General features: G+C 35.9%; 36 protein-coding genes, 1 tRNA gene and 1 pseudogene. 27 read left to right on the top strand and 11 right to left on the bottom strand.

Annotated elements, in window-relative coordinates; translation table 11 throughout:
• Positions 1 to 658: 658 nt before the first annotated feature.
• Together COMX_RS09705 and COMX_RS09710 are read right to left on the bottom strand one after the other, a co-directional pair.
• On the bottom strand, positions 659 to 1,867 hold the full coding sequence (locus COMX_RS09705; RefSeq protein WP_034340747.1) for an aldose 1-epimerase family protein: 1,209 nt from the start codon (positions 1,865 to 1,867) through the stop codon (positions 659 to 661).
• Positions 1,868 to 1,898: 31 nt separating this feature from the next.
• Positions 1,899 to 3,533 carry a tetratricopeptide repeat protein gene (locus tag COMX_RS09710; protein WP_034340751.1) on the bottom strand — a complete coding sequence of 545 codons (1,635 nt, stop codon included), beginning with the start codon at positions 3,531 to 3,533 and terminating at the stop codon, positions 1,899 to 1,901.
• A 570-nt stretch (positions 3,534 to 4,103) separates the two neighbouring features.
• Here COMX_RS09710 and COMX_RS09715 point away from each other — a divergent pair.
• Both COMX_RS09715 and COMX_RS09720 read left to right on the top strand, forming a co-directional pair.
• Positions 4,104 to 5,309, top strand: a complete 1,206-nt coding sequence (locus COMX_RS09715) for a pyridoxal phosphate-dependent aminotransferase (RefSeq protein WP_034340754.1) — start codon at positions 4,104 to 4,106, stop codon at positions 5,307 to 5,309.
• 18 nt (positions 5,310 to 5,327) lie between these two features.
• Positions 5,328 to 6,554, top strand: coding sequence for a pyridoxal phosphate-dependent aminotransferase (locus COMX_RS09720; RefSeq protein WP_034340757.1), 1,227 nt, complete (start codon positions 5,328 to 5,330; stop codon positions 6,552 to 6,554).
• Positions 6,555 to 6,646: 92 nt separating this feature from the next.
• On the opposite strand, the gene COMX_RS09725 is transcribed toward COMX_RS09720, so the two are convergent.
• A complete protein-coding gene (locus tag COMX_RS09725) occupies positions 6,647 to 7,657 on the bottom strand; it encodes a Gfo/Idh/MocA family protein (RefSeq protein WP_034340828.1) in 1,011 nt (336 codons plus the stop codon).
• Between the two features lie 86 nt (positions 7,658 to 7,743).
• Positions 7,744 to 8,133, bottom strand: coding sequence for a tautomerase family protein (locus tag COMX_RS09730; RefSeq protein ID WP_034340759.1), 390 nt, complete (start codon positions 8,131 to 8,133; stop codon positions 7,744 to 7,746).
• Between the two features lie 386 nt (positions 8,134 to 8,519).
• Between COMX_RS09730 and iolG the strand changes: the two genes are divergently transcribed.
• The gene (iolG, locus tag COMX_RS09735) at positions 8,520 to 9,524 is read left to right on the top strand and encodes an inositol 2-dehydrogenase (RefSeq protein WP_034340763.1); all 1,005 of its coding nucleotides are present in this window, start codon (positions 8,520 to 8,522) and stop codon (positions 9,522 to 9,524) included.
• 54 nt (positions 9,525 to 9,578) lie between these two features.
• Here the strand turns inward: iolG and COMX_RS09740 are convergent, their stop codons facing one another.
• Positions 9,579 to 10,403 (bottom strand): sugar phosphate isomerase/epimerase family protein, encoded by an 825-nt coding sequence (locus COMX_RS09740; RefSeq protein ID WP_034340767.1) that lies wholly within the window; start codon positions 10,401 to 10,403, stop codon positions 9,579 to 9,581.
• Between the two features lie 115 nt (positions 10,404 to 10,518).
• On the bottom strand, positions 10,519 to 11,988 hold the full coding sequence (locus COMX_RS09745) for a sugar porter family MFS transporter (protein ID WP_051462104.1): 1,470 nt from the start codon (positions 11,986 to 11,988) through the stop codon (positions 10,519 to 10,521).
• A gap of 538 nt (positions 11,989 to 12,526) precedes the next feature.
• Here COMX_RS09745 and COMX_RS09750 point away from each other — a divergent pair.
• The 6 genes from COMX_RS09750 to COMX_RS09775 all read left to right on the top strand — a co-directional run bounded on the left by COMX_RS09750 (position 12,527) and on the right by COMX_RS09775 (position 20,451).
• Positions 12,527 to 14,431: a bifunctional 5-dehydro-2-deoxygluconokinase/5-dehydro-2-deoxyphosphogluconate aldolase gene (locus COMX_RS09750; RefSeq protein ID WP_034340768.1), complete on the top strand. Its 1,905-nt coding sequence runs from the start codon at positions 12,527 to 12,529 to the stop codon at positions 14,429 to 14,431.
• A gap of 30 nt (positions 14,432 to 14,461) precedes the next feature.
• Entirely contained in the window at positions 14,462 to 16,321 is a 1,860-nt protein-coding gene (iolD, locus tag COMX_RS09755; RefSeq protein ID WP_034340770.1) for a 3D-(3,5/4)-trihydroxycyclohexane-1,2-dione acylhydrolase (decyclizing), read from the top strand.
• A 23-nt stretch (positions 16,322 to 16,344) separates the two neighbouring features.
• Entirely contained in the window at positions 16,345 to 17,232 is an 888-nt protein-coding gene (iolE, locus tag COMX_RS09760) for a myo-inosose-2 dehydratase (RefSeq protein WP_034340773.1), read from the top strand.
• A gap of 10 nt (positions 17,233 to 17,242) precedes the next feature.
• Positions 17,243 to 18,043, top strand: coding sequence for a 5-deoxy-glucuronate isomerase (iolB, locus tag COMX_RS09765; protein ID WP_084051603.1), 801 nt, complete (start codon positions 17,243 to 17,245; stop codon positions 18,041 to 18,043).
• Positions 18,044 to 18,064: 21 nt separating this feature from the next.
• The gene (locus COMX_RS09770) at positions 18,065 to 19,201 is read left to right on the top strand and encodes a Gfo/Idh/MocA family protein (RefSeq protein ID WP_034340780.1); all 1,137 of its coding nucleotides are present in this window, start codon (positions 18,065 to 18,067) and stop codon (positions 19,199 to 19,201) included.
• 380 nt (positions 19,202 to 19,581) lie between these two features.
• On the top strand, positions 19,582 to 20,451 hold the full coding sequence (locus tag COMX_RS09775) for a MurR/RpiR family transcriptional regulator (RefSeq protein ID WP_034340782.1): 870 nt from the start codon (positions 19,582 to 19,584) through the stop codon (positions 20,449 to 20,451).
• A gap of 169 nt (positions 20,452 to 20,620) precedes the next feature.
• Here COMX_RS09775 and COMX_RS09780 read toward each other — a convergent pair whose 3' ends face one another.
• The 3 genes from COMX_RS09780 to COMX_RS09790 are packed head-to-tail and all read right to left on the bottom strand — an operon-like array spanning position 20,621 to position 24,211.
• On the bottom strand, positions 20,621 to 22,522 hold the full coding sequence (locus COMX_RS09780) for a cobaltochelatase CobT-related protein (RefSeq protein WP_034340785.1): 1,902 nt from the start codon (positions 22,520 to 22,522) through the stop codon (positions 20,621 to 20,623).
• A gap of 21 nt (positions 22,523 to 22,543) precedes the next feature.
• Positions 22,544 to 23,560, bottom strand: coding sequence for an AAA family ATPase (locus COMX_RS09785; RefSeq protein WP_051462105.1), 1,017 nt, complete (start codon positions 23,558 to 23,560; stop codon positions 22,544 to 22,546).
• Positions 23,561 to 23,620: 60 nt separating this feature from the next.
• Complete coding sequence (locus COMX_RS09790) at positions 23,621 to 24,211, bottom strand: J domain-containing protein (protein WP_034340788.1); 591 nt, start codon at positions 24,209 to 24,211, stop codon at positions 23,621 to 23,623.
• 392 nt (positions 24,212 to 24,603) lie between these two features.
• Here COMX_RS09790 and COMX_RS09795 point away from each other — a divergent pair, with 392 nt between their 5' ends.
• Positions 24,604 to 25,215 carry a LolA family protein gene (locus COMX_RS09795; RefSeq protein ID WP_051462106.1) on the top strand — a complete coding sequence of 204 codons (612 nt, stop codon included), beginning with the start codon at positions 24,604 to 24,606 and terminating at the stop codon, positions 25,213 to 25,215.
• A gap of 135 nt (positions 25,216 to 25,350) precedes the next feature.
• Here the strand turns inward: COMX_RS09795 and COMX_RS09800 are convergent, their stop codons facing one another.
• Together COMX_RS09800 and lipB are read right to left on the bottom strand one after the other, a co-directional pair.
• Entirely contained in the window at positions 25,351 to 26,214 is an 864-nt protein-coding gene (locus COMX_RS09800; protein WP_034340791.1) for a tetratricopeptide repeat protein, read from the bottom strand.
• 15 nt (positions 26,215 to 26,229) lie between these two features.
• A complete protein-coding gene (gene lipB / locus COMX_RS09805) occupies positions 26,230 to 26,910 on the bottom strand; it encodes a lipoyl(octanoyl) transferase LipB (protein ID WP_034340794.1) in 681 nt (226 codons plus the stop codon).
• Between the two features lie 73 nt (positions 26,911 to 26,983).
• Between lipB and COMX_RS09810 the strand changes: the two genes are divergently transcribed.
• From COMX_RS09810 to COMX_RS09885, 17 genes and pseudogenes are all read left to right on the top strand, one after another.
• Positions 26,984 to 27,069: transfer RNA gene (locus tag COMX_RS09810), tRNA-Leu, on the top strand.
• Positions 27,070 to 27,181: 112 nt separating this feature from the next.
• A complete protein-coding gene (locus COMX_RS09815; protein WP_034340797.1) occupies positions 27,182 to 29,452 on the top strand; it encodes an NADP-dependent malic enzyme in 2,271 nt (756 codons plus the stop codon).
• Positions 29,453 to 29,741: 289 nt separating this feature from the next.
• A complete protein-coding gene (gene galU / locus COMX_RS09820; RefSeq protein ID WP_034340799.1) occupies positions 29,742 to 30,626 on the top strand; it encodes a UTP--glucose-1-phosphate uridylyltransferase GalU in 885 nt (294 codons plus the stop codon).
• Entirely contained in the window at positions 30,626 to 32,014 is a 1,389-nt protein-coding gene (gene pgmG, locus COMX_RS09825; protein WP_034340801.1) for a phosphoglucomutase/phosphomannomutase PgmG, read from the top strand. Before galU ends, pgmG begins: the two co-directional genes overlap by 1 nt.
• A gap of 115 nt (positions 32,015 to 32,129) precedes the next feature.
• On the top strand, positions 32,130 to 32,975 hold the full coding sequence (locus COMX_RS09830) for a class I SAM-dependent methyltransferase (protein ID WP_034340804.1): 846 nt from the start codon (positions 32,130 to 32,132) through the stop codon (positions 32,973 to 32,975).
• Between the two features lie 99 nt (positions 32,976 to 33,074).
• A complete protein-coding gene (locus tag COMX_RS09835) occupies positions 33,075 to 34,019 on the top strand; it encodes a 2OG-Fe(II) oxygenase family protein (protein WP_034340806.1) in 945 nt (314 codons plus the stop codon).
• Positions 34,020 to 34,072: 53 nt separating this feature from the next.
• Complete coding sequence (locus COMX_RS09840) at positions 34,073 to 36,145, top strand: glycosyltransferase family 61 protein (RefSeq protein ID WP_034340808.1); 2,073 nt, start codon at positions 34,073 to 34,075, stop codon at positions 36,143 to 36,145.
• Positions 36,146 to 36,554: 409 nt separating this feature from the next.
• Positions 36,555 to 37,784, top strand: coding sequence for an argininosuccinate synthase (locus COMX_RS09845; protein WP_034340810.1), 1,230 nt, complete (start codon positions 36,555 to 36,557; stop codon positions 37,782 to 37,784).
• 24 nt (positions 37,785 to 37,808) lie between these two features.
• Complete coding sequence (locus COMX_RS09850) at positions 37,809 to 38,291, top strand: FKBP-type peptidyl-prolyl cis-trans isomerase (RefSeq protein WP_051462107.1); 483 nt, start codon at positions 37,809 to 37,811, stop codon at positions 38,289 to 38,291.
• 30 nt (positions 38,292 to 38,321) lie between these two features.
• Positions 38,322 to 39,332, top strand: coding sequence for a tryptophan--tRNA ligase (gene trpS / locus COMX_RS09855; protein WP_034340813.1), 1,011 nt, complete (start codon positions 38,322 to 38,324; stop codon positions 39,330 to 39,332).
• 5 nt (positions 39,333 to 39,337) lie between these two features.
• On the top strand, positions 39,338 to 39,754 hold the full coding sequence (locus COMX_RS09860) for a secondary thiamine-phosphate synthase enzyme YjbQ (RefSeq protein ID WP_034340843.1): 417 nt from the start codon (positions 39,338 to 39,340) through the stop codon (positions 39,752 to 39,754).
• Positions 39,755 to 39,826: 72 nt separating this feature from the next.
• A pseudogene (locus COMX_RS11460) lies at positions 39,827 to 39,994 on the top strand (double zinc ribbon domain-containing protein); the annotation flags it as partial.
• 3 nt (positions 39,995 to 39,997) lie between these two features.
• Entirely contained in the window at positions 39,998 to 40,525 is a 528-nt protein-coding gene (locus COMX_RS09865) for a ComF family protein (protein ID WP_051462108.1), read from the top strand.
• A gap of 99 nt (positions 40,526 to 40,624) precedes the next feature.
• On the top strand, positions 40,625 to 40,882 hold the full coding sequence (grxC, locus tag COMX_RS09870; RefSeq protein ID WP_034340820.1) for a glutaredoxin 3: 258 nt from the start codon (positions 40,625 to 40,627) through the stop codon (positions 40,880 to 40,882).
• A 110-nt stretch (positions 40,883 to 40,992) separates the two neighbouring features.
• Positions 40,993 to 41,445, top strand: a complete 453-nt coding sequence (locus tag COMX_RS09875; RefSeq protein WP_152534209.1) for a DUF2147 domain-containing protein — start codon at positions 40,993 to 40,995, stop codon at positions 41,443 to 41,445.
• Between the two features lie 107 nt (positions 41,446 to 41,552).
• Positions 41,553 to 41,906, top strand: coding sequence for a DUF6616 family protein (locus COMX_RS09880; RefSeq protein ID WP_034340823.1), 354 nt, complete (start codon positions 41,553 to 41,555; stop codon positions 41,904 to 41,906).
• Between the two features lie 121 nt (positions 41,907 to 42,027).
• Positions 42,028 to 44,395, top strand: a 2,368-nt coding sequence (locus COMX_RS09885; protein ID WP_034340826.1) for a beta strand repeat-containing protein, incomplete at its 3' end; no start/stop codon positions are given.

A 44,395-nucleotide genomic window follows, 5' to 3' on the forward strand; every position in this document is an offset into this window, starting at 1 on the left:
ACACATCTTAAAGTTGTAAATCAGATGCCTCTTAGCATCACTTAAAAGTGTATTACCTTTAAAACAATTATCATTATTAATTTGCATCTAAGAATATCATTCAGCCCACTCAATAAATACCAGTATTAGAAATAAAAATCTGATTTATTCTCATTTGTTTGTTTTTGTGGCTATGGATTGGCGAGAATCGATTTTCGGAGAGGATATTCGACTTTTAATGAAGTAATAGTGCTGTTATTTTTCGTACTGATAAGTTTTACTTTTAAGTTTGTTTAATTTTAATTTTAGAAAAATTTTATTTTTATTTATACCAATGTCATATGTGCCACAATCTAAAAGACTATAATTTATTAAATAAGAAATATTGTAGTTTTAGTTTTATTGATCATAAATTTATTTCTTTTTAATATTTTTTTTAAATAATTGCTGCAATTTTTTATCTGTTTAATAGAGCACGGTGAATACAAGCGAAAGAATCTGTTATTCGAGGTAGTCGATGATGTTTCTTGACATTGTAGCATTGTAATAATTTTAAAAAATTATATTTACGAAAATATCGCAGTTTGGGTTACACTTCAAAAAGGTTACATAACTAGATTCTTTAATATTGGATATGAATAAGAAATTTCTCATATCCAATACATGAAGTTAGCTGAAATTATTCTTTGGCAATGGGTTTTTGAATAATGGTTGTTTTCTGGTTACCTTGAATATCAGTGATCTCTTTTTTTACCTTATTAACTGCTTCTTTGTTCATGAGTGCGCTATATTTAATTTTAAAGTGCACAGTTTTTCCAGGCTTAACTTGTCGAATACGTCCTTGTTCACGCTCAATACTAGCAGCATAAGCGTAATTTGTACCAGGCTCTATGCCTGTAACATAGCCTTGTTTCTCAGTATCAGTATTTTTCCATAAAGTTAAGTATGGAAGCTCTTTAACGTTAAATTCTATGGCAGCACCTTTACTACCATCTTTGTTATGTAGCGCAGCTATGGTAGAGCCGTCTGTCTTAGAGAAAGGAACAATATTGAAGACCATTTCATCAAAATCTTTTGTCGGGCCCAGATAAGCCGACCAATCGCTAAGCCCTTTTTGCGCATAATCATTGAAAGGACTGATTTCTTTGATAGGGGCTACAAACTGTGCATCTTTTTCTAGTAACGGTTTGCTAAAGTTACTGTGATACATGATTTGATAGTCGCGAGGATAATCGGCGTGATTGGTTAAACTGTCATGAATGGTAAAGTGATGCGTACCAGGAGTATAACTTAGTTCTGCTAAGGTTTGTAATTCGGCTTTCTTAAAGGTGCTTTCTTTGATTAAACCTCGGATTTTAATTTCATAAGGTGCAGTTTCATTGATTTCAATTTCAACTTCAGAGGCAGGGGTGTTACCTATTTTACCATGAAGAGTACGCATCTCTCCATTTTCAAGGCCAGGATGCCCAGCCCATTCAAAGCCACAACGAACCATCATTTCATTAAAGCCTTCTAGCCATCCAGCGCCGCTGCGGCTTTCAAGGTTAATAAAGGCAGGATTAACTATTTCTTTAACAGGGGAATCCCAACCAAAACGCATATCTTGGCCTATGACGTTGATAATACTCATTCCTCTGGTAGGACTGAGGGTAATGGTTAAGCCATTAGGGCTGGTAAGCGTAATTATTTTTGAGCCTTCTTGCTTTCCACCATGTAGAATTTTTTGTTCAATTATAAAATAAGTATCAAGAATTCCTAGTTGTGTGCTGTCAATTTTCCAGTTGCCAACCTCAATATTATGTTCTGCACTGGTTAAAGTGAAAATTTTTGTGTTGGTTTTGCTAGAGTATAAAGCGGGGGAAACACTGGCAGCTAAAGATTTATTCATCATATACTCCTTAAATATAATGTTATAGCATTTAATGAATCAGTTTTTCTAAGTTCTCTTTGAAATTATCAATATCAATAATACCGTCACGACAATAAAACTCGTCTTTTTCACCGATAATATGTGACAAAAGAAAAGGAGGATTATAATCAATATCGGTAACTCTTAATGTATCCCAAAATGGTTTAATATAATAGTTAAAAGCTTGAACAAGAGCACATTGATCAATGCACCAATTTAAAGGATTTTTAGGGTCATAAGCATAATTTACATATTGTTTTAAAAGTTGCAGAATAGAACGTGTTTTTTCAAGGTCTCCTAGATATAATATGCCAGCCCCTAGGCACCAAGGTTCCCCAGCGACTTGATTGCCTTGTTGATCAAAAGCAAAAATTCGCAAAGCAAAATCATATTGTTCTCTGAGGTTTTTAACTTTTTGATAAAAATCTTCATAGGCAAAAGCATCGATATCAACGATAAAGGTTTGTGTTGGATAGAGGTTAAATAGTTCGGGGGCAAATAAATAACGAACACTGGCGAAATATGCGCCATCTTGATAAGGGCTTAATCCATAACCAAAGGTTAAATAAAAATGTGGAATATGTTGATGAATATAGTTGGCAGTTTCACGTAAAAAGCGTATTTGTTCTGGTGATGGATTATCTAGACATATACTTATCACTGTTTTTTCTTGATGTTTATTGTGAATATGAGCTTTGAGCAATGAAAGTAAAAATTTAGGAAAATATCTAAAATATTTAAAATCGCATCCTAGAATAATAGAAATCTCAGGTTTTTCATCTTTTAAATCTGCATATGACCATTGCCACATTTTTAATTGAAAAGGGTCATGATTTTTTTGAAGGCCGGGAAGGTTCTGTATTTCTTCATCTGATAACCAGGTATAAACCCCACAATCTCCAGTTGTAAAAATAAGATTTTGTTCAATTGAAAGCTCTTTAGCTTTTTTGAAATGGAAATCAGTTTTTGGTCTATTATTTAATATCCAACTTAACTTTCCCATACATAAATGATACCATGGGCTGGAACCATTTAATTGATATTCTGCATCTAATAATGTTGTTAATTGTCCTTGGTCTTTCCATTCTAGGGTATTACAAAGCATTACAAAAAAAATGCTGTAATAATATTGTATGATTTTATTTTTATTTTTAATATCATAGGGAAGAATAAGAATATTAAAATCTCGAGAGGAAAGAGGTAAGTTAAATTCTTTTAAAAGACTATCAATAAAAAATATACAATCACTTATTTTATTATTGTCATTTAAACGATTTAAAATATGTGTGATTTGTGTTTCCGAAGCTTTTACGCTGTGCAGCATATTTTTAAGAGCTAGCAAAGTTTGTGGTATATCATTTTGTTTGAAATATAAAATAGCTTTAAAATAATAATTTTGGTGTTGGTTAGGATATAATGTTAGTGCATAATCTAACAGTTGATGTGCTAGGTTATAGTCTTCATAAAAAGCGCAGTATTTTGCAAGATTTTCAATTGTTTTTAGTGCCTTTGATTCTTGTTTAAAATCTTCAATAATAGGTATAATATCTTGTAGTGATGGATCAATTAAAGATGGAAGAACTTGATCTTTTTTGATTGAAACAAGTGTTATAATATTCGTGGTTAAGTTGGTAATATCAATCACAGATGAACACTCTTTATAATAAATATGTAATATCATTCACAGTTTAGGATAATATATCATAATTTTTGTAAAAAATATTTATTAGTATAGTTGAGATGCAGTTAACCCGTTTTAAATCTATGGGAAATAATTGTGAATTTGCTTTTATTTAAGGCAAAAGAGATTGAGATAGATAGCTTATTTCGTTAGACTTTGATTCTTTATATTTACATGAAAATTGGCAACCTGCTTATCGGCATATGTTTAAAGATAAACATTATAATATAGTTTTATTTTTATAAAGAAATGTTTAGTGAGTAGATAAATGGTCAATGTCAATGCAAGTGTTGTTATGAGTAAAAAAACTACAAAATTCTTCTTAAAGAAAAAATAGTATTTCTCAGCAATATGATCAGTTTCATTATTCTGGGATGAAATTACTGAAAAAAGACTTCACCTAGTTGATGAAAACCAAGAATTTATATAAATTCAAACTTTACCGTTTTATATTGTGAAACTGTAAAGTTTAAAATTACTATCCTGGTATTTATCTTAAATACAGGATTTATTGTTACATTTGGAATAATTATAATGGATATTATATCGGATCGTCTAAAACAAATACAGCCAAGTCAAACATTGGTTATTTCTGCAAAAGCGCGTGAGATGAAGGCAAAAGGTCGCGATATTATAAGCCTTTCTGCGGGTGAACCTGATTTTGGTACACCTGATAATATTGGCCAAGCAGGGATCAGAGCTATTCAAACTGGCCAAACAAAATATACAGATGTTGGTGGAACAGCACAAGTTCGCCAAGCAATTGCTAATCGTTTAAATACTGATTATGGCTTGGATTATACTGCAGATGAAATAGCAGTTTCCTCTGGCGGCAAGCAGGTTATTTTTAATGCTATGATGGCCAGTATTAATCCCGGAGATGAAGTGATCATTCCAACGCCTTGTTGGGTATCTTATCCAGATATTGTGACATTGGCTGGTGGTAACCCAGTAATGGTGGCTTGCAATGAAAAAACAACAGGATTTAAATTACAGCCTCAACAGTTACGCGAAGCAATTACTGAAAAAACAAAATGGTTAATCATTAACTCCCCCTGCAATCCAACTGGCGTGACATATTCTAATGAAGAGTTGCGGGCGTTATGTGATATTTTATTAGAATTCCCAAATGTGTGGATTCTGACAGATGATATTTATTGCAAGCTGACTTATGATGGTTTTGTGGCGTCTACGATTGTGCAGGTTGAGCCTAAACTCAAAGACCGTACAGTGACAATGAATGGTGTTTCAAAAGCTTATTCTATGACAGGATGGCGTATTGGTTATGCAGCTGCACCAGTAGAATTTATTAAAGCGATGATGAAGCTTCAGGGGCAATCTACAACGAATGCGTGTTCAATCAGTCAAGCTGCAACAATTGAAGCTATGTCTGGATCACAAGAATCTGTGCAAGATATGGTTAGTACTTATCAAAAACGCCGTGATATCGTTTTAGAATTATTAAATAGTACCCCAGGGCTCAGTTGTATTAAACCAGAAGGTGCTTTTTACTTATTTCCATCTATTCATGACTGTATTGGTAAAACATCGAAAAGTGGTGTCAAAATTGTTGACAGTGAATCTTTCGTAACAGCTCTGTTGGAAGAAGAGGGTGTCGCAGCAGTGCATGGTGCAGCTTTTATGATGGAAGGATATTTTCGGATTTCCTATGCGACAAGTACGGAATTGTTAAAAGAAGCTTGTACGCGTATCAAACAATTCTGTATGAATCTTCAATAGGAAAAAACAGGTCTATCAATGACTATGAACCCCTTAAAAACCGAGCCTAGCCTTTCTTTAAAAATGGAGGGCTTTGAGACCCCAGCAACGATTGCGATGTCTATGCGTGCCAGAGAGCTGGCCGCACAGGGCAATGATGTTATTTCTCTTGCATTAGGGCAGCCTGATTTTTTTACCCCCAGAATGGCTTGTGATGCAGCTTATGAAGCTGCATTAGATGGTAAGACAAAATACCCGCCTATTGATGGGGTTTTATCGTTGAAGCAAGCTGTACAAAAAAAATTCAAACAAGAGAATGGTTTGGAATATGCGCTTGACGAAATCATGGTGGCTAATGGTGCTAAGCAGATTTTGTTTAATGCGTTCATGGCGACTTTGAATGAGGGGGATGAAGTCGTGGTTCCCGCGCCTTATTGGACTAGCTATCCAATTATGGCCCGTTTTTTGGGGGGTAAACCTGTTGATGTGATTTGCGCAGAAGAAAATAATTTTTCTTTGAAAGCTGTTGATTTACGTAAGGTGTTAACCAATAAAACAAAGTGGTTAATTATTAATTCGCCTAGCAATCCAACGGGTGCTGTATGGTCAAGGCAAGATTTATTGGAAATTGCTGAAGTTTTACGTGATTTTCCTCAAGTTTGGATTTTTGCTGATGAGATATATGAACATTTAGTTTTTGATGGTCAAGAGCATTACTCATTGGCTGTGTTGGCACCAGATTTAAAAGATCGAATTTTAACGGTGAACGGGGCGTCCAAAACCTATGCGATGCCAGGTTGGCGCGTGGGGTATGTGGGTGGTCCTAAACGCCTGATCAAAGCGATGTTGAAAATTCAAAGTAACTCTACATCTGGCGCGTCCAGTATCAGCCAAGCCGCAGCTACAGCAGCTTTGCACCATTGTGATAATGATGTGGCAGAGATGAAAGAAGCTTATGATCGTCGTCGTAAAATGATGAAAGAAGCGTTTTCAAAGATGTCAGGGGTGACGTGTGCTGTTCCACAAGGTGCTTTTTATGTTTATCCTGGGATTGAAGGATGTATAGGCAAAACCAGTGCAGGTGGGCGTAAAATTGAAAATGACCAAGATTTTGCCGAGGCTTTGTTAGAAGAACAGCATGTCGCTGTTGTTCCTGGTCATGCTTTTGGATTAAGTCCTTATTTACGGATCTCTTATGCTGCCGATGATAAAGTATTAGAAAAGGCATGCAAGCGTATTGCACAATTTGTTGAGCGATTACAATAAATAATTTGTTAGAAGGTTAATATATTAGCTTGATTGACCTTCTAATATTGATGATTATATTATTTTAAATGATTTAAATACTGACTGATAGACTACTTATACATTGCTGGGGAATCTGGAATAGAAATTGGTTCTATGGCAAGAGTATCTTGTGCTTTTACACAAGCAACAGCAGCAATAGCAGCGACATATCCGTTCCAAGTGCTCGGGCCGTTGAGTTGTCCAGCTAGACATCCATTGATAAATTCTTGGATTTCTATATCGTAAGCTTCAATAAAACGATCTTTCCAGTCGGTTAAAATGGAAGTCGTTAATTTTTCACCCAAACGTAAAGAAACTGCAGCAGGGTCTGGTAAATTTGCGGTACCTTTTTCTCCCACAACAGAGCATTGAATATCATATCCGTATTGACAGTTAACGAAAACTTCTACATCGATACGAATACCAGATTTAGTTTCTAGTAACACAATTTGAGGATCACGTAATTTTTCATGTGTATAGTTTGTTTGACGAGGGAAAATAACTTGTGCGGAAATATAGTCATCATTTAATAGCCATCTTAACACATCAAGTTCATGAATTAATGTTTCAAAAATAGACATATGAGTTACATAACTTTCACCGACTTTTTGATTACGATGTACCGCATGAACCATTAAAGGGGAACCTATGATACCGTCAGATATTATTTTTTTTAATTCACGATATCCCTTATCATAAGGACGCATAAAACCAACTTGGACCAAACGACGACCTTGATCCTGTTCAGCTTGAATAATATTTTGGCAATCTTCGATTGTAGTTGCTAATGGTTTTTCACAAAAAACATATTTACCAGCTTTAATTGCAGATAACACATATTCCGCATGTGTTTGTCCCGAAGAAGCTATAATAACAGCATCTACATTTTCTGCATTGATAAGATCATGCCCAGATTCATAGACCCTGGCATTTGGATTATATGGAGTGACTGCTTTTTTTGCATTTTCTGTGTTAACATCACTGACAGCTACTATCTCTGCACCAGATAATGTATGAGTACATCTGCGAATATGATCTGAGCCAATAGCACCAGTTCCAATCACGCCAATTCTTAATTTTATTTCTTGTGGATTTTTAGTAGTCATCTTTAATTTCCCTATAAAATCAATCATACAATATACTTAATTTATTCTTGCAGAATATCGATTTATAGATCTCCCTCTAGAAACTGAGCTCTTCCTAATCCAAAAGACCAATCTTCATCGCTATTTACAACAATACTAATCATAACATCAGAAGATTTAATTGCACAATTTTCTTTTAATAGCTGACAAACAAGACTATAAAATTTCTTCTTTTGTTCAGCGGTTCTTGGTCTGGAGGCAATTTGCAGCAAAACAAATTTATCAGTTCTTGGAATACCTAATCCTGTATCTTCAGAAATAAGAAAACCAGGTTTATGTTGTGTTAAAATCTGATATTTATCACGTTCTGGAACTTCAAAAGCTTCAACCACTGCACGATGGATGGTTTCTTTTAAAATATTTAATTCTTGCTGAGTTCTGCCTTCAATGACATCAATACGAATAAGTGGCATTTTTTAACCTTTGATTTAAAATTATAACAATGAATTAACTATAAAATACATTCTCTATATAAAATAGAAATTTTTTTTCAATTTTAATGAATTAATTGTGATCTTAAAATTATTTTATATTTTGAATAATTTAAAATAAAATTAAAAGCTATAAAAATAATCTGTTTAGATTATAATTTATTGATAAATATCAAAAATTTTATACATAATCAGTATATTTCTATTTTTATATATTAATGCTGGACAAGCATTATTCTACAGAAAAAATTAAAACTCACAAAATTTTCATTATCGAATTATTACAATAAATCGTAAATTTAAAAATATTTTTCTAATTTAAAAAGGAAAGTATTTTTATATCCATATAATTAAAGAAAGAAATACATATGTTAAAAATTGCTGTTCTTGGTACAGGCCGTATCGGCCGTATGCATGTTGATAATATTGTTGCTCATCCCAAGGCAAAACTTGCTGGCGTTTTCGATGTGAATAATGCAGTGGCACAAGAGGTTGCGGGAAATCATCATGCTAAACAGTTCTCCTCAGTAGAAGATGTTTTGAATGCTTCTGAAGTTGATGCCGTTTTGATTGCAACGTCTACAGCGACACATGCTGATTTAATTGAACAAGCTGTTGCTGCCAAAAAAGCTATTTTTTGTGAGAAACCAATTGATTTATCATTGGACAGAGTAAAGTCTTGTGAGCAAAAAATTAAAGGCACGAATATCCCTATTATGCTTGGCTTTGTCAGAAGATTTGATAAAGGACACCGAGCTGTTAGAACATCTATTGAAGCAGGTGCAATTGGAGACTTACACCAAGTCATTATTACTTCACGTGATCCAGACATGGCACCTGATGCATATATCGAAGTATCAGGAGGTATATTTCGTGACATGACCATTCATGATTTCGATATGGCACGTTTCATTTTGGGTGAAAATATTACAGAAGTCTCTGCAACAGGTTCACGCCTTGTCAATAACGCATTAATGGAACGCTGTAATGATTATGATACGGTCACTATTGTTCTAAAAACAGCCTCTGGAAAACAATGTATCATTAACAATTCTCGTCGTGCTGTATATGGATACGATCAACGTGTAGAAGCTTTTGGATCAAAAGGTATGGCTATTTCAGAAAATCACCCTATGAATAATATGCGCTTATATGCAGAAAACTTTACAGATCAAAAACCAGCTTTAATGAATTTTTTTATTGATCGTTATGGTGAAGCATTTAACAATGAAATTAGCTCTTTTGTGGATGCTGTTGAACAAGGAAAAAATCCAGAAGTAGGATTTGAAGATGGCAAACAAGCATTAATGTTAGCAGAAGCAGCTAGCCGTTCTATTCTTGAAAAACGTATTATTCGTTTAGATGAAATTTAAGATATAATAAAAGGTAAGTTATATAACTTACCTTTTTATTTTAGTTCATTTGAACTAACTATTTAATGCACGAATAGATTCTATCGATTTTTTTAGTTGTTGTTCTAGTATTTCTTTGAACCCTTCACCTTTATTTGTATTAAATGGATCTGGGCCAGGGGCTGCAATTTCAAGAATAATGGGGCCATAATATTGGATATTATTTAGAGCCATAATTTGTGCTTTAAAATCCGTATGGCCTTCGCCAATTGCTCCACGATTTGAATCTGCGGCATGATATAAACCGATATATGTCCCAGCCTCCTGTAAAGCACCAGCTGGATTAGCCTCTTCTATATTCATATGATAAGCATCTGCTAGTAATCTTAAATTTTGAGCTTTTACTTTTTCTAAGAAATGGACTCCCTCTTTTAAAGTCTGAACTTGGTGACTTTCATAACGATTTAACACTTCAAAAACAATTTCGATATTTGCTTGTTGTGCCATATTACAAATTTGTTTTGTACTCTCTATTAAAAATTGATTTTCTTCTTCTTGTGTACTAATTGGCCTTATACGCTGTACTAACCCATGACAGGAAACCATTGGAGGATTAGGTTGTTGATCTATTTTTAATACCCAATCAATTAACTTTTTATAATAATCAACAGCTTTTTGGCGAATTGCAGAATCTGGATTTGAAATATCCGCATCTCCAGGTGTAATAGAAAAAATCTCTAATCCTTTATCTGCGAAAACTTTACCTGCTTGTACAGGATTAATTGAATGTATATCTCCATGTAATTCCACTCCATTTAATCCAATTTTTTTCACACGTTGAGCTGTTTGTTCAATGGGTTCATTCCCAAAAATCCACGTGCAACATCCAATATGACGCATAGCAATCTCCTATTGATAATTTTTTTTATCAAATTGATTTCAAACCAATAATTTACGGATATGTTAACTTCTTAAGATTTAAAAATTAATCTTAAGAAGTTAATTCAAATAAAATTTATAACACTTTGACAGTAGATGGATTGCATACTTGTTTTTTATTTTTACGATCTAACCAAATTTGTTGGATTTCTTCTAGACTGCGTCCTTTTGTTTCTGGAACAAAGAATATAACAAAGAAGGTGCCTAGAACGCCCATTATCCCATAAATAATAAATGGAAAACCATGATTAAAAACTTCATTCAAAGAAGCATTCCCATCCATCATTTTGAAAGACCATGCAACTATTAAATTAATAGTCCATTCAAAAAACACTGCTAAACTCATTGCGCGCCCTTTGATCGCTGTTGGGAATAGTTCCGCAAGCAAAACCCAAGTAATTGGCCCCCATGAAATAGAAAAACTGGCACAGTAAAACAAAATCATAAAGACGGAAATCATACTACTTAATTTAAAGATAAAGGTTGCTGCTAATCCTAACATTGCAATTGCTTGCAAAATGCTACCAATAATCAGCAATGGTTTTCTGCCAACTCTATCAACTAATTTCATCGCAATTAAACAGAAAATAACAGTAACAATCCCAATGAAAATTGTTTGAAATAATGCGCCTCTTTCTCCAAAACCCATATTTTTAAACATTTCTGGGGCATAATACATAACAGCATTAATTCCCACTAATTGTTGAAGGGCAGCAACCATAATCCCCACAAGAACTGCGGCAGTACCAAATTGAAATAAAGATCCCAATTCAGTATTTTTATTCAAGCTTTCCTTGATGTCAGCGGCTGTTTTATGTGCTTCATTAGGATGAAAAATATTATGCAATACACTTAAAGCATCTTCATCACGGCTTTTTAACATTAACCAACGAGGCGTTTCAACAGCAGGAACTAATAATATTAAAAAGATAAAGGCTGGGATAATTTCAGAAGCAAGCATAATTCTCCAACCTGTTGTCATCAACCAATCATGATCACCAAGGCTAGCAATAAACCAATTCACAAAATAAACGCCTGCTTGACCACTCACAATCGCAATTTGATAATAAATAATTAAACTACCTCGAATAGTCGCTGGTGCAATTTCGGAAATATACATTGGTGCCAATGTTGATGCAATTCCAACCCCGATACCACAAATAATACGATAGAATATAAAAGAACATACAATAGCTACAGGGTCATGCAGAGGATATATAACTCCATATTCAGGCCATGCAGATCCTAATGCTGAAATCACAAATAAAATAGCTGATATAAATAACCCTCTTTTGCGACCAACAAAATCAGCAACGAATCCACTAATAATACTACCAATCATGCACCCGACGAGTGCACTTGCAATAACGAATCCAGAAATAAAATCTTCCCAATTATTTGAAAGATTTAATGGTTTTACTAATTGGTGATCAATAGATGCCACAGCACCAGAAATTACAGAGGTATCATATCCAAATAATAACCCCCCTAATGCTGCAACCATAGTTGTTTTTGTAATAAAATTTCTTTTTGTTGAATCAGACATAGATCTTTACTCTTTCATCTAGAAATATTCTTCAAAATCTTAAAAGAATATTCTTAACCCTGATAAAAAGGTCATTTATTGACCTTAACCAAAAAGCAATTTGCAACCTTATTGAAGCTTATCTTTACCTAAAATAATTTCAAACTATGAAGAAAACCGCACCTACATTAACGTGATTATAGAAAAAATTTTCTACAAATCGCAATATATTGTAAGTATTATATAAAATTTGAATTTTCTTAATAAACTTATTGTGTATTCATCATCAAGTTTATAACTTTTTGAAAAAAATATTCTAAATGTTTAAACAAATTCCCAGTTTTATAACATTTTTTCTCGGCAATGAGCCTTTAATAACATTTTCTTGAACATAAAAGTGCACCTATTTTAAATTCGGATTACCATCACAAGGCTGTGAAAACTGGGTGTTCACACCTTTTTTAGTATCTTAATGTATCTACATATCGTAATTTTAAAATTAATTTTCTATATTTTGTCAAATTTAGAATTTTTTTGTTATTATCGTTGGAGTATAATGATGACCTATGGCGAACTGGATATTATTACTATAGGAAGATCTTCGATTGATCTTTATTCTCAACAAATTGGCTGTCGTTTAGAAGATACTTCATCTTTTAATAAAGCAGTTGGCGGATGCCCAGCAAATATTGCCATTGGAACAGCACGTCTGGGGCTTAAATCTGGTGTCATTACACGTGTAGGGAATGATCATTTTGGACATTTTATTATCGAACAAATGCAGCGTGAAGGCGTCGATACAAAAGGTATTTATCAAGATCCTGAACGACTAACAGCCTTGGCAATTCTGGGTATCAGGGATTCGGAACAATTTCCATTGTTGTTTTACAGAACAGATTGTGCGGATGCAGCATTATCAGAAGATAATATTCATGACGATTTTATAAAAAGAGCCAAAGCGATTGTTGTGACGGGAACGCACTTTTCCAAAGAAAACAGTGCAAAAGCACAACGTAAAGCCATGAAATTAATCCATGCTCATGGGGGGAAAGTGGTCATTGATATTGATTACCGACCTAATCTATGGGGTGTTGCCTCTATCGGTGATGGTGAAGCACGTTATGTACGTTCAAAAGAAGTAACAGAAAAATTATTATCCATTATCCCTGAATGCGACCTGATTGTTGGCACAGAAGAGGAATTGCATATTGCCAGCGGTCATGAAGATACCATCGAAGCCATTCAGCATATTCGCAAGATTGCTCCAAAGGCAACCATTGTCTGTAAACGTGGTCCCATAGGATGTGTTGTTTTTGATGGCAATATTCCTCAATCTTTGGATCAAGGAATCAAAGGAAAAGGTTTCAAAGTCACCGTTTGTAATACACTTGGGGCTGGCGATGCGTTTATGTCTGGTTTCTTAAGAGGCTGGTTAAAAAATGAACCGATTGACGTTTGTTGTACCTATGCGAATGCGTGCGGAGCGTTTGCCGTTTCTCGTTTACTTTGCTCTCCAGAATATCCAACCTTTGTTGAATTAACCCATTTCTTAGATCAAAATAGTCATAATCATTCTATTCAACATGACCAAACATTGACCCATTTGCATCAAGCAACCACCCGTCCTACTCAAGCAACGCCAATCATGGCATTGGCATGTGATCACCGTTTACAATTAGAAGAAATGGTTGATGAATATGGTGTTTCTCGTGACAAGATCAGTGAATTTAAGATCCTAACCATTAAAGCCGCCGCATTGGTTGCCAAAGGCAGACCTGGATTTGGAACTTTTATGGATGGTCGCTATGGTCAAGAAGCATTATTTTTAGCATCCCATGAAAATCTATGGATTTCTCGTCCCATTGAATATCCTGGCTCTCGCCCCCTTGATTTTGATGGGAAAGGCAGCCTAGGCGCACAATTATTATCATGGCCAGCACAACATACCGTTAAATGTCTGTGTTTTTATCATCCAGATGATCCTATTGAGTTAAAAAATAAACAATTAAGAGAACTTGAACGAGCTTATGATGCGTGTCAGCGTTTACAGCGTGAGTTGTTAATTGAAATTATTGCAGGCAAAAATGGTCCCTTAGACAGCCAAACCATCGCAACAGCTTTACAACAACTCTATGACGCAGGGCTTAAACCAGCATGGTGGAAATTAGAACCTCAACAAGATCAAGCGGCATGGAAATCCATTAATAACGTTATTAAACAAAATGACCCTTTATGTCGTGGTGTTGTGGTTCTTGGGCTGGATGCACCTCTTGAAACCATTACACAAGCTTTCCAAGCAGCCGCGCAAATACCTTATGTCAAAGGGTTTGCCGTGGGTCGTACAATTTTTGGAGAGCCTGCACGTCAATGGTTTACAAAACAAATTAATGATGATGAAGCTATTCAAAAAATGGCGGATACTTTCCAACAGCTCGTTGATGCTTGGCTAAAAGCAGCACAATAATATTCCCCAGACAGGTTAAGGAGAAAAATAATGAAAACAATACGTCTTACGATGTCTCAAGCTTTGGTTAAAGCAATGATGGCACAAAAAATCAGGCTAGATGATGGTAGTGTTCAACCTTTTTTTGCGGGAATGTGGGCAATCTTTGGCCATGGAAATGTTGCTGGTCTTGGTGAGGCATTACACGAAGTTAAAGATCAATTTCCAACGTATAGAGGTCAAAATGAACAAGGAATGGCACACACAGCAATCGCTTTTGCCAAAGGAAAGCGCAGAAGACAAATAATGGCTTGCACAGCGTCCATTGGACCAGGTTCGTTAAATATGATTACAGCGGCTGGGGTAGCGCATGCTAATCGTTTACCTATTCTATTATTACCCAGCGATGTTTTTGCGACACGCCTTCCAGATCCAGTATTACAACAACTTGAAGATTTTGGAGATGGTACTGTTTCCGTGAATGATAGTTTCAAACCTGTTTCAAGATATTTCGACCGCATTATACGACCAGAGCAAATTGTGCCTGCATTCCAACGTGCAATGACCGTTTTAACTGATCCAGCAGAATGCGGACCGGTCACGCTTTCTTTGTGCCAAGACGTACAAACTATGGCATGGGATTTCCCAGAAACATTCTTTGAAGAAAAAATTCATTATATTCGTCGTCTTCACCCTGATCCAAGTGAGTTGGAAACCGCTAAAGAGATTTTATTAAAAGCGAAAAAACCTTTGATCATTATAGGGGGCGGCGTTGCTTATTCTGGTGCGGAAGAACTTATTGAAGATTTCTGTCATAAACATGGTATTCCTGCTGGTGAAACCAATGCTGGCAAATCCGCAATTCCAGATCAATCTCCTTTAAACATGGGAGGAATAGGCGTATCAGGAACCGCTGCTGCGAATGCACTGGCAAATGAAGCGGATGTTATCCTTGCGATTGGCAGCAGATTGCAAGATTTTACAACGGGATCATGGGCCGTATTTAACAATAAGAATTTAAAAATTATTGGGCTTAATATTCAACCGTTTGATGGCACAAAACATAATTCTTATCCACTGATTGGGGATGCCAAAGCAATTTTGGAATTATTAAGTAAACAAATTAGCGATTATAAAGCTGACCAATCTTGGACCAAAAAAGCCAAAAAATTAAAAGCTGATTGGTATAAAACAGCGGATAAATATATGGCAATTCCTGCCCCAACAACCGAGAAATTGCCAAGTGATGCCCAAGTCATCGGAGCCGTCATGCGCTCTATTCCTGATAACAGTATTGTTGTCTGCGCTGCAGGCGGTTTGCCTGGGGAATTACAAAAATTATGGCGTGCCAAACAAAGCGGGGGATATCACATGGAATATGGATTTTCTTGCATGGGATATGAAGTGGCTGGTGGTATTGGAGCAAAAATGGCAGAACCTGATCGCAACGTTGTTGTGATGGTGGGCGATGGTTCTTATCTGATGCTGAACTCTGAAATTGTTTCTTCTGTGATGCTTGGGGTTAAAATAACGATCGTTTTGCTTGATAATCTTGGTTACGGATGTATCAATCGTTTACAACAAGTTTGTGGTGGTAAACAATTCAATAACATGCTTGTCGATACCCATCATAAAGAATTACCCAATATTGATTTTGTCCAACATGCCAGAGGGTTAGGGGCTATCAGTGAAAAAGTTTCTTCTGTTCAAGAATTACAAGATTCATTGAAAAAATCAGAACAGAATGATCGCACCACAGTCATCGTCATTGATACTGAAGCCGTCAGCATTACCGAAGAATGCGGCTATTGGTGGGATGTTGCTGTGCCAGAAGTTTCAAAGCAAAAAACAGTCAATGAAGCTTATGATGCCTATCTAAATTATAAAAAATCCCAAAGACTTTGGAACTAAAAGTTAAACAAGGAACAAATAAAATGACAATTCGTATTGGTGCGCACGCAATTTGCTGGTCTAATGATGATATGCCTGAACTAGGTGGTGATATTCCTTTGGATACTTGCCTTTCTGAAGCCAGCCAAATTGGTTTGGAAGGTATGGAAATGGGAAATAAATTTCCAAAAGAAGCCAAACCCTTAAAACAAACTTTGGGAAAATATAATCTAGATCTGACCAGTTGGTGGTTTTCAGGCGCTTTGTTATTACGTTCCGCCAAAGAAGAATTTGCAGCCATGCGTTCTCAGCTTGATTTATTAAAAGCAATGGGATGTGATGTTGTGGTTTATGCTGAAACAGCAAATACCATCCAAGGTCGTCGTGATATTGGACTAGCACATCGCCCAATTATGGAAAAATCTTGTTGGCAAGGTTATTTTGAAAAACTCAATGAACTTTCACAATTAACGTTAGATTATGGAGTTAAATTATCTTTTCACCATCATATGGGAACGATTATCCAATCTGAAGAAGATATTGATCGTTTGATGAATTCTACGAACAAAGAAGTATATCTTTTACTTGATACCGGTCATGCAACATGGGGCGGGGCGGATCCTATTCGTTTAGCTAAAGATTATGCAGAACGTGTGGCTCATATTCATACCAAAGACGTTCGTGAAGATGTAATGAAAAAAGCTAATGCTGAAAATTGGCCATTCTTAGACGGTGTTTTACAAGGTGTCTTTACCGTTCCTGGCGATGGCAGTGTTGATTATGTTGAATTCTTCAAACCGTTTCAAAATTACTCTGGTTGGATTGTGATTGAAGCAGAGCAAGACCCTGTTAAAGCCAATCCGTTTCAATATGTAACCAAAGGATATAATCATCTTATTACGTCATTAAATCAAGCTGGTATCAAGAAATAAGGAGCTTCTGATGAGTAAATTATTGGTTAAACCCCATGCCCCAGATGCAGAAGGTATTGTTACACGGATTACCCCTCAAAGTGCAGGGTGGCAATATATTGGTTTTGAAGTTGCCCATTTACAGCCAGGGCAAACTTTAACCAGAGATGGTAATGATAACGAAATTTGCTTGGTCATCATTACTGGGAAAGCTGATATTTCAACTGAAGAAAAACAATTTGGGGTGCTGGGCGAACGAATGTCTGTTTTTGATGGAAAACCTTCTGCGGTCTATGTGCCACCTCGTATGAAATGGACCGTTAAAGCAACAACAGATTTAGAGTTAGCTATTTGTCAAGCGCCAGCTAAAAAAGGGAGTGCCCCTTACGCCATTAGAGATGAAGAAATCGAAACGCTTAAACGTGGAAGTGGAACAAATGTTCGTTATGTCAATAATATGCTAACGGATACTGATCCTTCTGAATCTTTATTGGTTGTAGAGGTGATTACCCCAGGAGGGAATTGGTCAAGTTATCCCCCTCATAAACATGATACCCCTATTGAAGGAAAGGAAACTTACCTCGAAGAAACCTATTATCATCGTAATAAACGTAAAGGTGGGTATGTTTTCCAACGTGTTTATACAGATGATAGATCATTAGATGAAACAATGTCTGTTTACGATGGAGAGACCGTAATGGTTCCAAAAGGGTATCACCCTGTTGGCGCACCTCATGGGTGTGATTCATATTATTTAAATGTGATGGCCGGCCCAACTAAAAAATGGAAATTTAGTCAAAGTCCTGACTTTTTAGATATTGCTTTTCAATAATAATTTTATAGGTGTATAAAAATGAAACAAAATAAATCGTTAGGTGTTGGCGTTATTGGCAGTGGTTTTATGGGAAAAGCGCACGCTTGGGCTTTTGGAAATGTGGCTCGCTTTTTTCCAGTTAAACAAACGCCAATTTTAAAACTACTAGCAGATATTCCCTTAGAAAAAGCACAAGCTGCGGCAAAGCAATTAGGATTTGAAGAAGCAACAGATGATTGGAGGTCGCTTATACATAATCCAGATATTGATATTGTTTCCATTACAACACCAAATAATTTACACATGCCTATGGCTTTGGAAGCCATCAATGCAAATAAAATTGTTTATTGTGAAAAGCCTTTAGCAACCAATTTAAATGATGCCATCAAAATGACCAAAGCAGCAGAACAAGCTGGGATTATAACTTTGGTTGGATTTAATTACTTGCGCAATCCAATGATGGTTACCGCCAAAGAAATTATTCAAAGCGGTGAAATTGGTGAGATTACTGGGTATCGTGGTATTCATTCAGAAGGATTCATGGCGGATGCTGCACCTTACACATGGCGCTGTGAAAAGGATCAATTTGGTGGTGCATTAGGAGATATTGGTTCTCATGCCCTAGCAACAGCACGGTTTTTATTAGGTGAAGTAAACTCAGTTTGTGGGAAATTAGATACTATTTATAACTCTAGACCCACATCAGATGGTGGCTCTAAACCTGTTTATACTGACGATCAAGTAAATGCGTTAATTCGTTTTAACGATCATCAGTTTACAGGGGTTGTAACCTCTTCATGGTTGGCCACTGGATGGGAGATGCACCATGGATTTGAAATTTGTGGTAGTAAAGGATCTTTGGTATTTGATCAAGCGCGCTTTAATGAATTACAAATTTATAAAGGCGATCAAAAAACAGGGCGCCGTGGTTTTACAACCATTATGGCTGGACCAGAACATAAAGGATATGGCGAATTCTGTCCTGCAGGTGGACATCAAATTGGTTTTAATGATCTTAAAACTCTAGAAGTTTATAAATTAATGAAATGTATAGAGCAAGGAAAACAAACCGATTTTAATTTCAGAGATGCGTTGATTATTGTTCGAATTTCCGAGGCAATTTCCATTTCTTCATATGAAAATCGTTGGGTTAATCTAAACGAAATTGCTTCATAAAATAATATTTTAGATTTCTTTGGTAGAAAACAATCTCCTTGTTCGCCAAAGAAATTTAAACTTAATTATCGATTTTTTATTAAGATGATGAATTAAATAATATAGTTCTTTAATTCTCTGTTAAAATGACGAAGTTTTCTAAATTTTAATATTCGTTATTAGAAATTATCTTGAACTGTTCTTGCTAATTTAGAAAATATTCGCATTTGACGCAGACTTTTATCATTAACATTAATTATAAAATACTATTTAACACTTGAATTAATTGATTTATGATACAGTTACAGTTTGTAAATCAGAATTTTTTTATATTTTGATATAATTCAACTAATAATCAGTTTATATTTATAATTTCTGATAGATTGATAAATAGGTTATTTATGGAACAGACTTCTGAAGATAAAACAAATGATAATCTTAGTACGCCATTACCGCATGATTTTTATACGTTGCATCAATTAATTATTGATCGGAAAAGTAAATTTTCAAAGCGTTTAGTTCAGATTGCAGATTTTTTATTATCAACACCATCTTATACGATTGCTTTTGGAAAAATTACTGAAATCGCGCAAGCTGCAGAAGTTCAGCCATCTGCTTTGGTTCGTTTTGCTAAAAATCTTGGTTATAGTGGTTTTTCAGAGTTACAATCTATTTATAGAGATCATGCCAGTCGATTTTGGCCAGATTATTCAGAACGAATTGACAATATAAATCATCAAGATTTAAGTAATGAAGTCGCTAATCAAAAAAAATTATTAAATAATTTTATTGAGTCATCTCATCAATCTTTGAATATTTTAGAACATAATATTAACTATAAACATCTAGATAAAATGGTTGATATGCTTGCAGATGCAGAAACAATTTGTTTAATTGGTACTGAACGTGTTTATTCAATTGTAATGTATATGACTTATATTTTTCGTCGAGCAGGTATTAAATGTGAATATGCTGACGATGCTGGTGGTCTTGCCAGAAATCAGATTGAATTGCTTGGGAAAAAAGATGCAATATTAACCATTAGTTATACACCTTATGCTTCTAAAACATTAGATTTAGTTTTTTTTGCAAAAGAGTTGGGCATTCCAATTGCTGCTATTACAGATTCCTCATTTTCTCCACTCGTGCATAAAGCAAATATTTGGCTTGAGATAACAGAGGCTAACTATTCAGGTTTTCGATCTTTAACAGCGACATTTGCAGTTGTGAGTATGTTAGCAATTGCAATTAATACAAAACGTAAAAAATAACTATTAGTTGTAAAATACTCATTTTGGTTTGTAGGAAATTTAGCTTATCGCGCATAATGTGTCATAAATATTGATATAATTAATATTTTTTGCTTAAGAATGAATCATTCATAGGTGAATGATTATTCAACCATAAGCTGTTATTATACTTTGAAATGATATCGCTACTTTATTTTTTACTTTTGGGATCAAACAAAGCTGCTAGTTCTTGCATCATGGTACCACCCAGTTGTTCGGCGTTGGTGATGGTGACGGCGTTTTGATAGTAACGGGTAACCTCATGCCCAATTCCAATAGCAGTTAGTTCGATATCTGGTTGAGCTTCAATACGGGTAATCATACGACGTAAATGCATTTCCAAATATTCTGGGTTATTTGCTGATAATGTACTATCATCAACGGGTGCGCCATCGGAAATAATCATCAAGATTTTGCGCTTTTCTGGGCGTGCACGAAGGCGCTGCCAAGCCCAATGCAAAGATTCTCCATCAATATTTTCTTTGAGTAAACCCTCTTGTAACATAAGACCTAGATTTTTGCGTGCATGCCGCCAAGGCTGATCAGCAGATTTATAAATAATATGGCGTAAATCGTTTAAACGTCCAGGCTGTGCAGGTTTTGCGTTTTTCAGCCACTCTTCACGGCTGCGACCGCCTTTCCATGCACGAGTAGTAAACCCTAAAACTTCCACTTTAATAGCGCAACGTTCCAAGGTTCTGGCTAAGATATCTCCACACATTGCAGCAATTGTAATAGGCTTACCGCGCATTGAACCAGAATTATCGATTAACAACGTTACAACTGTGTCTTTGAATTCTGTCTCTTGCTCATATTTGTAGCTGAGCGAATACATTGGGTTCGTAATAATGCGCGGTAATTTGCTAGCATCAAGCAACCCTTCTTCTTGATCAAAATTCCAGCGTCTTCTTTGTTGTGCCATTAACTTACGTTGCAGACGATTGGCAAGTTTTGCGATGATATTTTGCATTGTTTGAAGTTGCTGATCCAGTTGCTGCCTCAAATAGGTTAGCTCTTCTGCGTTGCAAACTTGATCTGCTGAAATAATCTCGTCAAATTGTTTGGTATAGATGTGATAATTATCATCTTCAACTTCACTGAGTGGTGGGAGCTCTCCTTCTTTGGGGCCAGCAGGAGTATCCTGCGTTTCAAAGCCTTCTCCTTCTTCTGAATCAGACTGCTCATCACTATTGATGCCTTGAGCCAGTTGTGGTGCTTGCTCTTCGGGCTGATCTTGTTCTTGTGGTTCAGGTTGCCCCTCTGTAGCAGGGTCTTCGGCAGTATCAGAATTGTCAGAATCTTCATTTTCTTGATCACTGGAGGAATTTTGTTCTTTTTCCTCTAGATCTTCCATAAGCTGATATGCGGTTAAGAGTTGTTGAGATGCCGCAGCATAGTCTTTTTGATTATCAATATGCTGTAACATTTTCTCAAGTGCATCTTCACCACTTTTAGTTAAGCGGTTACGCCATAATTGCACAATACGCCTTGATGTTTTGGAAACAGGTTCACCCGTTAGTTTTTCTCTGGCTAGTAATGCCAATGCAGTTTGAGGAGAAAGCTGTTCGGCTTTGTCCATCTGCGCATGTCCTTCGGCATGGCTATTATACTCTACAACAGAGCGTAGGTTTGCTGCTACCCCTTGCATATAACGGCTGCCCAAGGCTTCAACGCGGACTTGCTCCAATGCATCAAAGGTTACTTTGGCATCAGAGATGGTGGGTTGTGTTGCTTCATGCAATTTGGGATTATGAAATTTTAACCGTAAAGCAACTGCATCAGCCGCCCCCCTAAGTTGATTCATCATAATAGGATCACGAATTTCAGGGGGGGAGGGTAAATGTACATTATTGGGGTTAATGATATTTTGCGGATTTTGATTACGCAAAGAAGATGCCGAATAAAAGTGAACATTGGTATCAGGCTTGCCGCTTAGAGCGTGAATAACCCCAATAGTAGCTTGTTTGAAACGTTCGGGATTATAGGTGTTCCTATCAGGTTTTTCGGGAGGAATTTGAGTTTCAGATTTGGGTGTTTTGGACTCTTCTGACATAGGTTCCTCCTGGTTATAAACTTAAGTAAAATCAGCATTAAGGGGATTGATATTAAAGCAGCGTTGATAATATTCCCCAACAGTTGAACGCTCTGCCTCATCACATTTATTCAGGAAAGTCAGACGGAAAGCTATTGCAAGATCTTTGAAAATCTCGAAATTTTCGGCCCAGGTTATGACGGTTCGTGGAGACATCACCGTAGAGATCTCACCTGTTGCAAAGCCTGTGCGGGTTAAGTTTGCCAATGCTACCATTGAATTGATCATTTTTGTTGCTTCTTGATCTTCTTTGGTTACACGCATTTTAGACATGATGATATTAACTTCTTGCTCATGCGGCAGATAGTTTAAGGTCGCGACAATGCTCCAACGATCCATTTGCCCTTGGTTAATTTGTTGAGTTCCATGATAAAGCCCTGTTGTATCCCCTAATCCAATTGTATTTGCAGTGGCAAATAAACGGAAAAAAGGATTAGGACGAATAACTCTATTTTGATCTAGCAGCGTTAATTTACCTTCGGCTTCAAGAACACGTTGTATTACAAACATAACATCGGGGCGGCCTGCGTCATATTCATCAAAGATCAAGGCACAAGGATTTTCTAGAGCCCAAGGAAGTAAACCCTCTTGGAATTGAGTGATTTGTTTGCCATCTTTCAGCACAATAGCGTCTTTACCAATCAGATCAATACGAGAAATATGGCTATCTAGGTTAATGCGCACGCAAGGCCAGTTTAAGCGGGCAGCAATTTGTTCGATATGAGAAGATTTTCCTGTGCCATGAAAGCCTTGTACCATAACCCGTCGATTGTAACGAAATCCAGCCAAGATGGCTTGGGTAATTTCTTTATCAAAACAATAGCTGGGGTCTAAATCAGGAACCAAAGATGTTTTAACTGAAAATCCAGGGACTTGCATATCAAGGTCGATATTGAATGTTTTTCTGGCGTTAAATTCAACATCGGGTTCAGAAAGAACAGAAGTAGGTGGAAGGTCTGCATTTGTAACTTGTATTGGATGTACAGGCTTTTCAGTCATTCTTTAAAAGTCCTTTGGTTATTTTAAGTCTTTTGTGTGAGTCATTAAGGATAAACTAGATCATATTTTGACAGGATTCACCAGATGAGAGCGTAATTGTGAATATGCGGCATTGATATTTTTAAATTGTTCGGTCAAACTTGTATCTCTGTGATTTGTGTCAGGGTGATATTGGCGTGCCAGTAATGTATATTGTTTCTTTAGTTCTTGCAAAGAGAGAGGCCAAGTTAATCCTAATGTTTGAAGGGAATCTATCAGCTCTTTAGGCGCTTGTGGTTTATTTTGCTGTGATTGTTTTTGTTTAAACTCTGGATGGTCTTTAAATATTCCCAAAGAATCTCTGAAATATTGTTCTTTTAAAAAGTCTGTTTTTCCTAGTTGCCCAAGTTTCCAAGAAGGTTTGTCCCATACGGTGGAGGCTTTAAGATGCTGTTCGATTTGGGCAGGGGTCATACCCCTACAATAGTTCCAATTTTTATTATATTCGCGAATATGTTCTAAACAGAACCAATAATATTCATTTAATTTTTGACGTGATTTCGGGGCTTTATATCCTGCAAGTTGGTCACAACTGGGCATGTCACAACATTTATGATCTGGACAATCTGGATCAGGGTCAAAGGCACGAAAACGTTTTTTTTGAGCGTTCATTCTAGATAAAAATATGATAATAAAGTGGGTTTAGAATATAAAGCTATCTTATCATGTTAATTTATAAAAATAATATTAGGAAAATCAGAATTATAAATAACGATAACTATATGTATGCTTCAATATACAAAATTCTAGGTTATTACAATTTATTTAATGGTGAATTAAAATAGGTTTTTAATAAATCTATGAACAATCTGTTTGTTTTGAGCATTCAAGCAGTTGGGATATCTGTTCATGTTATACAGTGATTTATTATAAAGTGGTTGAGTGTATTTATAATAATTTAATATATACTTATAAAATTTATTTTTCTTATATTTGATTGCAGTTATGATCGTGCTAAATATTATTTTATTGCATTATATGTGAATTAAATAAAAGGAAAAAACATGAAGTGGATGCGAAGAAGCGTATTGCTTTTGTTGCCAATGTTATTGGCCGCGTGTCAAAATGGGCAAGAGTTGCGTCCAACATGTGAATTAACAGCAATTACTCAAGTCGAATCTTATTTAAACAATCCTAAAGGGTTTGAGGGGCAGTTTACACAAACTTGGCCTGATGGTGGAAAATCCACAGGACGCATTGTGTATGAGCCAGGGAAGTTGCGTTTAAATTATGAATATCCTGCGCCAATGATTGTAGTGGCTAAGGATAAACGCATGGTTGCCAAGGATTTTAGTAACCAATCAGTAACTCATATTGGTTTATCACGTAATCCATTAGGATTGATGTTAAAAACGCCTGTACATTTATCTAAACCTATTTTAGTAACAAATATTCAGCATAAAAATGGTTTCTTGCAAATTTCACTGGCCAGCTCAGATAATCCGTCGCAGGGACTATTAACATTATTATTTATTGATCAGAAAGGTTTGTTGATTTTAAAACAAATGCAAGCCGTTGATGTGCGTCAGCGACGCAGTATTATGGATCTTGAGAATATCCAAGAAGGGATTCAGGTTCCAGCATCTTACTTTGCTTACCCTGATGGACAAGGATAATGATGTAAAACAATATAATATTTTGTGCTTTTCTCTTGAGAAGAGCGCAAGAAGCTTGTTTTAGGGATAGCTCTGATTACGAGTATTAATAGCTTATAGGGTTCTTTTTGATATTAGTGACAATAGTCATAACATTTAATAAGTGACATCATTAAAATTCATTTTGCCATGATAGGCATCGCAGCCCATATCATATTTTTGTAAGCATGATTTCTTAAAATATTCCATGGCTTTTTTTTCGTTTTTGAGAACGCGCCTGCCTGTCATATATTGCGCACCAACAGTAAATTGAGCTTCTGCCTTACCCTGATTGGCAGAAATTAAGCAGTATTTATCTGATTTTTTATTGTCTTTATTTAATCCTTTTTCTTTATAACGTTTAATTTCTTCTTCTGGTGTATCTTGGGACATAAAATATAAATTACACAGTCCAAAAGAACTATAAGCATTTCCTAAAGCCATACCTTTTTTGTACCAATAAATTGCCTTATCGTAATCATACTTCTCATATATTCTTCCTAACTCAAGCATAGCCGTTGTATTATTTAATTTAGCTGCTTTTTCATACCAAAATATTGTCTCTTCTATTACGTTACTGGTCATATAATATACATAACCTAAGCGCATTTGAGCCTCAACATCTCCTTTAAAAGCAATCTTTTTTAACCAATAAATCCCTTTATCATATTCAGAGCAAGGAAGTTGTGTGTATAGCATGCCAAGGCTTTTTTGTGCTTTGGTGTAACCTTGGCGTGCTGCTTTGGTATAGTATTTTATTGTTTGTCTACGATTATAGGGAAAACATCCTTCATTAACAGGCATTCTAGTAATTGAATCATAATAATCTCCAAGTGCATTTTCAGCTTTTGCATCGCCTCGCTTTGCCTGTTTTTTTAGTTGTGATATATTGATTTTACTCTCTTTTGATAAAGCAATATTATTATTGTTCCATATGAAAATAGTTAATAAAATCAAAAGCGAATAAAATTGTTTGTTCATTTTGTTTGCTGTTTATTAGAAAATATTATTTTCTTGTAAAGAATGTGGAAAAATATGGCTCCACTGTTCAAGTAAAACCTGATCAACCTCATCCATAGAGTAATGCACCCCGAGCTTTTTCATGCTTGTTACTCCATAATCAGCTAATCCACAGGGAATAATACCAGAATAATCTTCTAAATTAGGAGAAACATTCAATGCAATTCCATGCCAGCTGATCCACTTAGTTAGCTTTATTCCCAATGCAGCAATTTTTTCTTCTTTTTGAGTAGCAGGATCAATGACCCATAAACCAATTCGATCCGACCTTTTCTCTGCATGAATATTAAATTGTTTTAAAGTTAAAATAATCCAATCTTCAATGGCATTTACAAAGGCATGAATATCCCTTGGGGGGAAGGCTTGATGATCTTGGCGTAAATCCATCATAATATAAATAATACGCTGGCCAGGCCCATGGTATGTCCATTGCCCACCGCGATTTGTATAAAATGTTGGATAGTTTTGAGTATTAATTAAATCTTGTTCTTTAGCCGAAGTTCCTGCTGTATATAATGGGGAATGCTCTAAAAACCATAAGCATTCTGGCTTTTTTTGATCATAGATACCTTGAACATAATTTTGCATATATTCTGAGGCGTTAAGGTAAGAGATAATTTTTTTGCTTTTTTGTAAAATTATAGGTGGAAAGGGCATTGCATGAAATCTTTTGATCGGTTATAGAGAAAACACATGAGATGATACCATTATATTAAATGGTTTGTCATGTGCGGTCGTGGCGGAATGGTATACGCGCAAGCTTGAGGTGCTTGTGGGGGCAACCCCGTGGAAGTTCGAGTCTTCTCGACCGCACCATATTTTTATTTCTCAAAAAAGATTGATTTTCCTTTTCTTTTATCTGTTTTAAGATGTCTATATTAGTTTTATAGTAAAAGACTTGAATTTTAAATATCGATAGAGGAATAAAATGGATCAAAAGTTTAAACAGGAAGCCTTGGATTATCATCAATATCCAAAGCCAGGTAAGTTAACTATTACGCCAACTAAAAGAATGGCAACACAACGTGATTTGTCTTTGGCTTATTCTCCTGGTGTAGCAGCTCCATGTTTAGAGATCCAAAGAGATCCTTCATTAGCCAGCAAATATACAGCCAGAGGGAATTTGGTTGCTGTTATTTCTAATGGTACAGCTGTTCTGGGTTTAGGAAATATTGGGCCTTTGGCGGGGAAACCTGTAATGGAAGGCAAAGCTGTTTTATTTAAGAAATTTGCTGGTATCGATGTTTTTGATATTGAGGTTGATGCAACAGATCCTGATCATTTTTGTAATGTGGTTGCAGCATTAGAGCCGACATTTGGTGGGATTAATCTTGAAGATATTAAAGCACCAGAATGTTTTGAAATAGAAAAAAATCTACAGTCACGTATGAACATTCCAGTTTTTCATGATGATCAACATGGGACTGCGATTGTTGTAACGGCGGCTTTGGTCAATGCACTGCGTATTCAAAACAAAAAGCTAGAAGATGTAAAATTGGTTACTTCTGGTGCTGGTGCTGCAGCGATGGCTTGTGTTGATTTAATGGTTGGCATGGGTGTCAAAGTCGAAAATGTGACTTTGACAGACATTGATGGCGTAGTTTGGAAAGGTCGTGATCCAAATATGCCAGAAAATATGGCACGTTATGCCAAAGAGACCAATGCACGTAAATTACAAGAAGTGATGAAAGACGCTGATATTTTTCTTGGTCTTTCTGCTGCTGGGGTTTTAAAAGCTGAATATGTTGAACATATGGCAGAAAAACCAATCATCCTAGCATTAGCAAATCCAGAGCCAGAAATTACACCTGACGAGGTTAAAAAAGTAAGATCAGATGCTATTATTGCAACCGGACGTTCAGATTATCCTAATCAGGTAAATAACGTTTTGTGTTTTCCATTTATTTTCCGTGGTGCTCTGGATGTTGGAGCAAAAGAAATTAATCTGGAAATGCAGCATGCTGCAGTTTATGCTTTGGCAAAATTAGCAACTTTAGAAGCTAATGAAGCGGTTATTGCTGCGTATGGTGGTGCGGCTCCTTCTTTTGGTTCTGAATATATATTACCAAAACCTTTTGATCCAAGGTTGATTTTGGAAATTGCACCAGCCGTAGCAAAAGCAGCAATGGATAGTGGTGTCGCAACGCAACCTATTGAAGATTTTCAAGCTTATAAAGATCATTTGCAAGAATTTGTATTTCGAAGCAGTCAGGTGATGCAACCTGTTTTCGAAGCCGTAAGAAGACAACCTGAGTTAAAAAAGATTGTTTTTTCAGAGGGTGAAAATGATCGTGTATTACGTGCAATACAGACGCTGGTTAATGATAATCTGGCTAAACCTTATGTTATTGGAAATAAAGAGCGGATCCAAGCTAAAATCAAAAGTTTAGGTCTTAGTTTGAAAGTGGATGAGCATGTCGGTGTTTTTGAGCCTAATCGTGATGATCCATTATTAAAATCTTTAGAAGAACCTTATAAAAATTTAGTACAAAGGCAAGGAATTCCACCTTCTTTAGCCTATGAGCAATTATATCGCAGAAAATCAGTTATGGCTGCGATGTTGTTAAGAGAGGGGCATGTTGATGTTTCTTTGATTGGTGGGTATGGTGAGTGGTATCGACATTATAAATATCTAAAAAAAATCATCCCTAAACGTCCAGATGTAAAGAAATTTTATACAATTTCTGCATTGATTCAATCTAATGTTGTTTTGTTTGTGGGGGATGCATATTTACATTTGCACCCATCTGCGTCTGATATTGCCGAGTTAACTTTATTAGCTGCTGAAGCTGTATCAAAGTTTGGTTTGCCACCAAGGGCTGCATTGCTTTCTTATTCTTCATTTGGCACTGCGCGCTCTGGTTCTGTTGAGAAAATGCGTGAAGCATTAGCGATCATTAAAGAAAAGAATCCGAGTTTAGAAATTGATGGAGAAATGCAAGGGGATGCTGCGTTAAGTCCTATTGTTCGTGGCCGTTTGGTTGATGATTCTCCATTAACAGGAAATGCGAATTTGTTAATTATGCCATGTCTGGATTCTGCAAGTATCGGTCTTTCGTTGAGCCGTGTTGTAGGGGATGCGTTGCAAATTGGCCCAATTACGCTTGGTGCCACAAAGCCATTACATATTTTGACAGAAAGCACAACAGCACGTGGTATCGTTAATTTAGCCATGATTGCTATTAAGCAATCGTTATAATTAATTTTAACCTTTATTTTGTTGATAGTGAAATAAAGGTTATGAATATTATAAGTTGGTTTGTCATTTTAACTTGGTTTATAGAGAAAATAATAGTGCTTTTAAACAAAAATAGTTGTATATTTCACTCATTATTATCTTTGTAAAGCTTATAAAATACTTCAATAAACATGCTTATGACATAATTATAGGGTTTTAGTTTAAACGATAAAAGTAAATTCCTTTAAAATATCTATGGCTTCTGATATATGTCTAGAAATAAATAAAAGTTAACTTAAGGTACAATTCTGTGATTAAACCTCTACGTAAAGCTGTATTACCTGTTGCTGGATTTGGCACGCGTTTCTTACCTGCTACCAAGTCTATGCCTAAAGAAATGTTGCCTGTTGTGGATCGTCCATTAATTCAATATGCGATTGATGAAGCGAGAGCCGCTGGAATTGAACAATTTTGTTTAATTACGGCACGGGGTAAAGATTCTTTAATTGACTATTTTGACATTGCGTATGAATTAGAAGATACGTTGCGTCAAAAAGGTAAAAAAGAAGCATTAGAAGCATTACAACCCTCAAGTATTCAGGCAGGATCATTAACTGCATTGAGGCAACAAGATCCTTTGGGACTTGGACATGCAGTTTGGTGTGCACGTACATTCGTAGGGGATGACCCTTTTGCGGTATTGTTGCCTGATGATTTGATCCTGGGTGAACGTGGTTGTTTATCTCAAATGGTCGAAGTTTACAATCAGTATGGTGGAAACGTTGTCGCGGTTTCAGAGGTTCCTAAAGAAAAGACCTCTAGTTACGGAATTGTTGACGTTGCAGCCGATGATGGGCATTTAGTTAAAGTTTCTGGTGTTGTTGAAAAACCAAATCCAGAAGATGCACCTTCTAATTTATCTGTAATTGGTCGTTATATTTTGTCACCAGACATTATGGCTTATCTTTCCAAAATGGAACGTGGTGCAGGTAATGAAGTGCAATTAACAGATTCTATGACACAGTTGATTGGTAAGATGCCGTTCCACGGGTTGCGTTACGAAGGTACGAGGTATGATTGTGGAAGTAAGGCTGGCTTCTTAGAAGCTCAAATTGCTTTTGCGCTGCAACGTCCTGATCTAGCATCATCTATGCGTCAAATCCTAAGGAAATATGCACATGAAGGTGAAAAATAATGGAACATCAACGTAATATTGATACAAGCATTTTACGGGAATATGATATTCGTGGAGTTTATGATAAAACATTTTTTATCGAAGATGCTTATGCCATTGGACGTGCATTTGGTAGTCTAGTTATTCGCAATAATGGTAAAAAAGTTGTTGTTAGCTATGATGGCCGTGTAAGTTCTCCTGATCTAGAAGCCGCTTTAGTTGACGGACTTAAAAAATGTGGGTTAGAGGTTATTCGTATCGGACGTGGCCCAACCCCAATGTTGTATTATGCTGCAACAACGATGGAAGCGGATGGTGCTGTAATGGTCACCGCTAGCCATAATCCAAAAGAATATAACGGCATGAAATTCATGCTGGCTGGAAAATCTTTTTTTGGTAAACAAATCCAAGAGTTAGGTGTGCAGGTTTCCAAAGGGGACGTTGTTCCAGAAGGCATTGGTAGTGTTCGCAAAGTCGATATTGTTGATGAGTATGTAACACGTTTATTAAAAGATTTTGGTGTTACCGATCGTAAGTTAAAAGTTGTTTGGGACAACAGCAATAGTGCAGCAGGTGAAGTATTAACTAAACTTGTTCAGCAATTGCCAGGCGAGCATATTATATTAAATGGTACAATTGACGGGAATTTCCCAGCACATAGTCCAGATCCAACAGTTCCTAAAAATTTAGTGCAATTACAAGATGAAGTTGCTGCCCGTCAGGCCGATATTGGGATTGCTTTTGATGGGGATGCTGATCGTATTGGTGTCATTGATGACAAAGGTAATATTCTTTGGGGTGATCAATTAATGATTGTGTATAGCCGTGATATTTTACCTGATCATCAAGGTGCCACAATTATTGCTGATGTTAAAGCCAGTCAAATCTTATTTGAAGAAGTTAAAAAAGCTGGTGGCAATCCATTGATGTGGTGTACAGGGCATTCTTTGATCAAAGCAAAAATGGCTGAAACCAAAGCTTTGTTGGGTGGAGAAATGTCGGGTCATATTTTCTTTGCAGATAAATGGTATGGTTTTGATGATGCGCTTTATGTTGCAATAAGAACTTTGGATATTGTGAATCGTTTAAAAGGTCCTCTTTCTGAAATTACAGAATCTCTGCCAAAAGCAATCTCAACTCCTGAGATCCGTTTCGATTGTGCGGATGATCGTAAATTTAGTGTAGTTCAAGAAGTTGCAGAGCGTTTAAAAGCGGAAAAAGCTGATGTAGTAACTATCGATGGCGTGCGCGTGAATACGCCAGACGGTTGGTGGTTGCTTAGAGCCTCCAATACTCAAGCGTCTTTGGTGGCAAGGGCTGAAAGCACAACAGGGGATGGTCTTGAAAAGCTAAAGGATGCGTTAAAGTCTCAGCTTAGTGCTTCTGGCGTAGAGCTTCCAAAAATCTAGTTTTAGATTTTAAGATTATTTTTGGTAAAGGTGTAACTGTGAAAGGTTGCGCCTTTATTTGTTTGTGCGTTACTATTAGCCTTGTTTTTACTGATATTAGAGATATGCATATAAGATGACAGTACCTGTTTTATTTAATCGCAAGCTTGTTCGATATCATCGTGATAGAGCAGCACGTCACTCTCAAGCGGTGCGAGGCATTGTTGAAGCCTGTGCCGAACGATTATTAGATCGTTTAGATGATATTCAGCGTCCTTTTAAGGATGCCTTGGAAATAGGGGGACGAGGTGTAATTGCCCCAGTATTGCAATCTAGAGGAATGAGTGTTGTTTCTGGTGATTTATCACAACGATTAGTATCTTTAAACAAAGTAACATCTGTTTGTATGGATGAAGAGTGTTTTCCATTTAAAGCACAAAGCTTTGATTTAGTGGTTGCGTCTTTTAATTTACATTGGGTTAATGATCTTCCTGGGGCGTTGATTCAAATAAAGAATATTTTGCGTCCTGATGGTTTGTTCTTGGCTGCTATACCGATTTTACCGACATTATCCATGTTAAGGGATATTATGGCTGAGGAAGAGCTTGAATTAAGTGATCGTGTTTTTCCTCGAGTATCACCTTTTCCTGACTTGCGAGCTTGTGCAACTTTAATGCAACGAGTGGGATTTGCATTACCTGTGGTGGATAAGGAGGAAGTCGAGTTGGTATATCGATCCGCTGTGGGGTTGATGCAAGATTTACGATTCTCTGGTGAAACAAATGCGTTAGTTGAACAGAAAAAAACATTTTCCAATCGTGCTTTGATAGCGCATTATTTTGCTCGATTAGAGGAGCAGGGTGAATTCAAAATGCCACTACATTTTGCTATTTTGACTGGGTGGGCACCAGATGCTTCGCAACAACAGCCTTTAAAGCCAGGGCAATTTTCTGTTTCATTAGAAGAAATGTTAACTCAGTAACTTTCATGAAGATCGTTTGTTTTTATCTATTGTAGAATAGATATAAGTTATGCATATTTAATACTCAAAGATTATTTTTAATTTGGAGGTAATTTGTAAATGAAGGAATATGTTCCTGTCATTGATATTTCTGATATCTACCAAAATGATAAAAATAAACATTTAAAAATTGCTGAACAAGTTGATTATGTCTGTCGGAATTCTGGTTTTTTTTGTATTACGGGGCATCATATCCCAAGAGATGATATTCAAAAGATTAAAGATCTTTCGCGACAGTTCTTTAATCTTTCTTTGAAAGAAAAGCAAACAATCAGTATTTTAAATAATGAGATTTATAGAGGCTATAGCAGTTATGAGCTAGAGCAATTAGATCAAGAAAATAGTATCGATTATAAAGAGATGTTTGATATGGGATATCATTTAGACAGTGATCATCCCGAGGTGCAAAAAAAAGATCCTTTTCGTGGCCCTAACATTCATCCAGAAATTTTAATTCCAGGTTGGACACAAGTTTTTGAAACACATTATAAAAAAATGACAGAGCTAGCGCGTGTTGTGTTCAAAATCATAGCACTTGGTTTAAAACTAGAGGAACATTTTTTTAATGCGATGTTTTATGAGTCTTTGAGCACATTCCGAGTAATTCACTATCCAGGCTTACCTGAACAGCGTAATAGGGTGGTCTGTGGAGCGCATACAGATTATGGGATTTTGACAATTTTATATCAGGATAATATTGGTGGCTTGCAAGTTCGAAATCAAGAAAATCAATGGATAGATGTCCCTCCTATTGAAGGTGCGTTTGTTATGAATATTGGCGATATGATGGCCATGTGGACAAATGATCATTATAAAAGTACGTCGCACCGTGTATTAAATACAGGTCATGATCGTATATCAATGCCATTTTTTACAGAGCCGCATCCTGATCAACTTATTCAATGTTTACCACAATGCTCCGATAAACAAAATCCTCCTAAATATCCATCGGTTACTTGTAGAGAATGGTTGTTAAAAAGATTCAAGGCAGCTTATAATGAATAATTATTCTAGTTTGGCTTTTTATTTATTCAGTTTTAAACATTAAGAGAATTACTGTGTTATTTATCAATACTGAAGAAAATTTAAAAAAAGAAAAAATTTGTTTTTTTAATACGCATTTGGATTTTATTCATCAGTTTATGCCAGATCTTGTCAAGGATTATGTAACTGGCTTGATAAATAACGAAGTTTTATTACCTTTCAACATTAACAATATTGATCTTAAATTATTAGACGATAATGTTTTTGATAAAAAACTATTTTACTGCATTTTATATGTATGTTGCCGTGAAATAGATTCTTGTTGGGAGGGTTTTTTCTTTTATATTCAACCGTTATATCCCGCATTGGGGATAGATTTCTCTTCTGAGTTTTCTTTTGAGAATACAACGTCGCCACCATCTGATTTATATAGCATTCGACAATGTCGTGTTGATAAGCCTTTATATACAGATTCAGTGAATGTGAATGTTGGATTTTACAATAAAAATGAAAATTTTAATTATCAATGTTATGATGATTATTCAGCAAAAGAATATCTGGTAAATTATTGCAGCCCTAAAGCATTGCTTGCATATAAGAATATTCAATATCCCCAAGCTAAATCAGACTTTTTTCTAATGGCATCATTATATACTGATGGTGGTATTTCCGCTGATGTATGTTCTATTGCTCAATCAAATTTGGAAATATTAATAAAAAATACAGATTTTTTATTAATTTATGATGATAAGGGGCTTCAAAAAAAATTTATTTTTGCTCAACCTCGAAATTTATTCATTTTATATCATCTTAATTTCTTGATTGAAGAGATGAATTATTTTGGCGCGGACCAAGATTATGATAATCTTTTTAGTCGGTCGGCATTTCATTCTAACTTTATGGATTATTACGCTTTTTGCTATCAATATATTAAAGATATTCGTATCAATTTTTTGCATGACGATATTTATACTGCTTTTGTTCATGGTGGGATATCAGAAGAATCTTTGTCCTGTGCAAATGATTTTCCTTTTATGGTTGCCAAAGGTGCTTTTAGAAGCCAAGAAATATCAAAGCATACATCTTTAATTCCAAATATAGAGGTTAGTTCTAAAAATTTTTATGTACCTCCTACAAATAATTTAACAATTATAGGTCATGATAATAATCCACAGTTTATAAATAGAGTTCAAACACCTTATAGCCTTCCATCGTTAAATGTGTGGGAGGTTGATAATGTGGATTTATATGGTTTAGGATGGGTGTGTAAAAATAATCAATTTATTAGTTTTGAAACCCATTTATCTAATTTAGCTTTTAATTCCGATTATCAACGAATATGGCCGCTGCCAAAGAATAATGATATTACAAAAGTTATAGAAGACGAATGTATAATTGCTTTTAACGCTGGATCTCATTGTTATGGACATTATTTGGTTGATGATCTTCCTAGAATAGGATTAATCAAAGATTATTTAGGAAATGAGTTTTACGATAAAAAATTTATTATATCAAAAGAAACGCCAGAGTGGGGAAAGACTCTATTAAAATATTTTTTTAATCTTAGAGATGATCATTTTATCGTATTTGATTTTTCGAAAGAAATATGGAGACTTAACAAAGTTTTTTTATCGTCTTATGTAACAAAAGATAACTACAATTTTCATGGATACGTTCGTCAGTTTTATCGACAATATTATCAAGCTGGGGTGAAACCATATAGGAGGGTGTGCTTATCAAGGGCTCTATGCAACCCTAATACACGACATCAGCGTATATTTCAAAGTCGTGAAGTTTTTGAGTATTTAGCGTTATCATACGATTTTGAGGTGATTTGTCCTGAAAGTTTATCGATAGAAGAACAAATCCAGTTGATGGCAGAAACAACTTGTCAAATTGGTGAGCATGGTTCTGCGCAACACTCTTCTGTTTTTAACCCATATGGTATGGTTGTTGGAACATTAAATCCTATTGGTGATATACAAATTGCTTTGGGAAGAGTGTATAACGACAAAAATATAATTTGTTATTCTGACTCGATTGAATGGGGTGGACCGAATAATGAAGTGCTTTATTACGATATAGAACAAGAAAAATTAATTACTTTCTTTGAGAAAGTTCTTCAAACATTACGAGATGATCATTAAATTTTGAAAGGAATAGTTTTTATTTATAATAAAAGTAGCTTATGAGTAATTATTTTTTTAATAATTTGTTTTTAATGGTAAGTTAATTACTTGCGAAAAAGTGAATTATTATAGCCGTTTCATAAATATATTCACGAAAAATAACTGTTCAATAAAGTTGAAAATTTGTAAAGACTATTCTTGGTGGTTTAATTTATATAGCAATAAATATTTAATTAATATTTATATAAAAAAACTGGCTTGAATGTTGTATACTTAAACAGATGATTAGATAAAAACCATATTTATTACGATATAGAATTATTTATTGTATTTCTGCTATATTCCCAAGAATGTTTATTTAAAATATTGTTGAATAGTGCTATAAAATCAGCAAATATCTGGATTTTTATATGAAAAGAGAAAAACTATGGCAGAAAAAAAGGTGAACAAAGTTGTTCTTGCTTATTCTGGTGGGTTAGATACTTCGGTTATTTTGCGTTGGTTGCAAAAAAATTATGAATGTGAAGTGGTTACATTCACTGCGGATTTAGGCCAAGGTGAAGAATTAGGGCCAGCACGTAAAAAAGCCGAAATGTTTGGTGTGAAAGAAATCTTTGTTGAAGATTTACGTGAAGAATTTGTTCGCGACTATGTTTTCCCAATGTTTCGTGCCAATACCTTATATGAAGGTCAATACTTACTTGGAACCTCTATTGCACGACCTTTAATTTCAAAACGTCAAATTGAAATTGCTGAACAAGTTGGTGCGGATGCAGTGGCTCATGGGGCAACGGGTAAAGGTAACGATCAAGTTCGTTTTGAACTTGCTTATTATGCACTAAAACCTGATGTTAAAGTGATTGCACCTTGGCGTGAGTGGGAATTGACTTCTCGTACCCGTTTATTGCAATTTGCCGAAGAAAATCAAATTCCCATTGCGCATGATAAACGTGGGGAAGCACCATTCTCTGTTGATGCAAATTTATTGCATTCCTCTTCTGAAGGAAAGTTATTAGAAGATCCAGCGGAAGCTCCTGATGAAATTGTTTTCCAACGTACGATTTCTCCTGAAGATGCGCCTGATAAAGCAACTGAAATTACCATTGATTTTAAATCTGGTGATCCAGTAGCAATTAATGGTGTAGCCATGTCACCAGCAACCTTACTTACTCGTCTTAATGAGTTGGGTAAAGAAAATGGAATTGGTCGTCTAGATTTGGTTGAAAATCGTTTTGTCGGTATGAAATCTCGTGGGATTTATGAAACTCCTGGAGGTACAATTTTATTATTTGCTCATAGAAACATGGAATCTATTACATTAGATCGTGAAGCTGGGCATTTAAAAGATAGTATTATGCCCCGTTATGCAGAGTTGATTTATAATGGTTTTTGGTTCTCTCCTGAACGCCGTATGTTACAGGCACTCATTGATGAAAGCCAACATTCTGTGAATGGGCGCGTACATTTGAAACTGTACAAAGGTAATATGATTCTTATGGGTCGTGAAAGCCCCAATAGCCTATATGATATGCGCGTCGTTACTTTTGAAGATGATGAAGGTGCGTATAATCAAGTTGATGCTCAAGGCTTTATTAAATTAAATGCATTACGTTTACGTCTAGGTGCGCAAGCAGGACGTCGCGGCGGCAGTTTATAACTTTGTGAATAGGAATTGGCGATCATGAAAAAATTCTTTGCTTTTATGGCTCCTGCATTTTTTGCTTTCTCTTTGGCAGCCTGTGCGGGTGATAAAGATGTTCAATTAACGTCTGATCAATTTATGAAGAAAGTAACAGCTGAGTCTGGTGTGAAAACACTACCCAGTGGTTTGGCTTATCGTGTTATTCAAACAGGCGATCCAAAAGATGCGTCTCCAGCCAAAGGAGACTTGGTATTGGTTGAGTATGAAGGCCGATTACCCGATGGTGTGATTTTTGATGCTTCTGATCGTCATGGTGGTGGATTAATGCAAATGCCAGTCGATGGTCTTATTCCTGGATGGATGGAGGCTTTGCCAATGATGCATCCGGGGGATACTTGGCAGCTTTTTGTTCCAGCGAATTTAGGCTATGCAGAAAAAACAATGGGTGTTATTCCTTCTAATAGTCCCTTAGTCTTTAAAATCCATCTGGTCGGCGTTACCAAAGGTGCTGGTAATAAATAAGTTGTTTGTGTAAAATAAAGGTGTTTTATTGTGTCTAAACCGTTAGGAAAAAGAGTTTTCTCTGGTATTCAACCTACAGGAATTCCACATTTAGGAAATTATTTGGGGGCAATTCGTCACTGGGTTGACATTCAAGAGGGAAATGAATGTATTTACTGTTTGGTAGATATGCATGCGTTAACGGTTTGGCAAGATCCCGTGCAGCTCAGAAAACAGATTATTGAGCAAGCCGCTATTTTGGTTGCAGCAGGAATTGATCCACAAAAACATATTTTATTTAATCAATCAGCCGTTTCGGCACATGCGCGCTTGGCATGGATTTTTAATTGTGTTGCGCGTATTGGCTGGATGAACAGAATGACCCAGTTTAAGGATAAAGCTGGTAAAAATAGAGAAGCACAGTCTGCAGGGCTATATGTATATCCTAACTTGATGGCTGCTGATATTTTAACTTATAAAGCAACATGTGTTCCTGTAGGTGAAGATCAGCGTCAGCATCTAGAGTTGGCAAATGATATTGCTCAGAAATTTAATTATGATTATGAAACGGATTTTTTTCCTGAAGTTCAAGGATATATTCCAACTACCAGTGCTCGTGTGATGAATCTACGCGATGGTAGCAAGAAAATGTCGAAGTCTGATCCTTCTGAGCAAGGGCGGATTGAGTTGATGGATGAAGATGACGTCATTGTTAACAAAATCAAGCGTGCAAAGAGTGATTCCGAGCCTTTACCATCAGAGAAAGAAGGACTTGAAAATCGCTTGGAAGCGTTAAATTTAGTTTCGATATATTCTGTGATGTCAGGTAAAACTGTTGATCAGACACTACAAGAATTTGCAGGGCAAGGGTTTAGTGGTTTTAAATCAGCACTATCGGATGTATTAATCCAACATATTTCACCAATTCGTGAACAAGCCAAAAAATTACTGGCAGATCAAGCTCATATTCATGCTATCTTAAGGAAAGGTGCTGAAAAAGCATCAGCCATCGCAGAACCGATTGTATCTGAAGCAGAAGCAATTGTAGGATTTATAAAGTAGTTATGATGAAACAACAAACGGGTTTTTTACAAGTTCAAACGCATGGTCAAGGTTTAACCATGCTGAACGTAGAAATATCTAATTGGATTTTAAAAACAGGTATTGTTACAGGATTGTTAACGTTGTGGTGCAAGCATACTTCCGCATCTTTTATAGTGCAGGAAAATGTTGATCCGGATGTTCGTCAAGATATCTTATCTTATTTAAACGATTTGGTTCCTGAAAATCGTTATTATCTACATGATAGTGAAGGGGTAGATGATATGCCCGCGCATATTAAAACGATTTTAACTCAGACACATCTTTCTATACCTGTTGTAAACCGTCAAATGGTGTTGGGGATGTGGCAAGGTATTTATTTATTTGAGCATCGGAGGCAAGCTCACCTTCGTGAGGTTGCTTTGCATGTAATGGGCGAGTAAATATTTATTTGTTCCCTTTCTTATAATTCTAAATAAGGAAAAAGAAAAGTATTTACCATTTTTGAGCATATTCTGAATTTTTTAGTTCCTCCTCGTTGTCTAATCTGCAGTAAAATTGTTGTTGATGCTGGATGGGTTTGTTCAGATTGCTTTAAAGATCTTGATTTTATTGAAAAGCCATATTGTCTTTCATGTAATCGGCCATTTATTTCTTGGGAAGAAGTTGGTAAAGATTATATTTGTTTGGAATGTGCTTCTGCAGCGGTTCCTTGGCATCAATGTCGAGCAGCTTTCTTGTATAATGAAGGCTTTAAAAAACTAATTATGCCGTTAAAATACGGTGATCAACAAAAGAGTTTGGTTTTTTTATCTTATTTTATGCATCGTTGTGCTAAAGATTTAATTGTTCAAACAGATATTATTATTCCTGTTCCCTTACATAAAAAAAGATTGAGGCATCGTCAATATAATCAGTCCGCATTATTAGCTTGGCAGATTGGGAAGATAAGTAAAACTTCAGTTCTGCCTATGGGGTTATTACGTGTTAAAGAGACAATGGTTTTAGGGCATTATAATAAGCAAGAACGGCAATATTTATTAAAAAATGCATTTATTGCATATCCTAAATATCTAAATAAAATAAAGAATAAACGTATTTTATTAATTGATGATGTGATGACAACAGGCTCAACTTTAGCCGAGTGTACATCGGTTTTGTTAGAGGCTGGTGTTGCACAAGTTGATCTTTTAGTGGCAGCAAAAGTTGTGTAATTATATAGAAAATAACTAGAAATTTTGATGGGACTTGTTTTGTCTTGATGAACTATTTATATTTTAACAAATATCATTTTATATCTTAAGGAGTTTACGATGGCTAAAATTGAAATTTATACGCAACCAGGATGTCCTTATTGTCAAAGAGCAATCATGTTATTACAAGCAAAAGATGTTGCGTTTAATGAGATAAATGCACCCAAAGGGACGAAAGAACGTGAAGAGGCTATTAATCGTTCCGGAGGAAAAACATCAGTTCCTCAGATTTTTATTGATGATAAAGCAATTGGTGGTTGTGATGATTTGATGGCATTAAATCAATCAGGTGAGTTACAAAAATTATTGGGAATTTAAAAAGAAACAATATATAGTCATCTCATTTCGTTTTAATTATAAATTATCATGAGGGATTAAAGGTGTTTACCAGACTTAAAAAAGTAAGCGTAATTACTGGTATTATATTTATGATGTCCCTATTTTTTGCTTCATTAAGTAACATTAATGCTCAGCAGTCTGCTGATCCTATTAAAATATCACAGCCTGTAGAAGTTGGTTTGTGGGCAACAAAAGAAAATGATGGTGTTTTTCAAATTTACGTATGCGGTCAAAAGTTATGTGGCCGTTTTGTGGGAATGCAATATACAACACCTCTGCCCCCGACCTCAAAGCAAGGGAACTCTCAGTGTAATTTTCTGATGTTACAGAATTTCGTACGTGATAAATCCGGGAATCGTTGGTCTGGGACCATCTTTGATCCAAGAAACGAAAAGGCATATGATGCTAAGATATGGGTTTCAAGTAAGGGTGAGTTAAAAGTTCGAGGGTATTTAGGGATCACTTTACTAGGTGAAACACATACCTGGCATCGTTTCTCAGGCAAAATAATGGAAAATTGCCGTTTACCCGACTTAAAGTAAAATGCTAATTGACTTTTAGCATCATTAACTGTTATTTAATAAGTGGTTAACCACTTGTTAATATTTTTAACTAGGTTTTCAATTATAGCTTTAAAAAGGAAGTCAATATGGCTTATGTTGTAACACAAGTTTTTTCCCCTAAAGATAAATGGAAAAAAGTTACAAAGCAGATTAAAGAACAAATTTTACAGCGTATGATTGTAAATTTATCATCTTTGGCAGGTGATAATAGAGTTCAATTGATTGCTGCGGGGCAGATTGATGGCAAGATTCCTCGTGTCGTAGATTTTGAGTTTTATGTTGTTTGGTCAGTTGAATTGTCTGAAATGAGCAAGCATATTACCCAGCATTTGCGTGAAAGCGAATGGAATGAGTATTTTGAAGTGGTTAATATCGGTGGTAGTGCGTTAAGCATTCCACAATTTGCGGATCTTGTTCTAGCTGATTTAGATGCGGAATAGATTTTGTCAATTTACTAAAAATATAGACTACATAAATAAATAATACTTTAATAATTTTAAATATAAATACAGAAATTAAATACTAAAAAAATAAGTCAATTATTCATTTTAGGATTATTTAATGTCTGAAGAAAACGAAAATAACAATACGTCAAGTATTGATCAAGCTGCAACAGTGATTGCGGCAACGAACGATGATGCTTCATCGTCTTTAAACAGTGCGCTATTTGGAAGTTCGAATGATTCTGCTGCTATTAGTGGTGGTTCTTTAAATAGCGCAGATTCTGCATCGCTTACTGATTTATCATCTACTGGTTCTCTTGGGTCTGGCGCTGATTCTCTTGCATCTGCATATAAAGCAGGTGTTATGTCTGCATTGGATCAAACCTATTATGCTGGTGCATTAGGGCGTTCTGCAGCGGTTACACCGTATGCAGCAAGGGCTGCAGCTCCAGCGCAGGATAAAAATACATACACAATTGCCTCTTCACGATCACTTTGGCTTGCTAACGCTAATTCAATGACGCCTGCTGCTGCTTCTGGTCAGGCTAATTTGTATACTTGGGCTGGTTCTGACCAAGTTGCCACTGGATTTCAAGGTACATTTGGTGTTGGTGCTGGTTTGGGTGGTGCAATTTATCAACAAACCGCTGGTTTGAACATTCAGTCTGGTGCTGCGCTTGGTGTTGGTGATAGAGCTCAACTTTGGGTGGGGAATGCTGCTTCATTTTCTGCGGGTTCTGGTAATTTAGGTCTGACATATGGCGAGACTGCTAATGCTCTTACGCCTGATGGTCGTTCCTTATATTTGGGAAGTAGTTCCTACCTAAGCGCTGCTGGTTTTCTTGGTGGTGTTGCTGACAAATCTCAGGCTGGTGCCAGTTTAGGTGCTGATGCTACTGGTTTGCGTACTAACGCTGTTAGTACTGGTGATGATGTTGTTATGGATATTGGCGCTGACTGGGGTACGATTGGTGACGTGCGTGCAGGTTATGTTGTTCCTAAAGCTGCCATTGGTAATAATAATAAAATCACAACTGGTGGTAACGTTGGGGTATTTATGAATGCTTCTGTTGCTGTTGGTAGTAATGTAACTATGAATGTTGCTGTAATGGGTGGTAGTGGTTTCTTTATTGGTTCTGGTGGATATTACAGTGCTGGTATAAATGGAAGCTATCTTGTTCATGGTGGTATGGGTGCTGCTTACAGCAACTTAACAACCAACAATGCTGCTACTCTTATCTTGAGTGATAATACTTCTGTTACGTTAGATAAAGCAAACTGGGGTAACTTTGCTGCTCAGGCTGGTGGTATTGTTTCTGCTGGTAATAATTTTTATTTGCGTGCGCTAGCAATGTCTGTTGGTTACGGTCAAGATCCTGATACTGGGGCTATCCTTGGTGTACAGGCTGCAACAATGTCAATTGGTAATAACGCTATTATTAATTTGGCGCAAAGTGGCTTAACCATGGAGAAAGATTCTGCTGGAAATCCTTTTAATTTCTATTTGGGATCTAATGGTGCCATTACAGTTGATGGTGTTGGTGGAAAATTAGGTATTGGTACTGGTGCTACTATTGATGGTAAAACCATTTCTATTGGTAACTATTCCAAAGATTATAGCGGATTTAATCCTCAAACCGGAAAGGCGATGCAATATTCTTGGTATAATACTGGGAATAATAACAACGTAACTATTGGTTCTGGTGCGACTATTAATCTTTCTGGTGGTATAGCACTGGACGGTAATAATAATAGTTTAATATTAGCTGGTGGTGGTACTTCTGGTAATATTCTAAATGCAGGATTTATCAGTGCTGGTCGTTTCTACAAGGCGTATCAAATACCGCTTGCAAATAGTAGTTCTACAGCTGGTGGTACTAAGTATAACTATGTATATGATAATACCTCTGGAGCAAATGTTCAAATTGGTGATAATTACGTTATCACATTGACATCAGGGACTATATCAACAGGATTAGCGAATGAACCAACCATTAGTAATAATGGTAATTTTGAAGTTAATACAAATGCTGGTATATTCACGCTTGGTAATAATGTTCATTTGACCGCAAATTCAATGGTTATTGGTGATTATTTTGTGTCATCATATAATCCATACACAAGCACATATGATACATTTACAGCAGCTACAAGTGGTGCTTCTATTACCTACTTAGCAGATGCTAATATCCAACTTTCAGGTGCTGTTCTGTTGAATGGTATCAATGACAAGATGGTATTTGGTGACAGATTGGTTCTAAATGCGGCGACAATGTCATTTGGTACGGGTGTTGCTGGTGGTAATCAGTATAACAATTCATTTGTTGTAGCTAATGATGCAAAGCTTACTATTAGTAACGGCTTTATAAATAATTTATCTAATGGTTTAACGCAATTTGGTGATAGTGCGAACGTACATCTTCTTGCTGGTGATCTTGCATTGGGTGGTGCTGGTGTTGGTGTTGCTGCAAATCGCAACTTCTTCC

Origin of the sequence: Commensalibacter papalotli (ex Servin-Garciduenas et al. 2014) (assembly GCF_000527695.1) — a bacterium.
In the GTDB taxonomy this organism is placed as follows: Bacteria; Pseudomonadota; Alphaproteobacteria; order Acetobacterales; family Acetobacteraceae; genus Commensalibacter; species Commensalibacter papalotli.

Bases quoted from the DNA above. Each gene is read 5' to 3' on its own strand.
- COMX_RS09705 (WP_034340747.1), bottom strand. From the start codon at position 1,867: ATGAATAAATCTTTAGCTGCCAGTGTTTCCCCCGCTTTATACTCTAGC.
- COMX_RS09715 (WP_034340754.1), top strand. From the start codon at position 4,104: ATGGATATTATATCGGATCGTCTAAAACAAATACAGCCAAGTCAAACA.
- COMX_RS09720 (WP_034340757.1), top strand. From the start codon at position 5,328: ATGACTATGAACCCCTTAAAAACCGAGCCTAGCCTTTCTTTAAAAATG.
- COMX_RS09730 (WP_034340759.1), bottom strand. From the start codon at position 8,133: ATGCCACTTATTCGTATTGATGTCATTGAAGGCAGAACTCAGCAAGAA.
- iolG (WP_034340763.1), top strand. From the start codon at position 8,520: ATGTTAAAAATTGCTGTTCTTGGTACAGGCCGTATCGGCCGTATGCAT.
- COMX_RS09740 (WP_034340767.1), bottom strand. From the start codon at position 10,403: ATGCGTCATATTGGATGTTGCACGTGGATTTTTGGGAATGAACCCATT.
- COMX_RS09745 (WP_051462104.1), bottom strand. From the start codon at position 11,988: ATGTCTGATTCAACAAAAAGAAATTTTATTACAAAAACAACTATGGTT.
- COMX_RS09750 (WP_034340768.1), top strand. From the start codon at position 12,527: ATGACCTATGGCGAACTGGATATTATTACTATAGGAAGATCTTCGATT.
- iolD (WP_034340770.1), top strand. From the start codon at position 14,462: ATGAAAACAATACGTCTTACGATGTCTCAAGCTTTGGTTAAAGCAATG.
- iolE (WP_034340773.1), top strand. From the start codon at position 16,345: ATGACAATTCGTATTGGTGCGCACGCAATTTGCTGGTCTAATGATGAT.
- iolB (WP_084051603.1), top strand. From the start codon at position 17,243: ATGAGTAAATTATTGGTTAAACCCCATGCCCCAGATGCAGAAGGTATT.
- COMX_RS09770 (WP_034340780.1), top strand. From the start codon at position 18,065: ATGAAACAAAATAAATCGTTAGGTGTTGGCGTTATTGGCAGTGGTTTT.
- COMX_RS09775 (WP_034340782.1), top strand. From the start codon at position 19,582: ATGGAACAGACTTCTGAAGATAAAACAAATGATAATCTTAGTACGCCA.
- COMX_RS09780 (WP_034340785.1), bottom strand. From the start codon at position 22,522: ATGTCAGAAGAGTCCAAAACACCCAAATCTGAAACTCAAATTCCTCCC.
- COMX_RS09785 (WP_051462105.1), bottom strand. From the start codon at position 23,560: ATGACTGAAAAGCCTGTACATCCAATACAAGTTACAAATGCAGACCTT.
- COMX_RS09790 (WP_034340788.1), bottom strand. From the start codon at position 24,211: ATGAACGCTCAAAAAAAACGTTTTCGTGCCTTTGACCCTGATCCAGAT.
- COMX_RS09795 (WP_051462106.1), top strand. From the start codon at position 24,604: ATGAAGTGGATGCGAAGAAGCGTATTGCTTTTGTTGCCAATGTTATTG.
- COMX_RS09800 (WP_034340791.1), bottom strand. From the start codon at position 26,214: ATGAACAAACAATTTTATTCGCTTTTGATTTTATTAACTATTTTCATA.
- lipB (WP_034340794.1), bottom strand. From the start codon at position 26,910: ATGCCCTTTCCACCTATAATTTTACAAAAAAGCAAAAAAATTATCTCT.
- COMX_RS09815 (WP_034340797.1), top strand. From the start codon at position 27,182: ATGGATCAAAAGTTTAAACAGGAAGCCTTGGATTATCATCAATATCCA.
- pgmG (WP_034340801.1), top strand. From the start codon at position 30,626: ATGGAACATCAACGTAATATTGATACAAGCATTTTACGGGAATATGAT.
- COMX_RS09830 (WP_034340804.1), top strand. From the start codon at position 32,130: ATGACAGTACCTGTTTTATTTAATCGCAAGCTTGTTCGATATCATCGT.
- COMX_RS09835 (WP_034340806.1), top strand. From the start codon at position 33,075: ATGAAGGAATATGTTCCTGTCATTGATATTTCTGATATCTACCAAAAT.
- COMX_RS09845 (WP_034340810.1), top strand. From the start codon at position 36,555: ATGGCAGAAAAAAAGGTGAACAAAGTTGTTCTTGCTTATTCTGGTGGG.
- COMX_RS09850 (WP_051462107.1), top strand. From the start codon at position 37,809: ATGAAAAAATTCTTTGCTTTTATGGCTCCTGCATTTTTTGCTTTCTCT.
- COMX_RS09860 (WP_034340843.1), top strand. From the start codon at position 39,338: ATGAAACAACAAACGGGTTTTTTACAAGTTCAAACGCATGGTCAAGGT.
- grxC (WP_034340820.1), top strand. From the start codon at position 40,625: ATGGCTAAAATTGAAATTTATACGCAACCAGGATGTCCTTATTGTCAA.
- COMX_RS09875 (WP_152534209.1), top strand. From the start codon at position 40,993: ATGATGTCCCTATTTTTTGCTTCATTAAGTAACATTAATGCTCAGCAG.
- COMX_RS09880 (WP_034340823.1), top strand. From the start codon at position 41,553: ATGGCTTATGTTGTAACACAAGTTTTTTCCCCTAAAGATAAATGGAAA.